At 64.1% G+C, this 57,671-nt stretch carries 45 protein-coding genes and 2 pseudogenes (2 of these 47 running past the window's edge); 14 read left to right on the top strand and 33 right to left on the bottom strand.

Going from position 1 to position 57,671, the window contains the following annotated elements; genetic code table 11:
- Together RCF34_RS03075 and RCF34_RS03070 are read right to left on the bottom strand one after the other, a co-directional pair.
- Positions 1 to 695: the 5' portion of an alginate export family protein gene (locus RCF34_RS03075; RefSeq protein ID WP_308706850.1), read on the bottom strand. The gene continues 640 nt to the left of window position 1, outside the view; 695 of the gene's 1,335 nt are visible here — the first part of the coding sequence; its start codon is at positions 693 to 695; its stop codon lies beyond the left edge, outside the window.
- A 126-nt stretch (positions 696 to 821) separates the two neighbouring features.
- The gene (locus RCF34_RS03070; protein WP_374941136.1) at positions 822 to 2,084 is read right to left on the bottom strand and encodes a serine hydrolase domain-containing protein; all 1,263 of its coding nucleotides are present in this window, start codon (positions 2,082 to 2,084) and stop codon (positions 822 to 824) included.
- Positions 2,085 to 2,226: 142 nt separating this feature from the next.
- Between RCF34_RS03070 and RCF34_RS03065 the strand changes: the two genes are divergently transcribed.
- The 4 genes from RCF34_RS03065 (at position 2,227) to RCF34_RS03050 (ending at position 4,710) form a co-directional block, all read left to right on the top strand.
- Positions 2,227 to 2,847 carry a helix-turn-helix domain-containing protein gene (locus RCF34_RS03065; protein WP_308706849.1) on the top strand — a complete coding sequence of 207 codons (621 nt, stop codon included), beginning with the start codon at positions 2,227 to 2,229 and terminating at the stop codon, positions 2,845 to 2,847.
- A 445-nt stretch (positions 2,848 to 3,292) separates the two neighbouring features.
- Positions 3,293 to 3,589, top strand: coding sequence for a CidA/LrgA family protein (locus RCF34_RS03060; protein WP_374941135.1), 297 nt, complete (start codon positions 3,293 to 3,295; stop codon positions 3,587 to 3,589).
- The gene (locus RCF34_RS03055) at positions 3,582 to 4,265 is read left to right on the top strand and encodes an LrgB family protein (protein WP_308706847.1); all 684 of its coding nucleotides are present in this window, start codon (positions 3,582 to 3,584) and stop codon (positions 4,263 to 4,265) included. Before RCF34_RS03060 ends, RCF34_RS03055 begins: the two co-directional genes overlap by 8 nt.
- 223 nt (positions 4,266 to 4,488) lie before the next feature.
- Complete coding sequence (locus RCF34_RS03050; protein WP_308706846.1) at positions 4,489 to 4,710, top strand: hypothetical protein; 222 nt, start codon at positions 4,489 to 4,491, stop codon at positions 4,708 to 4,710.
- 140 nt (positions 4,711 to 4,850) lie between these two features.
- Here RCF34_RS03050 and RCF34_RS03045 read toward each other — a convergent pair whose 3' ends face one another.
- From RCF34_RS03045 to RCF34_RS02995, 11 genes are all read right to left on the bottom strand, one after another.
- Positions 4,851 to 5,096: a hypothetical protein gene (locus tag RCF34_RS03045; protein ID WP_308706845.1), complete on the bottom strand. Its 246-nt coding sequence runs from the start codon at positions 5,094 to 5,096 to the stop codon at positions 4,851 to 4,853.
- A 405-nt stretch (positions 5,097 to 5,501) separates the two neighbouring features.
- Positions 5,502 to 7,091, bottom strand: a complete 1,590-nt coding sequence (locus RCF34_RS03040) for a gamma-glutamyltransferase family protein (protein WP_308706844.1) — start codon at positions 7,089 to 7,091, stop codon at positions 5,502 to 5,504.
- Positions 7,092 to 7,102: 11 nt separating this feature from the next.
- Positions 7,103 to 7,975, bottom strand: a complete 873-nt coding sequence (locus RCF34_RS03035; RefSeq protein WP_308706843.1) for an ABC transporter permease — start codon at positions 7,973 to 7,975, stop codon at positions 7,103 to 7,105.
- A complete protein-coding gene (locus RCF34_RS03030) occupies positions 7,972 to 8,919 on the bottom strand; it encodes an ABC transporter permease (RefSeq protein WP_308706842.1) in 948 nt (315 codons plus the stop codon). The genes RCF34_RS03035 and RCF34_RS03030 overlap by 4 nt, the downstream gene beginning before the upstream one ends.
- A gap of 2 nt (positions 8,920 to 8,921) precedes the next feature.
- Positions 8,922 to 10,424, bottom strand: coding sequence for an ABC transporter substrate-binding protein (locus tag RCF34_RS03025; RefSeq protein WP_308706841.1), 1,503 nt, complete (start codon positions 10,422 to 10,424; stop codon positions 8,922 to 8,924).
- Complete coding sequence (locus RCF34_RS03020; RefSeq protein WP_308706840.1) at positions 10,421 to 11,509, bottom strand: oligopeptide/dipeptide ABC transporter ATP-binding protein; 1,089 nt, start codon at positions 11,507 to 11,509, stop codon at positions 10,421 to 10,423. Before RCF34_RS03020 ends, RCF34_RS03025 begins: the two co-directional genes overlap by 4 nt.
- Positions 11,506 to 12,492 carry an ABC transporter ATP-binding protein gene (locus tag RCF34_RS03015; RefSeq protein WP_308706839.1) on the bottom strand — a complete coding sequence of 329 codons (987 nt, stop codon included), beginning with the start codon at positions 12,490 to 12,492 and terminating at the stop codon, positions 11,506 to 11,508. Before RCF34_RS03015 ends, RCF34_RS03020 begins: the two co-directional genes overlap by 4 nt.
- Positions 12,489 to 13,211 (bottom strand): FCD domain-containing protein, encoded by a 723-nt coding sequence (locus RCF34_RS03010; RefSeq protein WP_308706838.1) that lies wholly within the window; start codon positions 13,209 to 13,211, stop codon positions 12,489 to 12,491. Before RCF34_RS03010 ends, RCF34_RS03015 begins: the two co-directional genes overlap by 4 nt.
- Before the next feature lie 554 nt (positions 13,212 to 13,765).
- Complete coding sequence (locus RCF34_RS03005) at positions 13,766 to 15,127, bottom strand: citrate:proton symporter (RefSeq protein ID WP_308706837.1); 1,362 nt, start codon at positions 15,125 to 15,127, stop codon at positions 13,766 to 13,768.
- A gap of 86 nt (positions 15,128 to 15,213) precedes the next feature.
- A complete protein-coding gene (locus RCF34_RS03000) occupies positions 15,214 to 15,918 on the bottom strand; it encodes a hypothetical protein (RefSeq protein ID WP_308706836.1) in 705 nt (234 codons plus the stop codon).
- Complete coding sequence (locus RCF34_RS02995; protein ID WP_308706835.1) at positions 15,915 to 16,811, bottom strand: DUF1932 domain-containing protein; 897 nt, start codon at positions 16,809 to 16,811, stop codon at positions 15,915 to 15,917. The genes RCF34_RS03000 and RCF34_RS02995 overlap by 4 nt, the downstream gene beginning before the upstream one ends.
- Positions 16,812 to 17,027: 216 nt before the next feature.
- Here RCF34_RS02995 and RCF34_RS02990 point away from each other — a divergent pair, with 216 nt between their 5' ends.
- Entirely contained in the window at positions 17,028 to 18,992 is a 1,965-nt protein-coding gene (locus RCF34_RS02990) for a sigma 54-interacting transcriptional regulator (protein ID WP_308706834.1), read from the top strand.
- Between the two features lie 238 nt (positions 18,993 to 19,230).
- Here the strand turns inward: RCF34_RS02990 and RCF34_RS02985 are convergent, their stop codons facing one another.
- The 3 genes from RCF34_RS02985 to RCF34_RS02975 form a co-directional block, all read right to left on the bottom strand.
- A complete protein-coding gene (locus RCF34_RS02985) occupies positions 19,231 to 20,454 on the bottom strand; it encodes an MFS transporter (RefSeq protein ID WP_308706833.1) in 1,224 nt (407 codons plus the stop codon).
- 463 nt (positions 20,455 to 20,917) lie between these two features.
- A complete protein-coding gene (locus RCF34_RS02980; RefSeq protein WP_308706832.1) occupies positions 20,918 to 21,832 on the bottom strand; it encodes an EthD domain-containing protein in 915 nt (304 codons plus the stop codon).
- 165 nt (positions 21,833 to 21,997) lie between these two features.
- Complete coding sequence (locus RCF34_RS02975; RefSeq protein ID WP_308706831.1) at positions 21,998 to 22,723, bottom strand: SDR family oxidoreductase; 726 nt, start codon at positions 22,721 to 22,723, stop codon at positions 21,998 to 22,000.
- Positions 22,724 to 22,826: 103 nt separating this feature from the next.
- Here RCF34_RS02975 and RCF34_RS02970 point away from each other — a divergent pair, with 103 nt between their 5' ends.
- On the top strand, positions 22,827 to 23,225 hold the full coding sequence (locus RCF34_RS02970; protein WP_308706830.1) for a helix-turn-helix domain-containing protein: 399 nt from the start codon (positions 22,827 to 22,829) through the stop codon (positions 23,223 to 23,225).
- Between the two features lie 107 nt (positions 23,226 to 23,332).
- Here RCF34_RS02970 and RCF34_RS02965 read toward each other — a convergent pair.
- From RCF34_RS02965 to RCF34_RS02945, 5 genes and pseudogenes are all read right to left on the bottom strand, one after another.
- A pseudogene (locus RCF34_RS02965) lies at positions 23,333 to 23,753 on the bottom strand (amidohydrolase family protein); the annotation flags it as partial.
- A 99-nt stretch (positions 23,754 to 23,852) separates the two neighbouring features.
- On the bottom strand, positions 23,853 to 24,344 hold the full coding sequence (locus tag RCF34_RS02960; protein ID WP_308706829.1) for a DUF4126 domain-containing protein: 492 nt from the start codon (positions 24,342 to 24,344) through the stop codon (positions 23,853 to 23,855).
- 340 nt (positions 24,345 to 24,684) lie between these two features.
- Entirely contained in the window at positions 24,685 to 25,113 is a 429-nt protein-coding gene (locus tag RCF34_RS02955) for a nuclear transport factor 2 family protein (RefSeq protein ID WP_308706828.1), read from the bottom strand.
- 394 nt (positions 25,114 to 25,507) lie between these two features.
- A pseudogene (locus RCF34_RS02950) lies at positions 25,508 to 25,723 on the bottom strand (hypothetical protein); the annotation flags it as partial.
- Between the two features lie 81 nt (positions 25,724 to 25,804).
- On the bottom strand, positions 25,805 to 26,551 hold the full coding sequence (locus RCF34_RS02945; protein ID WP_308706827.1) for an SDR family oxidoreductase: 747 nt from the start codon (positions 26,549 to 26,551) through the stop codon (positions 25,805 to 25,807).
- Positions 26,552 to 26,685: 134 nt separating this feature from the next.
- On the opposite strand from RCF34_RS02945, the gene RCF34_RS02940 reads away from it, so the two are divergent.
- Positions 26,686 to 27,582 (top strand): LysR family transcriptional regulator, encoded by an 897-nt coding sequence (locus RCF34_RS02940; protein WP_308707513.1) that lies wholly within the window; start codon positions 26,686 to 26,688, stop codon positions 27,580 to 27,582.
- A 584-nt stretch (positions 27,583 to 28,166) separates the two neighbouring features.
- Here the strand turns inward: RCF34_RS02940 and RCF34_RS02935 are convergent.
- Entirely contained in the window at positions 28,167 to 28,898 is a 732-nt protein-coding gene (locus tag RCF34_RS02935; RefSeq protein ID WP_308706826.1) for an RNA methyltransferase, read from the bottom strand.
- On the bottom strand, positions 28,898 to 30,547 hold the full coding sequence (locus tag RCF34_RS02930) for an NAD(P)/FAD-dependent oxidoreductase (protein ID WP_308706825.1): 1,650 nt from the start codon (positions 30,545 to 30,547) through the stop codon (positions 28,898 to 28,900). The genes RCF34_RS02935 and RCF34_RS02930 overlap by 1 nt, the downstream gene beginning before the upstream one ends.
- 245 nt (positions 30,548 to 30,792) lie before the next feature.
- Here RCF34_RS02930 and rlmE point away from each other — a divergent pair, with 245 nt between their 5' ends.
- The 5 genes from rlmE to RCF34_RS02905 all read left to right on the top strand — a co-directional run bounded on the left by rlmE (position 30,793) and on the right by RCF34_RS02905 (position 36,927).
- The gene (gene rlmE / locus RCF34_RS02925) at positions 30,793 to 31,413 is read left to right on the top strand and encodes a 23S rRNA (uridine(2552)-2'-O)-methyltransferase RlmE (RefSeq protein WP_308706824.1); all 621 of its coding nucleotides are present in this window, start codon (positions 30,793 to 30,795) and stop codon (positions 31,411 to 31,413) included.
- 384 nt (positions 31,414 to 31,797) lie between these two features.
- Positions 31,798 to 32,256: a hypothetical protein gene (locus tag RCF34_RS02920; RefSeq protein WP_308706823.1), complete on the top strand. Its 459-nt coding sequence runs from the start codon at positions 31,798 to 31,800 to the stop codon at positions 32,254 to 32,256.
- A gap of 322 nt (positions 32,257 to 32,578) precedes the next feature.
- Complete coding sequence (locus RCF34_RS02915; protein WP_308706822.1) at positions 32,579 to 32,773, top strand: hypothetical protein; 195 nt, start codon at positions 32,579 to 32,581, stop codon at positions 32,771 to 32,773.
- Between the two features lie 1,583 nt (positions 32,774 to 34,356).
- Positions 34,357 to 34,611, top strand: coding sequence for a hypothetical protein (locus RCF34_RS02910; protein WP_308706821.1), 255 nt, complete (start codon positions 34,357 to 34,359; stop codon positions 34,609 to 34,611).
- A gap of 219 nt (positions 34,612 to 34,830) precedes the next feature.
- The gene (locus RCF34_RS02905; protein WP_308706820.1) at positions 34,831 to 36,927 is read left to right on the top strand and encodes an EAL domain-containing protein; all 2,097 of its coding nucleotides are present in this window, start codon (positions 34,831 to 34,833) and stop codon (positions 36,925 to 36,927) included.
- A gap of 293 nt (positions 36,928 to 37,220) precedes the next feature.
- Here the strand turns inward: RCF34_RS02905 and RCF34_RS02900 are convergent, their stop codons facing one another.
- The 9 genes from RCF34_RS02900 to RCF34_RS02860 form a co-directional block, all read right to left on the bottom strand.
- Positions 37,221 to 37,943 (bottom strand): Crp/Fnr family transcriptional regulator, encoded by a 723-nt coding sequence (locus RCF34_RS02900; RefSeq protein ID WP_308706819.1) that lies wholly within the window; start codon positions 37,941 to 37,943, stop codon positions 37,221 to 37,223.
- 75 nt (positions 37,944 to 38,018) lie between these two features.
- On the bottom strand, positions 38,019 to 38,219 hold the full coding sequence (locus RCF34_RS02895) for a hypothetical protein (protein ID WP_308706818.1): 201 nt from the start codon (positions 38,217 to 38,219) through the stop codon (positions 38,019 to 38,021).
- A gap of 242 nt (positions 38,220 to 38,461) precedes the next feature.
- A complete protein-coding gene (locus RCF34_RS02890) occupies positions 38,462 to 47,026 on the bottom strand; it encodes a GH36-type glycosyl hydrolase domain-containing protein (RefSeq protein ID WP_308706817.1) in 8,565 nt (2,854 codons plus the stop codon).
- Between the two features lie 752 nt (positions 47,027 to 47,778).
- Positions 47,779 to 49,437, bottom strand: coding sequence for a methyl-accepting chemotaxis protein (locus RCF34_RS02885; RefSeq protein WP_308706816.1), 1,659 nt, complete (start codon positions 49,435 to 49,437; stop codon positions 47,779 to 47,781).
- A gap of 242 nt (positions 49,438 to 49,679) precedes the next feature.
- Positions 49,680 to 50,162, bottom strand: coding sequence for a DUF1993 family protein (locus RCF34_RS02880; protein WP_308706815.1), 483 nt, complete (start codon positions 50,160 to 50,162; stop codon positions 49,680 to 49,682).
- A gap of 39 nt (positions 50,163 to 50,201) precedes the next feature.
- Positions 50,202 to 50,834 carry a pyridoxamine 5'-phosphate oxidase family protein gene (locus tag RCF34_RS02875; RefSeq protein WP_308706814.1) on the bottom strand — a complete coding sequence of 211 codons (633 nt, stop codon included), beginning with the start codon at positions 50,832 to 50,834 and terminating at the stop codon, positions 50,202 to 50,204.
- Between the two features lie 354 nt (positions 50,835 to 51,188).
- Complete coding sequence (locus tag RCF34_RS02870) at positions 51,189 to 52,043, bottom strand: amidohydrolase family protein (protein ID WP_308706813.1); 855 nt, start codon at positions 52,041 to 52,043, stop codon at positions 51,189 to 51,191.
- A gap of 32 nt (positions 52,044 to 52,075) precedes the next feature.
- Positions 52,076 to 53,374: an MFS transporter gene (locus RCF34_RS02865; RefSeq protein WP_308706812.1), complete on the bottom strand. Its 1,299-nt coding sequence runs from the start codon at positions 53,372 to 53,374 to the stop codon at positions 52,076 to 52,078.
- 32 nt (positions 53,375 to 53,406) lie between these two features.
- Positions 53,407 to 54,132, bottom strand: a complete 726-nt coding sequence (locus RCF34_RS02860) for a GntR family transcriptional regulator (RefSeq protein ID WP_308706811.1) — start codon at positions 54,130 to 54,132, stop codon at positions 53,407 to 53,409.
- A 174-nt stretch (positions 54,133 to 54,306) separates the two neighbouring features.
- Here RCF34_RS02860 and RCF34_RS02855 point away from each other — a divergent pair, with 174 nt between their 5' ends.
- On the top strand, positions 54,307 to 55,011 hold the full coding sequence (locus tag RCF34_RS02855) for a glutathione S-transferase family protein (protein ID WP_308706810.1): 705 nt from the start codon (positions 54,307 to 54,309) through the stop codon (positions 55,009 to 55,011).
- A gap of 71 nt (positions 55,012 to 55,082) precedes the next feature.
- On the opposite strand, the gene RCF34_RS02850 is transcribed toward RCF34_RS02855, so the two are convergent.
- A complete protein-coding gene (locus RCF34_RS02850; protein WP_308706809.1) occupies positions 55,083 to 57,098 on the bottom strand; it encodes a U32 family peptidase in 2,016 nt (671 codons plus the stop codon).
- Positions 57,099 to 57,457: 359 nt separating this feature from the next.
- Between RCF34_RS02850 and RCF34_RS02845 the strand changes: the two genes are divergently transcribed.
- On the top strand, positions 57,458 to 57,671 hold the 5' end (the start) of the coding sequence (locus RCF34_RS02845) for an MFS transporter (RefSeq protein WP_308706808.1). The gene runs 1,160 nt beyond the window's last position; only the first 214 of its 1,374 coding nucleotides appear in the window; its start codon is at positions 57,458 to 57,460; the stop codon falls past the right edge of the window.

Genomic DNA, 57,671 nt, shown 5'->3' with positions numbered 1-57,671 from the left:
CTGGCCAGGGTATCGACCGTCATGGCCAGGGCGCCGAGGGTCACCTGGCCGTCGAGGTGGTAATCCAGGTTGGCGCCGCTCAGGCGGAAATCGCCGTAGTGATCGTCAGTGCGCAGGGTGAAGGCCTGCGCCTGGGCCGGACCCTGGCTCCACGCCAGGATCGCCGAGTCGCGAAAGGCGGTGCGCGGGCCGAGCCAGTAGGCGCCATCGCCGAACAGATCGAGGTTGCCGTCCATGACGATGAGGCCGGTGCCGACCCTGAAGTTCTGGCGGCCGGCGGTGAATTTCCAGTCGCCCACTTGCACCCCGGCATAGCCTTCTTCCGGGGCGAAGCGGCCGTCGGAGCTGCGGGTGAAGCCACCGGCATCCCCGTCGCCAAGGGTGGTGGCGCCGACCACCGAGCCGCCGGCGAGCAGGTGGAGCCTGTCGGCGAGCGAATAGTCGAGGGTGACGCCGGGTTTGACGTAGAACTCCTGCCAGGCGCTGCGGCTGCCGTCGTTCCTGCCGCTGCGGGCATCCACACGCCCGGCGCCGAAGTTGACGCCCCGGGTGGTGATGGAACCGGCGCCCGCCGTCAGGTTGAAGTCGCCTTTGAGGTTCTCTTTTTCGAACGGATAGCCCGCCAGGGCCGGCTGGCTGGCCAGCGGCAGGCCGAGCGCCAGCAATACGCCGGGAAGGCGCTTGATTGTGTACATAGGAAGCTCCTGACTATTTTTCTTGTATTACAGGGCAGTGAAGGGTGACCAAGACGATCACCAAGACCTGGCGCAGCAGGTGAGCGCGCGGGCAAGCCGGCGCTCTTCGATCTCGTTGGGGATGGATCAGCCGCGCAGCTGGGCAGCGATGGCGCGCAGCAGGCGAACGGTATCGATGTCCAGTTCGGTGACGGCCTCGGGCAGCGACGACTGCTTGACGATCACCACGTCGGAATTGAAGTCGATGAACAGGTACTGGCCGTGGATGCCGCTGGCCATGATGGCCGGGCTGTGGTCGTTGAAGACGTACCACTGGCTGCGGTACGAGGCCCCCGGGGTCCAGTCGGCGAAGTCCTGGTGCGCGCCATAGAGGGCCGGATCCCCGCCGGCCGCGATGGCCTCGACTACCGCCTGGTCGATGACCCGCTGGCCGTCGACCAGACCGCCGTTGGCCAGCATCAGGCCGAAGCGGCCCATGTCGCGCAAGGTAGCGTTGAAGCCGGCACCGGCGACGCTGCGACCCCAGGGATCGGCCATGAAGTAGGCGTCGCGCTCGCAGCCGAGTTGCTGCCAGATTCGCTGCAACTGTTCGGCACAGCCCAGGCCGCTGGCGCGCTCCAGCACCCAGGCCAGCACCTCGGTGGTGGCGGTCACGTAATGGAAGAGGCCGCCGTGCTCGCACCTTTTGCGCAGCGACGGCAGGTACTGGTACAGCGACTCGTACTGGGCGTAGTCGAGCGGCGCCGGCTTGAAGCCACAGGCGTAGCCGTATTGCGAGCTTGCCGAGGTGGGATCGTCGTAGCGCTCGGTGTAGTGGACGCCCACGGCCATGTCGAGCAACTGGCGTACGGTGGCGTCGCCGAAGGCGCTGCCGGCCAGTTCCGGCACATAGCGCTGGGTCCGCGCCTGGGCATCGAGCACACCGTCGTGGATGAGTTGCTCGCCGAGCACCCCGATCAGCGACTTGGTGACTGAGAACATGATGTGGCGATCGGTAGCGACCTGGCCGTTGAAGTAGCGCTCGTACACCACGCGGCCCTGGTGCAGCACCAGGAAGCCGTCGGTCTTGCTGGCGCGCAGATGGTCGAGGGCGCTGACGCTGCGGCCGCAGCTGCTCGCGAATCTCAGCGTTTCGAGGGCCACGGGTGCATAGGCCAGCACCCTGTCCGGCCGCGGCCCGGCAGCCACGTCGATGGTGGGGCGCAGGTGCGCCAGATTGCGAAAGCCCCAGCGATTGAACGGCGGTGACATCCAGTTGGCCCAGGTCACGCGCTGGTCCGGCTTGGCCGGAAATCCCTGCATCAGTACGGGCTCTTGTTCTTGTTGGTCGTACATCTCGCTGACTTCCCGACCCCGGGAAACCACGGAGCGATCGAGGCTCTGGTTCATCAGACTCATCCTGGCAGTGGCCCTGCGCAGGGCAGGTACGGGAAAATAATTAACTCTGTTAAATTCTTTAGTCAATAAAATATTTTCCGCATCGAACGCCAGCCAGCTATCCTCTCCGGCACCCCAGGAATCAGGAGCGACGGTGAGCGGGCTACGCGAACGTCAAAAGGAATTACGCCGCACCGCCATCTCGGCCGCGGCGGTCATGCTGTTCCAGCGTCAGGGCTTTCGCGAGACCACCGTCGAGCAGATCGCCCGCGAGGCCGGCGTCTCGGCGCCCACGGTGTTCAAGTATTTCGGCAGCAAGCACGAGATCATCCTGGAGATGATCAAGGAGTCCGATCGCCGTGCCTTGATCGATGTGCGCCGGCACATCCGCGACTTCGCCGATCCTGTCGATGCGCTCTGCCACCTGGAACACCTGCTCGTCAGCTACGCGCTGGACGTGCTGCCCGCTGCCCTTTGGCGCGAATTGCTGCCGCTGGTGCTGGTGGGGGGCGACAGCGGTCTGCCCCAGGCCTACCGGCGGATGAACCGCGGCTTGCAGGGCGAGATCGCCGGTGTGCTGCGCGAGCTGCAGGCCGCCGGCAAGCTGCGCGCCGATCTGGATGTGCAGCTGGCCGCCTTTCTGCTCAACGACTACTCGCACCTGCAACTGCTGCGCCTGACGGCCAGCGACCAGCTGGATCGGGAAGGTCATGCCGCCACCGTGCGCAACACCACGCGCCTGATCTTCGAGGGCATGCGCGCGGTGCCGGCGTGAGGCGCTAGCGTCTTCATCGGCCTTGGCGTTGTCTTCCCGGATGGGCTGGCGTCTCGCCAGGTCGCGCTCAGGGAGAGTGGCGGGTCATACGGCGATCCGCCTGCGAGGGCAGGAAGGCGAAGCCGATCGCGGCGCCAACCCAACAGTGAGCCGAACAAGACGGGTACCTTTCGCTGATCCCAGCATGGATTTGCCCAGCCCTTTTCAGATGGGCCTATAGTTAGGCCGCGCGTAGCGGGTGGACTTCAAACGGCCTTATCGGCAGTGATCACCCCTCTTGCGGAGCGTGTGGCATCCAACGGGCCGATCCGGCGCGCGCGGGCCAGGCATGGCTGGGCTGCGCAGCCTGGTATTGCGGGCCGTTCAAAAGAACAAGGTAATGGGGGTGCTTATGCCGATAGCGGGCTTTTTGATGCTGGTGGGTTGCTATCTGGTGGGCGCCTATATGACGAACTATATAGGCGACATTCCGGCCAGCGTCATTGGGATCATCGTCCTCTTCACCCTGTTGATGCTGCTGCGTCGAGTGCCGGAAGGCGTGGAGACCATGGCTGGCAACCTGCTCAAGTACCTGCCGCTGATGCTCGTGGTGCCGGCGGTTGGCATCGTCGATTTCAGCGGCCTCGAGGCCTCGGTGTGGTTGCGCCTGGTGCTGGTCGTCGCCCTGTCCCTGCTGGTCACCGTGCCCCTGTGTGGCTGGCTGCTGCAGTACCTGATCGGTAGACGCATAGACCATGTCTGACCCAACCCTCGCACCCCTGCTGGCCCTGTCTCTGACGCTCGCGGTCTATCAGCTGGCGCTCGTGCTGCAACAGCGCCTGCGCCTGGTCATGCTGCAACCGGTGCTGATCACCACGGCCATCGTCGCCACCGTGCTCTGGATCGGCAGCATTCCCTACGAGCAGTATCGAAGCGCCAGCGGGATGCTCTCGATGCTGCTCGGACCCACCACCGTGGGCCTGGCCGTTCCGCTCTACAAGAATGCCCAGCGCGTGACGGCACTCTGCAAGCCGCTGCTGATAACCCTCACGGTTGGCGGCGTCGTGGGCGTTTCCCTGACCCTCGCCCTGGGCTGGCTGTTTGGCTTGCCGGAAACGTTGCTGATGAGCCTGCTGCCGAAGTCGGTGACCATGCCGATCGCCTTGCCCTTGGCGGATCATTTCGGTGGCATCGCGCCCCTGACCGCAGTGATCGTGATGTTGACCGGCGTCATCAGCACCACCTTGGCGCTGCCACTGCTCAAGGTCTTCAAGGTCGAGGATCCCGCGGCTCGCGGTCTGACCCTGGGCATGAACGGCCATGCCATAGGCACGGCCCATGCCTTGCGGGAAAGCCAGGAGACGGCCGCGTTCTCGGCACTGGGCATGATCCTGCTCGGGATCGTTACCGCTCTGGCGCTACCACTGGTACTCGGCTGAGCGCCAGCGGCTCCTTGGGTAGGGCGGGTGCGCCAGCCCCTCTCGCCAGGGGGATGGGCCGACCGGAACCCCCGGGCCGGCGAGCGCGAAGCGCTGCCAACTGCCGCTCAGTCATCATTCTCGACACTTCATGCGATAACCGTTATGCGATTGACGCCCGCGCGAAAGAGGATGGCACTAGGCCAGCCGGCGATCGGCAGCCGTGCTTACAGGGACAGATGTCATGGGCATGGAAGACAACGAATTTCAGACCACCCTCCAGCAACTCGGCCAGCTGAATCTGGACCGGATCACGGAGCGGGCTCGCGTCGATCGGGACTTCATGAAGCGCGTGGTGACCGTGCTGGAGGAGTGTGGTGTGGACGACCGTACCGACGAGGAAAATGCCCTGCTCGAATGGGCACGTGCCTTCCAGCGTTTGCCGGGTAATGGCGCTGGCCGATAGGCGGCTCCGCGCTGGCCCGGTTTCGGCCGCAGGCCATCCTGGTCTGGCGGCTCTCTCCAGCGAGCGATTTCCGCAGTGCTGCCTTGTATCCCGGACGCCAGGCAGGGCGCCGGGCCGTTCAGTCAGAAATGTGCGGTGGGTCAGCGCTGACCGGTGGCGTCGTGAGCGCTGCTGGCCGCGACCAGACCCCATTCCAGGGGCGCCAGCAGGGCCGTCTCGGCGACCATGTCGGCAACCCGCTCGTTGAGATCCTGCACGGCCTGCAGGACAGCGCGGACGTCCGGATCGTCGCAGTCCACCGTGCCTAGCCGATTGGCGTTTTCCTGTAGCTGGCGATGAAGGCCGAGTAGCGCTTCGCGGGGGTGGCTCTGGGGATCAGGATGCATAAGGGGTCTCGGGTTCGAATCCAGCGTAATGGCGCCGAGCCACTATGTCGTGGCCGTCTAGATATCGCAATAAACACTGGGGTGGTGTCGCTACCTTGCGACGAGCGGTGGCCGTACGTGGGCGTGTCGGCTGCTGAGGTCGAGCGCCCGTAGAGGCGGGCTGCGGCTTTGCAGGTGATCCGCTAAGAGGGCTGGTGATGGCAGCGGAAGGTGGATCCGGATATGCACGAGAGGGCTGGATGCCTCATCGAAGATCTCCAGCCCCGCGGGGCCATGCCCGAGCCTGAAGGGTCTCCGGAAGGTACAGCTGCGCCTTTCCAGAGCGCGGTCGCCCAGGACGGGAGCCTCAAGCTACGGCTAAGTAGCCTGAGGTGCTCAGCATCGCCGGCGCCGTCGCGCTCGGCCTCAGTAGCCAGCCACCAGGCCGTCCTTGCGCGGATCGGAGCCACCCACGTAGCCGCCGGCGACGCGCTGGATGATCTGGGCGCCGCCGAAGGCGAACACCCCGGACGGTTCTTCCACGGTCACCTCGTGGCCCAGGGCCCGCAGCGCCTCCAGGGTGACCGGATCCAGGCTGCTTTCCACCGCGACCCGGCGGCCACCTTCCAGGCGCCAGCGCGGTGCATCGGCGGCGGCCTGGGGATTCTGCCGGTACTTGAGGATGCGCAGCATCAGTTGCAGGTGTCCCTGGGCTTGCATCGGGCCGCCCATCAGACCGAAGGCCATCAGCGGGGTGCCGTCGGCATTCATGGCGAAGCCGGGGATGATGGTGTGGAAGGGCCGCTTGCCCGGCGCCACGCTGTTGACGTGATCCGGCGCCAGGGTGAAGCCGGCGCCGCGATTCTGCAGGCTGATACCGGTGCCCGGCACCACCACGCCCGAGCCGAAGCCCATGTAGTTGGACTGGATGAAGGAAATCATCATGCCGCTGTCATCGGCCGCCGACAGGCAGACGGTACCGCCCGGGCGCGGCGCGCCATAGCCGGGGTCGCCGGCGCGCGAGCCGAGCAGCCCGGCGCGTTCGCGCAGGTAGGCCGGGTCCAGCAGGTGCTCGGCCTGGATGCGCATGTGCGCGGAATCGGTGACGTGCTGATAGAGATCGGCCAGCCCCAGCTTCATGGCCTCGATGGACCGGTGCAGGGTGGCGGGGCTGTCCACCGGGTCGTCGCCGATGCCGGCGGCTTCGAGGATGCCCAGGCCGGCGAGGGTGGCGATGCCCTGGCCATTGGGCGGCAACTCGTGCACCACGGCACCGGCGAAGGGCACCGAGAGGGTGTCGATCCAGTCGGCCCGGTGGGCGCGCAGGTCTTCCTCGTCCAGTACCGCGCCGTGCTCGCGGGCATGGCGGGCCATGGCCTGGGCCAGTTCGCCCTGGTAGAAGGCACCGCCTTCGCTTGCGGCGATGGCTTCCAGGGTCCGCGCATGGTCGGGCAGGCGCACCAGGCTGCCGGCGCGGGGCACGCCGTCGGCCAGGAAGCAGGTGGCGAAACCGGGCTGGTCCTTGAGCTGCTCGGCGCCGCGGCGCCAGAGTTCGGCGATCACCGGGGTGAGCAGGAAGCCGTCGCGGGCATAGTGGATCGCCGGACCGGCGAGGGTGGTCAGCGGCAGCTTGCCGTAGCGCTTGGCCAGGGCGACCCAGGCCGAGACGGCCCCGGGCACCGTGACCGCGCCCCAGCCACGGGCTGGCATGGCGCTCTGGCCAGCGAAGGATTCCGGGGTCCAGCCCCGCGGTGCGCGGCCCGAGGCATTGAGGCCCTGCACCTTCTCGCCGTCCCAGACGATGGCGAAGGCGTCGCTGCCGATGCCGCAGCCGGTGGGTTCCACCACGGTGAGCACCATGGCGGCGGCCACTGCGGCGTCCACCGCGTTGCCACCACGGCGCAGCATCTCCACCCCGGCCTGGGCGGCCAGCGGCTGCGAGCAGGCCACCAGGTTGCGGCCCATGACCGGCGAGCGGGCCGAGGAATAGGGGTTGTGATAATCCAGATCGAGCATGGTCGGGGATCTCATTGGTGACGAGGATCGAGGGCGTCGCGCAGGCCGTCGCCCAGCAGGTTGAAGCCCAGCACGGTGAGGTAGATGCAGACGCCCGGGGCGATGGACATCCAGGGCGCCTGCTCCATGAAGTTCTTGGCGGTGTTGAGCATGGAACCCCAGGAGGGCATCGGCGGTTGCTGGCCGAGGCCGAGAAACGACAGGCTGGCCTCGGCGAGGATGGCGGCGGCGATGGTCAGGGTGGCCTGGACCACCAGCGGCGAGAGGATGTTGGGCAGCACGTAGCGCCAGAGAATCCAGCGATCCGGCAGGCCGATGGCACGCGCCCCTTCGAGGTAGTCCTCGTGGCGGATGGCGAGCACCTGGCCACGGGTCAGGCGGGCGAACACCGGCATGGCGGACAGGCCGATGGCGATCATGGCGTTGCCCAGGCTCGGGCCGAGAAAGGCGCCTAGCGCGATGGCCAGGACCAGGAAGGGGCAGGACAACAGGGCCTCCACCAGGCGCGAGATCAGGGCGTCCAGCCAGCCGCCGAAATAGCCGGCCACCAGGCCCAGGGGCACCCCCACCAACAGGGCGATGGCTACCGAGACCACGCCGGCCAGCAGGGAGCTGCGCGCACCCCATAGCAGGCGGGAGAGCAGGTCGCGACCGAGTTCGTCGGTACCCAGCCAGTTCAGCGCCGAGGGCGCCTTGCGCACCGCCAGGAAGCTGGTCTTGAGCGGATCGAAGGGGGCCAGCCAGGGCGCCAGCAGGGCGGCCAGGGCGAAGGTCAGGATCAGCGCGGCGCCGAGCAGCGCACCGCGATTGGCGCTGAACTTGCGCCAGAAGGGCGAGCGGGCGGGTTTCAGGGTGGCCGGGCGGGGCAGGGTCAGGGCGTTCATGCGGCGTGCCTCAGGCGCGGGTTGATCAGGCGGTAGAGCAGGTCGGCCACCAGGTTGAGCAGCACGAAGCCCACCGCTACGCAGAGCACTACCCCCTGGACCACGGCATAGTCGCGGTTGAACACGGCGTCGACGATCATCTTGCCGAAGCCGGGGATGCTGAAGACCTGTTCGGTGAGCACCGCACCGCCGAGCAGTTCGCCGAACAGCAGGGTGGTGAGGGTGACGATGGGCATCAGCGCATTGCGCAGGGCATGGCGCAGGATCACCACCCGCTCGCGCAGGCCCTTGGCCCGGGCGGTGCGCACGTAGTCGGCGCGCAGCACCTCCAGCATGGCCGCCCGGGTATGGCGCATCAGGGTGCCGGAGAGTCCGGCGCCCAGTACGAAGGCCGGCAGGACCAGGGTGCGCAGGTTGCGCAGCGGGTCTTCGTGGAAAGGCACGAAACCGGAGGCCGGCAGCCACTGCAACTTCACCGCGAACAGCAGGATCAAGAGGATGCCGAGCCAGAAGTGCGGGATGGAGATGCCGGACAGGGCCACCAGGTTGGCGCCGTAGTCCACCGCCGTGCCACGGCGTACCGCGGCGAGGATGCCGGTGGGGATACCGATGAGCAGGGCGATGAGGATGGCCAGCAGCGACAGCTCCAGGGTCACCGGCAGCTTTTCGGCGATCAGCGCCGTCACCGGCTGGTCGGTACGCAGCGAGATGCCCAGGTCACCCTGCAGCACCCCGCCCATCCAATGCAGGTATTGCACCGGCACGGGGTCGTTCAGCCGGTACTTCTCGCGCAGGAAATCCAGCACCTGGGGATCGCGCTCCTCGCCGGCCATGGCCAGCACCGGATCGCCCGGCAGCAGTTGCTGCAGGGTGAAGACGAACAGCGACACCAGCAGCAGGGTCGGCAGGGCACTCAGCAGGCCACGCAGGAAGAGGCGCAGCATGGCTATTGCCCGCGGGTGACGCCGGCCAGGCGAATCAGGCCGTCGGGGTTGGGGATGAAGCCCTTGAGGTCGGCGCGGGTGGCGATGATGCGCGGATCGAAATAGAGATAGAACACCGGCAGCTCCTCGCGCAGCAGGGTCAGGGCCTGGGCATAGAGCGCCTGGCGCTGCGCCTGGTCATTGGTGGTGCGGGCCTGGTCGAGCAGTCGGTCCAGCGCCGCGTTGCAGTAGCGGCCGTCGTTCTGATTGCCCTTGCAGGTGACGAATTGATGCACGTTGCCATCCGGATCGGGGCGGCCGGACCAGGCGCTCAGGCCGAGCTGGAAGTTGCCGGCGTGCTGTTCGGCCAGCAAGGTGGCGTATTCGGTGGCGACCAGGTTGACCTCGAAACCGGCCTCGGCGGCCATGGCCTGGATCAGCTGGCCCACCTGCTGGGCGATGGGGTTGTTGGCGATCTTGAGTTCGACCTTGACCGGCAGGGAGACCCCGGCCGCCTTGAGCAGCGCCTGGCTGCGTGCCACGTCGCGGGTCGGCACGGCGAAGGCCTTGTCGTGGTAGGGGCTGCTCTGCGGGAAGGGCTGCACGCTGGGCGCATAGAGCCCCTCGAACACCACCTGGTTGAGCGCCTCGCGATCCAGCGCCAGGTCGAAGGCCTGACGTACGCGCTTGTCGCCGGCGAAGGGATTCTTCGCCCGGTCGCCGTTGGCCATGTTGACCATCAGCTGCATGTAGCCCAGGCCCGGGGTGTTGTAGAGGGTGAAACCGGCCTGGCCCTGCAGGCCCTTGACGTCGGTGGGCGCGACCCGTTCGACGATGTCGAGGTCGCCCGAGCGCAGGTTGGCCAGGCGTACCGAGGTGTCCGGGATGGGCAGGAAGACCACCTTGTCGAAGTGATAGGCGGTGGCGTTCCAGTACTGCGGGAAGCGCTCCAGCACGATGCGGTCCTGCTGCACCCGTTGTACGAAGCGATAGGGACCGGAGCAGACCGGCTTGCTGCCCACGTCGCCCGCCGAGGCCTTGGGTGCGAGCATCATGCCGGCGCGGTCGGAGAGTTGGGCGAGCAGGGTGGCGTCGGGTTGCTTGAGGCGGATGCGCACGGTCTGGGGGTCGACCACCTCCACGGCATCCACCGAGGCCAGTTCGCTCTTGCGCAGCGAGTCGGGCAGGGTGCGGGCCCGGTCCAGGTTGAATTTCACCGCGGCGGCATCAAACGTCTCGCCATCGTGGAAGGTCACGCCCGGCCGCAGTTGCAGCGTCAGGCTGCGGTTGTCGTCGCTCCACTGCCAGGCTGTGGCCAGCTGGGGCACCAGCTCCAGCTGTGGCGAGACGTCCACCAGCTTGTCGCACAGAGCGGTATAGACCAGGCGCCCGGAATAGGTCCGCGAGCGATGCGGATCGAGCACGTCGGGATCGTCCTGGATGCCGATGCGCAGGGTGGTCCCGGCCAGGGCGGAGCCGCCGGCCAGGAGCAGAAGGGTGGCGGTGAGCCAGGCGGAGGCTTTCATGGGGTGGACTCCAGAAGGGACTGATGACGGTTGAACAGGGCGAGGCGCCGGCTGAAGGCCGCGCTGGTGGCGATCAGCGGCGGTGGTGAGGCGCCCGCACCCGCGATCTCGCGCCAGAAATGACAGGCCACCTGGCCTTCTCCGGCAGCGGGTTCCAGCACGGGCTTGGCCTCGCGGCACAGCGGCCGGGCGTGGGGGCAGCGGGTGTGGAAGCGACAGCCACTGGGCGGCGCCGTGGGGCTGGGCAAATCGCCGCCGAGCAGGGTGCGCGGTCGCCGCGCCCGTGGATGGCTAACCGGCACCGCGGCCAGCAGCGCCTGGGTATAGGGATGCAGGGGGGTCTCGAAAAGCGTCTCCACCGGCGCCAGCTCGACGATCTCGCCCAGGTACATCACCGCCACCCGGTCGCTCATGTGGCGGATCACCCCCAGGCCGTGGGCGACGATGATCAGGGTCAGGCCGAAGCGTGCCTTGAGGTCTTCCAAGAGGTTCACCACCTGCGCCTGTACCGAGACGTCCAGCGCCGAGACCGGTTCGTCGCCGAGCAGCAGCCGCGGTTCGGCGGCGAGGGCGCGGGCGATGCCGATGCGCTGGCGCTGGCCGCCGGAGAATTCGTGGGGATAGCGGCCGGCCAGTTCCGGCGCCAGGCCCACGGTGCGCAGCAGCTCGGCCACCCGCTCGGCGCGCTGACCGCGATCCAGCGGCTTGTGCAGCCACACGGGCTCGCCGACGATGTCGGCCACGCTCATGCGCGGATTCAGCGAGGCGTAGGGGTCCTGGAAGATGATCTGCAATTCTTGGCGAACCTGGCGCAGCGCCGGCGGACTGAGGTTGCCCAGGTTGCGACCTTCGTAGATGACGTCGCCGGCGGTGGGGGCGAGTAGGTTGAGCAGCAGGCGGCCGAGGGTCGACTTGCCCGAACCGGATTCGCCCACCAGGGCCAGGGTCTCGCCGCGGCGCACGGCGAAGGAGACGTCACTCACCGCCTGCACCGGTGGGCGCGGGCGTTGCAGGAAACCGGCCTGGCCGCCGAAGTGCTTGGTCAGGCCGATGGCTTCGAGGATGGGACGTTCGACCGCTTTCATGCACTGGTCTCCAGGTGCTGTTCCAGGGGCGCGCGGAGGCAGGCCACCTGCTGGCCCGGAGCGAGCTCCACGAGTGGCGGCGGGGCCAGGCGACAGGCGTCGAGGACGAAGGGGCAGCGGCTGGCGAAGCGGCAACTGGCCGGCATCTCGGCGGGCGTCGGCACCCGGCCGGCGATGGTCGCCAGCCGACCCGTGCGCGGCCCCAGCGAGGGCATGGAGCCCATCAGGCCGAGGGTGTAGGGGTGCTGCGGATCGTCGAACAGCTGGGCGACCGGGCCGGACTCGACCACCCGGCCGGCGTACATCACCGCCATCTCGTCGGCGACCTCGGCCACCACGCCGAGGTCATGGGTGATGAGGATCATGGCGGCGCCGGTCTCGGCCTGCAGGCCGGCGATGAGTTCGAGGATCTGCGCCTGGATGGTCACGTCCAGCGCCGTGGTGGGCTCGTCGGCGATGATCAGCGCCGGATCGTTGGCCAGCGCCATGGCGATCATCACCCGCTGGCGCATGCCGCCGGAGAGTTCGTGGGGATAGGCCGCCAGCCGCTGGATCGCCGCCGGCACCCGCACCTTCTCCAGCATCTCCAGGGCGCGCTGGCGGGCAGCCGACTGACTGCCACCACGATGCCGCAACACCGTCTCCATCAACTGCTCGCCGACGGTGAAGGCCGGATTCAGCGAGGTCATCGGCTCCTGGAACACCATGGCCAGGCGATCGCCACGCAAGTCACGGCGGCGCGCCTCGGGCATGCCCAGCAGGTCCTCACCCATGAAGCTGGCCTGGCGGGCGCGGACCTGGGCGCTGGCCGGCAGCAGCCCCATCAGGGCCATGGAGGTCACGCTCTTGCCACAGCCGGATTCGCCCACCAGGGCCAGGGTGCGGCCCGGCTGCACGGTAAAGCTCAGGCCCTCCACCACGGCCGCCGGAGCGCCCGGGAAGCGCACGCTGAGGTCGTCCACCACCAGCACCGGGGAACTCATAGGGCCTGCTCCAGGTTCTGCTGCAGCACGCTGTCCAGGGCCAGTTGCAGGGCGCGCAGATGGGCGCGCATCACCGCCGCGGCGCGGACCGGATCGCGGGCATCGAGGGCTTCCACCAGGGCCTGGTGGTCATCGTGGTAGGCCAGCAGGCGCTGGGCGTTGCGGGCGCGGTGGCGCAGGTCGCGCCAGGTCGGGTCCAGGCGGATGGCGTCGAGCATCTCGAACAGGTCCAGCAGCAGGCGATTGCCGGCGGCCTCGGCGATGCTGCGGTGGAAGGCGCTGTCCCACAACTCGATGGCGTCGGCGTCCTCGCTGCTGCCCAGGCGCTCGAAGGCGGTGCGCTCGGCCATGCGGCGGATCAGGGCGCGCTGCTCGCCGCTGGCGCGCTGGGCGGCCAGGGCGGCGAGATTCGGCTCCAGGTGCAGCCGTGCTTCCATCACCTCGCTGAAGTTGGTGCGCGCCGAGAGCTGGGTGAGGGTGAGCGCCGCGCTCGGCGGCGTGGGCCCCACGTAGGTGCCCTTGCCCTGGCGGCGCCAGACCTGGCCCTCGGCTTCGAGCACCGCCAGGGCGCGGCGGATGGAGCGACGGCTGACCCCGAATTCGCCGGCCAGCTCGCGCTCCGGTGGCAATGGCTTGTCGGGTACGCTGCTCTGCTGGGCGACCAGGTTGCGCAAGGCATCCAGGGCCAGGCGGGCGCTGTCGTCGGTATGGATCTGCATCGAACCTTTGCCTCTTAGGTCTGGGCTGTCTCCCGAGGCGAAGCGTGCTGCCAGTGCCATCGCCGGGGAGATCCGGATACCCGAGGCGGGTGCAAGGCCGATGCCATTTGAAATTGGTTCGGAGGTTCTTTCGGCGCAAGGCTCTGGGGCGATGCCTCGATTCCGCTCGCGGACCGGACCCGTGGCATTGGTTCACGCTTGGGCGAACCTTTGCCCGCCTGGTCAAAAGGCGCTGCGCCAGGATGGAGCCGGGTTGCACCGCGGCGGCGCGTCTGGATGTCACTCAGCGCCTGCCCCTGATACACCGCCGGCCACATGGAAAAGTGGGCGGGAAGAACGTGGACGTCAGCGCCAAAGCTGGCCAAGGGGCGGTCGGCAAGAAACTCGGAAGGACTGAGTGTCTCGCCACTGCGCATGGCTGGCCGAATGCCGAGGTGGTTGACTCGGCATTCGACGGGGTGCGCTTCCACGCCTGGCCCAACACCACCCGCTGGGACCTTGCGGCTCGCCTTCCCGGATGACGGTCGACTGCTGAATCCCAGGGCGCCAGGGCGTCAGCCGATGGGCAGCTCACCGGTCACGATGGCGGTGACGATGAACAGGCCGAACATCGGTAGCGACCACTTGAAGAATTCCTTCTGGTACTCGCCAAAGGTCATTTCCGTCCGATTCATCAGCAGGAACAGCCAGGCGACGGTCGGACTCGCATAACGCAGGGCCTGGCCCATGAAGGAGGCCACGCCGATCTCGGTGGGGGTGATGCCGAACTGATAGGCGATGGGCGCCACCACCGGCAGGATGCCGAAGTAGTAGGCGTCCACCGGCAGCGCATAGCAGGCGATGGCGCCGAGGAAGGCGAAGGCCAGCGCCGTATGGCTGCCCATGGATTCGGGAATCAGCCCGGCGATGCTGGTGGCCACCGCGGCGGCCATGCCGCTGCCGTTGAAGATGCCGAGGAAGCAGCCCGCCGCCAGAATGATGGACGCGACGGCGATGGCGTCACCGCCATTGGCCGTGATGCGTTCCCGTTGTTCGGTGGCGCTGTAGTTCACCGCCAAGGCGAGGGCGGTTCCCAGCATGAAGACGATGGCGCCGCTGGCCCAGCCGGCCAGCAGTGTCACCAGGATGAGGATGGTCAGCGCCAGGTTGAACAGGAACAGGCGGGGTCGCTTGAATGCCCGGTCGTTCTCCTGGATGACGGTGACCATCTCCTCGATCTGCCGCGGCGTGACGATGGCGCGTTCACCGGGAATGTAGCCGAGCCGCTCGCGTTCCTTGCGCCCCATCAGGTAGGCCATGCAGAACACATAGACGAAGGACACGCCCAGGATCGGCAGGATAGCCACGAAGAGGGTGTTCACCTCCACGTTCAGCACCGCGGCGGCGCGTGCCAGCGGACCGCCCCAGGGCAGGCAGTTGCCCAGGCCGCAGGGCAGGATGATGAGCATGGCCAGGTTCGACAGCTTCAGCCCCATCTGCTTGTACAGCGGCAGGAAGGCGCTGGTGATGATCAGGATGGTGGTAGTGCCATCGCCGTCCAGGGTCACCACCGAGGAGGTGAAGGCCGTCACCAGGATGATCTTCAGCGGATCGCCATTGGCCTTGCGGATGAGATAGGTGCACAGCGGATCGAACAGCCCCACGTTCATCATCAGGCTGAAGTAGAGGATGGCGAAGAGGATCATCACCGTGGGATTGACCGTGCCCAGCGCCACCTTGCCGCTTTGGCTGGTGGAATAGAACAGGCCTTCGCGAATCCAGGTGACCAGGGATTCGAAGGGGACGCCGTTGGCGATGCAGGCCAGGGTGCCGGCGGCCAGGGAGACCACGATCAGGCCGGTGAAGGGCGACAGCTTCTGCCGGATGACCAGGAACAGAAAGGCGATGATCAGCGCATAGCCGAGGAAGGTCAGCATTCGGAGCAACTCTCAGTCTTATTGTTATCGGGACGCGAAACGGGTGGAACGGGAGGAGCCCTGGTGGTGGGCTCTCCAGGCGACGGTCAGCGCTGTTCCAATAGCTCGGTCACCCAAGCTGGCGCCAGGGGCGGCAGGGGCTCACCCTGGGCACGACAGCGGGCATAGTCGGCGATGACCGTACGGCGCTGCGCCTCGTAGGCGTCCTTCTTCTCCGCGGCTTCGAGCACCTCCAGCAGGCGGGCGCGGGGCACCACGGTGATGCCGTCGTAGTCGCCGAAGACCAGATCACCCGGCGCGACCTCGACCCCCGCGCACTGGACCGGCACGTTGATCCGACCGGGGCCGTGCTTGGCCGGGCTGCGCTGCATGAAGCCCTTGGCGTAGATCGGGATGTCCAGCTCCGCCAGCGGACGCCGGTCGCGCACGCAGCCGTCGACCACCAGGCCGGCGAGGCCGACCGCCTGGGCGGCCCCGGCCATCAGGTCGCCGAGGTAGGCACGCTCCCGGTTCGCCTTGCCGGCCACCACCAGCACGTAGCCCGGTTGCCCCTGGTAGATGGCGACATGGATGGGAAAGTTGTCGCCATCCTCGGTATCCACGGTACAGGCGGTGCCCAGCAGGAGCTTGTCCGGGTCCAGCGGCAGCAGGTCGTGATCCATACAGCCGCTCCGGGGGATGCCCAGGCTCTGCATGCCATCGCATAGCTGTGCCGGGCTGAGGGCGCGGAAGCGCTCGAGCAGCGCGGCGGGAATGAGTTCGGGTAGCGGCAGGTACTGATCGGTGGTCATCGCGACGACTCCTGTTGGGCGCGGGTGAAATGGGCGATGGCGGTGCGGTAGTCCAGCTCGCTGCCACCGGGGCCGAATTGGGCGTTCCAGTCCTGCTGGGCCAGTTTCAGCAGTTGATCGCGGGTGGCGATGGACATGCTGGCATCAACGCCCGCCGCCTGCAGGGTCGCCACGACGTCGTCCAATTCGGCGGCGCGGCGCTTGGCGTGGATGAGCGTGCGGGCGGTGAAGGTGTCGGCCAGTTGCGTCACCGTCTTGCCATCGAGGGACTCGCCGAGGGAGGCGACCAGGATGTCGAGCACCCCGAAGCGCTCGGCTGCCTGAAAGGACTCGAGGAACAGTTGCGGCAGCCCCTTCATCACCACGCTCTTGAGCATCTTGATGGCCGAGGCGGCGCCAGGCTCGGCGTCCAGTACGGTGAGGCGCATGCCGTAAGGAGTGAGGGCGGCAGCGAAGGCCGGCGCCGCGCTGCCGGCCAGCAGCATCGGGACGCGGTGATTGTTGCCCGGCACGGTGCCCATCACGGCGCAATCGCAAAAGCCCACACCGGCGGCCCGTGGCAGACGCTCGATGCGCTGCTTGACCGCAGGTGCCGCGGAGTTCAGGTCCAGGTAGTCCTGGCCTGCGGTCAGCAGTGGCAGGATACGCTCAGCCAGGGCCAGGGCACTGCTCGCGCTGGTGAGGCAGAGTACGAAGCGTGCTGCCTGGCAAGCCTGCTCCGGGCTGTCGAACAGTTCCACCCCGGCCTGGGCAGCACGCTGCCGGATCAGCGGACCCGCCTTGGCATCGTCGCGGTAGGCATCGTAGGCACCCAGTTGCAGTCCTTCCGCGGAGCCCAGGCCGAGGGCCAGGTGATAGGCGGCCTCGCCGAAGCCTATGAAGACCATTTTCATCGCCAGCTACCTTCTTCTTGGTGTTGTTTGCACAGTCGCGGCGCAAGGCCTGTGCCAGATTGCTGAGTGTGGCCGGGTCGAACGGGAAAAATTAACGAAATCAATTGGATAGGTAGGCAGCACGCGACCTTCACCGAACGCCGCGAAGCGAAAGTCATGGCGTGAGCTTGCAAAAGCTTTCAAGCTGGTGAAAGGCCTGAAACAAGAAGAACGTCAATGAATGCCGAGCCGAGCCCTTCCGTATCCACCGGCCTGTCCGGGCGGATCGCCGTCATCGCACCCTCGCGTACCCTCACTCTGGCCATGGAAGCGCTGCTCGCCCGGCGGGGGTTGGCGCTGCCCGTGGTGGAAGCCGTACAGGGCGACGCCCTGCGTACCGCCCAGCACCTGCTGGAGCAGGGCGCCGTGGTCCTGATCAGCCGTGGCAAAACGGCCCACCGCCTGCGGGAGCACTTCCGCGTGCCGGTGGTGGAACTCAGGCATACCTTCTTCGACTGCATCAATGCCTATCGCCAGGCGTTGCGCATCTCGCCCCGCATCGCCTTTCTCGCCACCTCGGACGGCTACGCGCGGATTCTTGCCAGATCCCACGCCTTCATGCCCGATGCCTACATTTGCGTGATAGACCCGCTCGCCAGCAGCCGGGAGATCGAAGCGCGCCTGGACGAGCTGCAGGCCCAGGGTATCGAGGTGACCATCGGCGGGCTGTCCTTCGCTGATGCCGTCACCGCCCGCGGTCTGCATTTCGTGATGTCCGATACCGATGGCGACGCCGCCAACGAGGCCCTCGACGAAGCTCTCCACCTGCTCCAGGTCGAGGAGGAACGCCGCGGGCAGCGCCAGGAACTGCAGCGTCGCTACGAGATGATCCAGGCGATCCTCGATTGCGTGTCCGAAGGCATCTTCAGCGTCGACGGCGCGGGCCGGGTGACGCGCCTGAACCAGGTCGCGCAGTCCTACATGGGAGATCTCGCCTGTGGCGATCCCATCCTCGAGCTGCCCATCGGGCGCTATTTCGAGCCGGCCTTGCAGCAGGGCAAGGCGGTCCGCGGGGCCTTGCTGGACATCGGCCGCCACTCCCTGACGCTGAGCATCGCGCCCATCGAGCTGGATGGCCAGGTGATCGGCGCGGTCGCCACCCTGCAGAAGCAGACGGATATCAAGACCCTCGAGCGCAAGATGCGGCGAGCGCTCGCCAGCCAGCACCTGGCGCGGCGCACCTTCGCCGACATCGTCGGCAGCAGTCCCGCCCTGCAGCGGGCGAGGCGGCTGGCCCAGGCCTACGCCAGCGCCGACAGCACCCTGATCATCGAGGGCGAGACCGGTACCGGCAAGGAACTCTTCGCCCAGAGCATCCACAATGCCTCGGCGCGCCGCCATGGCCCCTTCGTGGCCATCAACTGCGCTGCCTTCGCCCCCGGGGTACTGGAAAGCGAGCTGTTCGGCTATGTCCGGGGCGCCTTCACCGGGGCGTCCAGCGAAGGCCGCACCGGCGTCTTCGAGCTGGCCCATACCGGCACGCTATTTCTCGACGAGATCAGCGAAACCTCCGCGGATATCCAGCTCAAACTGCTGCGTACCCTGCAGGAGCGACAGGTCATCCGCATCGGTGACGACAAGGTCACGCCGGTGGACATCCGCATCATCACGGCCAGCAACAAGCCCTTGCGGGAGCAGGTCGCCAAGGGCCTGTTCCGCGAAGATTTCTACTACCGACTCTGCGTCCTGCGCCTGACGCTGCCACCGTTACGCGAGCGCCGTGACGATCTGCCCGAATTGCTGGACCGGCTCCTGCCCGATCCCTCCGCCGTGACCCGGGCGCTCACCCAGACCTTGCTGACTCGACTCGCCGACTACCCGTGGCCAGGCAACGTGCGCCAGCTCGCCAATCTGGTCGAGCGCCTGGGCGTCATGCTCTCCTGCGACCTACCCGCCGACGAGTTGCTCGATGAACTGCTCGGCGACCTGCCCCAGCCCGAGACGTCGCTGCAGGTGGTGCCGGCGGCGGGGTTACCCGATGAGCGCGCGATCCTGCATGCGGCCCTCAGCGCCGTGGGCGGCAATCGCAAGCAGGCGGCGGCCCGGCTTGGCATCAGCACGGCGACCCTCTGGCGGCGGATGCGCCGATACCTGGATCAGGATCCCTCCTGCTTCGATGGCAGTCGCTACAGCGAACGCTGAGGGGATACAGACCCTGTGCGGGCTCTGTAACCGAGCCCGCTGAGGTAGAGGGTCGCATCACCATCCTCGGCGGCGAACACTGTTCAGGTAGCGAGTGCGGAGGGCCATGGCTGCCGCGATCAACAGGCGGGTATTGCGTATCCTGACGTCCTTCTGGCACGCGACTACTTTCCTGCCGCTTCGATTCAACGTTCAGAGGGGCGTCGATCAGGGCAAGCGATACCTTCGACTCGACAGCTCATTCCTTCGCAGCATTGAGGTGGCTTTCCACCGCGCGGAACGTCAGCAACAGCAGGCCGGCTATTCCGAGCGTGAGGGTGGCGCCTATGGCGCTGGCCAGCAAGCCTGCGAGCAGGCCACCCACTGCCTCGAAGCCGAAGCGCATGGCGATGTATAGGGCGATCACGCGGCCGCGCAGTGCGACCGGGGCATCGGCCTGCAACAGCATGTTGGTGCTGACGTTGTTGGCGGTGATGCCAAAGCCCAGCAGGGCCAGCAACAACAGCGCGAAGGGAAGCGGCAGCTTGAACGCCAGCAGGCAAAGCGCCAGGGCGCAGCACAACTCGGCGATGAAGATCACGCGCCGCAGGCGGTGCAAGGCGCCGACGAGAGCGAGCATGATCGTGGCCACAAAAGCGCCGGCGCCGGCGGCCCCCCATAGCCAACCCAGCATCCGGGCGTCGCCGAGGTAGAGCGTCTTGGCCAGTACTGGCAGCAAGACGCTGTAGTTGGAGGCGAGCAGGTTGACGGCGATCACCCCCAGCATCAGGCGCCGGACCGAGAAGGTACTCCAGACGTAGCCCAAGCCTTCGCGAAACATCTGACTGGTCGAGCCGCTGGCTCTGGTGGTCGCGCTGCCCTGAACCCTCGTCAGGCCCAGCAGCAAGGTGGCGAAGGCAATCGCCGTGATCAAGAAGCAAAGTGCTTCGCTACTGGCGGCGATCAGGGCGCCGGCCAACGGAGGGCCGATGAAACGCGCGGCGTTGATCAGCATGGCATTGAGCGCAAGGGCGTTGGGCAAATCGCTGGCATCGGCCACGAAGCTACCGATGAGTGCCTGTCGGAGAGGCGTTTCCAGGGCATTCAGCAAGCCGAGGAGCAGCGCCATGGCAATCAGAATCGGCGCGTCGATCCAGCCCTGCCAGCTCAAGAGCGCGAGCAACAGCGATTGGATGGCCAGCAGCGACTGCGCCGCGATCAGGCAACGGCGTTTGTCGTGGCGGTCGATCCAGGCGCCGGCGATCGGACCTACGAGCAATTGCGGGGCGAGCGTCAGAAAGGTGATTACGCCCAGCAGGGTGGCGGAAGCGGTGACGTGATAGGCCATCCACGACAGCGCGACCTGCTGCACCCATTTGCCCAGAGTCGATACGCCTTGGCAGGCAAAATAGATCTGGAAGTCACGATGGGCGAGAGCCCGTACAGCGGCGGGCCAACGTGAGGGCGTGGTAGATTTCGCCAATACGGCTGTCTCCAGATTGACTCAGCAGGAAGCGACCGGTCCGGCATGTCACGTTCGAAACCGCTACAACCAGCACGGCGATGCTTGGCACGAGGGCGGCTACCTCTGGCGCTCGTACCATACAGGGCGGACAACGCGCAGAATCCGACAGTCGTCAGGCAGGCCGTTTCAGGGTGAGAGATACAACCCGCTATCGATTTTTTAGAATGTCATTTCGTTTTTGTTTTTGCAACGGCCAGACGCCCTGGCAGCAGCCAGCCTGCCAGCTGCCTGTGCGAGACAAAGGAAATTTGACTCCATTGAGCAGGAACCCGGGCGATATCGCGGCTAACCCGAGCGGCCGGGCTGGCAGGCGCTGGTGCTGGCGAGACGGCGGTATCCTCGTCCGGCCATAGCGGCCGGCACGGCGCTGCTATCGAGCATGCGGTGAAAAAACGCTGGCTCGAAGTAGGACAGAGGGTCATCAGTCCTGGCGTGTAGTCGGTGCCGAGGAAGGAGCATCGTTTTCCGGTAACGCTCCGTGGCGAAGCAGATGCACGACCTCATCGTGCGTCTGGTTGACCGCCCCGAGTCGCTCGATCAGTTCGGCCGCGCGACTGCCGCGCAGGCCGGCGGTGGTGAGCTGGCCGGCATGGACGTAGGTGTATACCCCGGACACGGCGAAGGCCTTGATACAGGCGATATGCCGCGCCTGTTCGGGCAGGCGGCTGCAAAAGGCGTCGCTGGCGAAGAAGCGCCGGCGTTCCAGTGGCGAGGCGAAGACGATCTCCACCATCGACAGCGCCGCGCGGATGGCATCGGCCCGGTGTGCCACGTCGGGCGACGGCGGATGTTGACCGTCGTTGATGAAGGGCACGCAAGGGTGCACGCGCACTTTCAGGACGGCCGATTGTGCGGCCAGCCAGGGGCCTAGCTGACTCAGCAGATAATTGTTCAGGTCCTCGAGGCTGTCGCGGGGATGCAGGTGCAGCTGGAGGCGATCCAGCGGGTCGGGGCCGTTATGGTGCTCGTCCGCCAGGGTGTTCTTGAACGCTTGCGAGCCGTTGGGCAGATCATAGGCAAGCGTCTCGGCGAACATGTTCTGCTCGTCGCTGAACAGCACGGGGCTGGCTGCCTGGAAGGTGCGTTGACGCTCCTCGTCAGCGAAGCCGATCTCGACCATCCCATCCAGTTCGTAGTCGGGAATCTCCCGGACGCCCTCAGCCAGCGGCCACAGATGGGCGTCCTGCTCTCGGTTGAAATGGTACTGCACGTAGTGGCCGAGGCCCGGCAGGCGGGCGCACAAGGGGCCGTGCACGTCACGCCAGTAATGCGCGAAAAGGTCAAGGGGCACGCGTTCGCGGCGCTTGACCGTGGTGTAGCTGTTGAGGGTGATCATGGGGCACATTCCTGGAGGCGAGGCTAGGAAAGTGGACCCCTGACTCCGCGATAAGCTCCGGACTTTCGCGAGCGAGATTCCAGGCCACGGTGCGAGCCTGCCCGCCCGCGCCGGGACGGGCTCGATCCCTGGAGCGCGTCCTTGCGTCCATGAGCGACCCGCCTTTCAGACCTGTGCCATGCCACCGTCGACGGGCAACTCGGCGCCGGTGATGAAGCTGCTCTGGTCGCTCGCGAGAAAGAGCGCGGCCGCGGCCACTTCGTCGACGCGTGCCATCCGGCCGAGCGGGATCAGCCTGTTCAGCTGCTCCCGTACCTCCGCCGAGGTCGCGGCCATCATGGCGGTGTCCGTGGGTCCCGGCGCAACGACGTTGACGCGGATGTTGCGGGGCGCCAGTTCATTGGCCCAGGTGCGCGCCAAGGAGCGCACCGCGGCCTTGCTCGCGCCATAGACGCCGTAGCCCTGGGTGCCGATCGCCGCGGCGATGGAGCCGATCAATACGATGGCGCCGCCCTCCGGCATGCTCACCGTCGCCGCCTGGGTAGCGAACAGCAGGGCGCGTACGTTGAGCGCGAAGGTCCGATCGAAGTGCTCCTCGCTGATGGTCTCGAGGGGGGCGAACTCCGAGATGCCGGCGTTCACCACCAGTACATCCACCCGCCCGGCTTCGCGCCGCACGCCGTCGAAGAAGGCCGCAAGCGCCGTCACATCGGACGCATCGAGGCTGCGCTCATGCAACCTGCCCGTACCGAGTTCGACGTCGCGGACCGGGGTGCGCCGACTGGTGGCGTAGACAGTGGCGCCCTCGGCCGCGAAGCGTTCCGCGATGGCCCCACCGATCCCGCCATGACCACCGATCACGACGGCGACTCTTGCTGATAGCGTGTTCATGGATCGTCACCAGGCTGCTGTGGATGTCCAGGCGCACGGTATCATTCGTATATCCAATCGCAAGAACGCACCTGAGGGTGCCTAGATAGCCTGGTGGATACCCATGTCGAAAGACGCGCTCGAACGACCCCTCGATGTCACCGCAAAGCGCTCCATCTTGGAACACATAGCCAACAAGTGGACCGTGCTGATTCTGAGTGTCCTGTGCACGCAGCCGGCGCGGTTCAATGACCTCAAGCGCCGTCTCCATGGCATCACCCATAAATCGCTGTCCGAGGCACTCAAGCGCCTGGAGCGTAACGGGCTCATCAGTCGAAAGGTCCTGCCGACCCAGCCGATCGGTGTCGAGTATCGAATCACGGCCCTTGGCTCCTCGCTGCGCGATCCCTTTGCCGCCCTCTATGCCTGGTCGCTGACCCACCGAGCCGCCCTGGAAGAGGCGCAGCGCGCCTATGATCACGCGAGGGCGAGCGAAGGGCGGGAGGAGGGTGGCGAGCGGTAGCGACGAGGGATGTCGGCTACCGCCGGGCTGCCGATCCGCCAGCGGTGCCTTGGTTGCAATACCGGCCTGTTCTGCCAGGACCCAGGTGTTGGACCCGGGCGGGTCCAGAAGGCGAAGCACGAGCAGCCGAACGCCCCCCAGAAGCCCTGGTGGCCGCTGACCGGCACCGAGCGGCGGCGTGCGCGATCGTGCTGGTGAACGGCGCAGGACCCCAGGCACTGATGAAGGCGGGGGGTGGCGCGCCGATGGCCGGGTACGATGGACACCGGTGACCAGTCCGGCATGACCGGCGCGCTTGTCGGTGCCAGGTCATCGAATTCGCCGGCGGCATGCACCAGCTCGCCCCGACCAGGGCCAGCACCGATTCGAGCCATTTGATCTGCTCTTCCTCGACGCTGAAGAAATCGACCGACAGCGCGCCAGATCGGCCGGCTGGTCGACCTTGATCTGTTCCTTCTTGCCCTGTTCGCTGAAGAACCGAGCGCTGCCGTGGGTAAGAAGCTGCAGGGCGGTGGCCGCTGGCAGTCCTGCCATATCCCTGAAGCTGGGCGCTCACCTGTGCCGGCGCGCAGCGAGCCGAGGCGGTCGTACTCAAGCGCGGAGGGCGAACGATGCGTCACCTTTTGCCTATCGTTCTCGCAGGGCTCGATGTAACCCGGCATTGGCCAGCGATACGGCCATGCAGTCCTCAGCCAACCCGAGACCGGCGTTGAGCCAGGCATCGCTGGCGTAGCGCCTGCGCAGATCGATCGCCACCCTGGCGGCGACACAGGCGGCGGTCGCCCCGATCAAGGCAGGCAGCAGTCGCGGTTGCCGCCGCGCACCGGCGAGCGCCGCGGCGCTGACGCCACCGGACAAGGCACGGACCAGCATCGAGGGCGCGATGGTGCGGTCCGGAGCGAAGGGCAGCTTGTCGCCCAGGAGCTCCCCTACCGCCAGGGGTATCACGTACTGCCGTACTCGAGACGACGCGAGGGTGCGTGCGGGTTCATCAGCGCCCGCGATATCCGCACGCTCCGCCAGGGCCCCGCCGACCATGGCCGGCGCCAGCATGCTGCGCATGCCCGTCACCACGCCAATGGCCAGGGCGCCCCACAAGACATTGCTGGCTGTCGTCATCGTCGATCCTCCCGAGGGTTGTTCCAATACGGACCGAGTGTGCGCGGGACTGTTCAGATTGATGGGGCCGCAGGTCGCATACGCTCGCAAGCCACGGTGACGGCAGCCGTAGCGGGTGAGGAACCCGGCGGTATAGAACAGGGCGATGGTGACCGAACCATGCCATGCAGGGACCTTCCCGTTTCTTCACGGCTGCACCGTGCGGCTTGCGAGGACGCAAGACGCAAGGTGCGTGGTCGATCCGCGGTACATAGGTTCGAGCGGATGCTCGTGACGGGAGTGAAAGCCGAGGCCTTCAGCGTTCAGTCGGGGCTGGCGATACAGCTTCCGCAGAGGGATATCAGAAGCGAAATGCCTGGCGACCGATCAATAGCCAATGGCCTTTCTGTTTCTGCCAGATCTGAAAGTTCTCGATTTCAGTCGGCACGACCTTGCCACTGTTGACGGCCTGAGCTGAAAAGTGGTTGCGCACCAGCGCGACGTCCCCGGATAGGGTGATCTTCTGGTTGAGCATCTTCAGCTCGTTGAACGCGCTCTTGCCCGTCTCGATGTCGGCAATGAAGGCCTTTTTATCCTGGATGTTGCCACTGGAATGCCCATAGGTCAGGTTGTCCGCGGTCAGGGCATCGAGTTGCGCAATGTCCTTGTGCCACATGGCCTGGGTGAGCTTGTCGACGGCGGTGGCGACATCACGTTCATCGCTTGTCGCCGCCGCGACAAAGCCACTGAACAGGCATAGGAAACCCAGTGCTAGCTTCAGCTTTCTCATGCTCAGATCCTCTTGTTGTATTTGTCGGGAACGCTATCTGGAAAGTCATGGGCAGACAGTCTTGTCTGTCATCGTATGACATTTTGATTGTGCCTGGCTGACCGGCGTAAAACCAGCCTTGCTACGTATCGCTCGAAGGCGGTCTGTGCGGACTTCGCCGTCACCGCCACGGGCTGGCACCGGGCGTGACGCAGTGCGGATGGTGTCTAGGAGTGGACCTTCGGACTGAGTGATTGCCTGGGACAGTGCGAATCCCATGGGCATCGAAGACGAAACTCGGCTATTCGGCTCGAGCTGGCCAACCCGTAGAACCTCAGCATGGCCATGGCGCGAGCGCGCACTGAGTCGTGTCGGGACAATCCTGGTGTTCGTGGCGTAGACGCCTGAATTAAAGCGGAGAGACGATAGCCACCTCGATCACCAGGCCGTAGCGGGTCTGCGGTTCCAAGCGCGGTCGCATGGCCATCTGGGCGCGCGACTCGATCTGGAACACGCTCAAGGTGTCGGCCCGGCCGATCAGGGCATAGGTCGGTTTGTCTTGCTGGGGGATGGTGGCAAGAATGAGCTGCGCACCTTGGTAGCCTTTCACCAGGTCGAGGCAGCGGCGCATTTGAATGCCCCCTGGTGTTCCGACACCTCCCGCTTCCAGGCAGGCAGCGGGAGGTACTGCCTGGAAGGCGAGCCCAGTTCGTTAAAGCGAGCGACCACCATCAACGATGATTTCCGTTCCTACCGTCCAACGAGACTCGTCCGACGCGAGGTACAGCACCGCCTTGGCTACTTCTTCTGGCGTGCCAAAACGGCCAAGTGGGATGGTCGCGGCGATATCCTCGTTGAGCTGCTCGCGGTAGGCATCGGGGATACCCAGCTTGTCGTACAGCGGGGTATCGATCGGACCAGGGCTGACCGCATTCACTCGAACACCACGCGGGAGAAGCTCGCTCGAGAGCGTTTTCGACATGTTCAGAAACGCAGCCTTCGTCGCCGCGTAAACGGATGAACGCGCGTCGCCCAAATGCGCACTGACGGAGGTATTGAGAACCACGGAGGCGGGATTGGAGAAGACCGGCAGCAGTGCTTGCAGGAGGAAGTAAGGGCCTTTGACGTTGATGTCAAACGAGCGGTCGAACATCTCCTCGTCCCAGTCTTCGACTGGCATCCAGACGGACACGCCAGCATTGAGGAAGGCAACGTCGAGCTGCCCGTAATGGGACTGGACGGTGTGAGCCAGTGCCTTCTGGGCGGTGACACTGGCGGAGTCGGCTCGTAGCACCGGAACCTCGCTGCCCAATACGGCTCGGGCGTTTGCAAGGGATTCAGGATTGACACCGGTAACGATTACCTGAGCGCCTTCTGCGAGGAATTGCTTCGCGGTCTCCAGACCGATGCCACTGGTGCCGCCAGTGATGAGCGTACGCTTGCCTTGTAAACGGGACATCTGGATCTCCTCTCATGGGTGAAGACCAGTCGGACGGCTGGCCTTCTGAGAGCGACTATGTATTCATGCAAAAGCGCTGATAAGATAGTCGAAGAGCATATGTCTCATGTAAAAGCTGCATGAAAGGACGGGTGATGGATCGGTTATTACTGATGAGCTGTTTCGTTCGCGCCGTCGAGACCGGCAGTTTTTCAGCTGCGGGACGTGATCTCGGACTTGGGCAACCGAACGTCAGCCGTTACGTCGCCGCACTCGAAGATCATCTGCAAACCAGGCTGCTTCACCGATCGACAAGAAAGCTGACGCTTACACCGGAAGGTGAGCGTTACTACGCAGATGCGCGGCGTATTTTGGACTCGGTAGAAGAGTCAGAGTCCTCTCTGAGAGGGAGCGTAGCACCGTCTGGGTTACTACGCGTCGCATGCCCGACGGCACTGGCGCACACCTTCATCGTGCCCCATGTGGCTAGCTTTCTGCAGCGCTATCCAGAAGTGTCGCTCGATCTCCAGATCAATGATCGCTACATCAATCTGGTCGACGAGGGAGTCGAACTCGCGATTCGCATCGGCCACTTAGAGGACAGCGCAATGCGCGCCCGTCCACTAGTGTGGTTCGAGCGCGTGTGTGTGGCCAGCCGTGAGTACTTGGATAAACGTGGCTCTCCCTCTTCGCCTGAGGACCTGAAGAAACACGACTGCCTTATTTATACTCTGCTATCAACCGGTACCAACTGGCGGTTCAAGGACATTGATGTCCCGGTCTCCGGCCGTCTGCGGGTCAATTCACCCGAGGCGATACGAGAGTACGTCAATGCCGGATTGGGAATCGCGCAAGGCCCTCAATGGCTCTATGAGGAAGGGCTGAGAAGCGGCAATCTTCAGTTGCTGCTTGCCGACTACATAGCACCACAGGTGCCGATTCAGGTCGTTTACCTGGCGAATCGGCTGCTGCCCAAGCGAGCCATCGTTTTCATGGACTTCATGGCCGATGTGTTTGCAAAAAGCCCTGAATTTCATGAACGCCCAAGGTAGCCTCGAGCTCATGACCCGCGTGCGAACGGATCACCGGAATCACCAAGGCCCCGTGTGGTTGGACCGGCTGCACGCTCACCACAGGCGCAATCGGCGGGTCCGAATAGGCATCGGAACGCAGCGTGTGAATCTCAAGCCGTGATTCACCGCGGGCACTAGTCTGAAGCGCCTCAATCAGTTTGCGATTGTTCTGTAATCCCATCCGGCTTTCTCCCGGCATACTTAGGTGGCGTGCCGGTGTTTGGCAGGCATTTCGATGGAAACGCGGGGCATAGGCCTAGCACGGCGTCCGGTACGGCCACAGCGTAGCGATGAGTTGCCTAGTCATCGTCGGTGTTTAGGACGGGCTGTCCGGGCACTGTGCCCCAGAGCCGCAGCCGGGGGATTTCCTTCGCCACTATGTTCAGACGGCCTAGTCGCAACACGGCCGCTCGGTGTCGAACCTGTCGTCCAGTCCTACTGTTGCAAGAACCACAACGGCGGAGCGGGTAACTAGGGCTATGAGTGCGGGCCTGATCGCTTGATGCCGGAGCGATGGCTGATTGCCTTTGCCGATAAGCCAAACGATCTGAAGGTACTGAACGCTACCGACTCAACTCATAGGCGCACATGTTCACCGTGGCTGCCAGATTCAGGGACTCGATGGCGCCCGAGCCGCGGATGGTGAAGGGCTGGGCGTTCAGGGCCGCGAGGTGCTCACGGGGGACGCCGCGGGCTTCGTTGCCGAACAGGTAGCAGTCGAAGGTTGCGAAAGCAGCGGACTGTACCGGCGTGCCCTGCATGTCCAGGCAGGCGAGGCGAGGGAAGCGCTGCTGCAGGCCGTCGAGTTCGACATCGAGTTCGAGCGGGGTGTGGAAGATGGCGCCCATGCTGGCGCGGACGACCTTGGGATTGTAGGGGTCGACGCTACCGGGGCTGAGCAGGCAGCGAAAACCACCGAACCAGGCCAGGGTGCGCAGGATGGTGCCCAGGTTGCCGGGGTCCTGGATCTCGTGCAGGTAGACGGCGCGCTCGCCCACGACGGCGGCCGGTACGGCCGGTAGGGGGGCGGGCATGGGTACCACGGCCAGGATGCCCTGCGGGGTCCTGGTGTCGGCAAGCTGCGCCATCTGGCGGTCGCTGATCGGGTGCGTCCGGAACGGACTCTGCCAGTGTTCGTAGGCGCCGGTCACATAGAGTTCGGCGCGCTGCAGCTGGGGATTCTCCAGCGCAGCCTTTTGCAGCTCCAGCGCCAGGTGCTCGCCCTCCACCAGGAAGTGACCGAATTCGGCGCGGTACTTCTTCTGGTGGAGCTTCTTGATGTCGTCGAGTTTCATCAGCCCGCGGCTCGAACCAGCGGGGCGGCCTGCGCGTTGCCTTCCGCGAGCATCGCCTTGGCCAGGGCCTCGGCGACCTTGATGCCGTCCACGCCGGCCGACAGGATGCCGCCGGCATAGCCGGCGCCTTCACCGGCCGGATACAGGCCGCGCAGGTTCAGGCTCTGCAGGCTGGCGTTGTCACGGGTGATGCGCACCGGCGAGGAGGTGCGGGTCTCGATCCCGGTCAGGATGGCGTCATGGCGGTCGAAGCCGCGGATCTGCTTGCCGAAGGCGGGCAGGGCTTCGCGGATGGCGTCGATGGCGTAGGCGGGCAGCGAGGGCGCCAGGTCGCCCAGGCGTACGCCGGGCTTGTAGGAGGGCTCGACTTCACCGAATTCGGTGGAGGGCACGCCACGAATGAAGTCGCCGACCAGTTGGCCCGGCGCGGAATAGTCGCTGCCGCCCAGTTCATAGGCGCGCGATTCCAGGCGCTCCTGCAGCTCGACGCCGGCCAGCGGATCGCCTGGGAAATCCTGCTCGGGATTGATGCCCACGACGATGCCGGAGTTGGCATTGCGTTCGTTGCGCGAGTACTGGCTCATGCCGTTGGTGACCACGCGGCCCGGCTCGGAGGTGGCGGCGACCACGGTGCCGCCCGGGCACATGCAGAAGCTGTAGACGGCGCGGCCGTTCTTGGCGTGATGGACCAGCTTGTAGTCGGCGGCGCCGAGTTCCGGGTGACCGGCGTACTTGCCCAGGCGGGCCTGGTCGATCATGCCCTGGGGGTGTTCGATGCGGAAGCCGATGGCGAAGGGCTTGGCTTCGATGTACACGCCCTGGCGGTGCAGCATGCGGAAGGTGTCGCGCGAGCTATGGCCCAGGGCGAGCACCACGTGGCGGCTGTGCAGGGTCTCGCCGCTGGCGAGCACCACGCCTTCGAGCTGGCCGTCGTCGATCAGCAGATCCGTCACCTTGCTCTCGAAGCGGACTTCACCGCCGAGGGCGATGATTTCCTCGCGCATGGCCGCGACCACGCCGGTCAGGCGGAAGGTGCCGATATGCGGCTTGCTGACGTAGAGGATCTCTTCCGGCGCGCCGGCGCGGACGAATTCGTGCATCACCTTGCGGGCATAGAACTTCGGATCCTTGATCTGGCTGTAGAGCTTGCCGTCGGAAAACAGCCCCGCCCCACCTTCGCCGAATTGCACGTTGGATTCGGGGCTCAGCACCTTCTTGCGCCAGAGGGCCCAGGTGTCCTTGGTGCGACTGCGCACCTCCTTCCCGCGCTCCAGCACGATGGGCTTGAAGCCCATCTGGGCGAGCAGCAGGGCGGCGAACAGGCCACAGGGACCGAAGCCCACTACCAGCGGGCGCTCCGTCAGATGCGCCGGGGCCTGGCCGACCGGGTAGTAGCCGGTGTCCGGTGCCGGGCGCACGTGCAGGTCATTGGCCAAGCGCGCCAGCACCGCCGCCTCGTCGCGCACCTCCAGGTCGATGATGTAGATGAACAGGATGACGCTGTTCTTCTTGCGCGCATCGTAGCTGCGCTTGAACACGGTGAAATCGAGCAGGTCGGCGTCGCTCAGCTTCAGGCGCTCGAGGATGGCCTGGCGCAATTCGGCGGGGGTGTGGTCAAGCGGCAGCTGCAGTTCGTTGAGGCGAATCATGACGATAATCCTGGCCGGTGACTCCGGCAAAGGAAGGGACGAGGAGGGGTAGGGCCGCGATTGTACCCGGCGGCCCCGGCGCTGTCAGGCCGGGACGATGGGCGCTCCTCTGGGCGGTCTGACGGTCGCTCAGGCGATCCCTGATTCGTCCGGTGGCGTTATCGGCTTATAATCGCCGCCACTTTGCGGCCGGCCAGACCTGGCGTGCGTCCGCTTCTCACCCGCTTTCCCGTGGTAGCTCCAACATGAAAAGATCCAAAAGCAGCCGTCGCTGGCTGGATGAACACGTCAACGACCCCTTCGTCAAACGCGCTCAGAAAGACGGCCTGCGCTCGCGCTCCAGCTACAAGCTGATCGAGCTCAACGAGAAGGACAAGCTGATCCGTCCCGGCATGCTGGTCATGGACCTGGGCTCGGCCCCGGGCGGCTGGTCGCAGGTGGCGGGTGGCATCGTCGGTGAGAAGGGCCGGGTGGTGGCGACCGACATCCTGCCGATGGGGGCCCTCGACAACGTCGATTTCGTCCAGGGCGACTTCACCGAGGACGCCGTCTTCCAGCAGATCCTCGGCATGCTCGAAGGCCGGCAGCCCGATCTGATCGTCTCCGACATCGCGCCCAACATCAGCGGCGTCGCGGCGGCCGACCAGGCGGCGGCGATGTACCTGGTGGAGCTGACCCTCGACATGGTGCGCCAGGTGCTCAAGCCAGGCGGCAACTACGTGGTCAAGGTCTTCCAGGGCGAAGGCTCCGACGAGTTCCTCAAGGATGTGCGCACCTCCTTCGAGAAGGTGTCGATCCGCAAGCCCGAAGCCTCGCGGCCACGTTCGCGGGAAGTCTATCTGGTCGGCAAGGGATTCAAGGGCTGAGTCGACCCCGGCCCCACGCGCTCGCCTGCGCGTCGATCCGGTCGATACCGCTCTCGCTGAGCCTGCCGCCGGCCGGGTCCATGGCGCGCATGCCGTCCGCGTAGGAGGTTGACCCAGCTGCGCTGCTAACCGATTTGTACGCTTTAGGCTGGCGAGTCATGAGCATCGCTACGACCTAGGTCCGTCCGCTTCAGTCCCGGTGCTCCGCTGAGCGGTCCGGGTTGGAAGGGGAGAAATCGAAGGATTTCGCTCGGAGGCGAAGCGAGACGTCAGTGCACGCCAGGGTCATGACGGCCACCGTGTGTTGAGACGGACGGTCGGGAACGATGCCTATCGGGTGCTATCAGACTGCCATCGAGGGTAGCTCTTTGAGGGACAGTCACTATGGATCGTGTCGTCGCACAGATCTCCCAGTCTCTGAGCTGGGATTATCTCATCGCACTGGAAAGCAGCCTCAACGCGCGTGGCGTTATGAACACGAAGATCCAGGCTGAGTTGGATCATCATGCGCTCAATCTAGCGCGTCGATACTTACTGAAAAAAGGCCGGCTTGGTGCGGGTCCCTTCTCGGCCGCGGAGGAAGAGATTCTCGATGTCCTCGCCGAAGCCGTAACGACGTTGCGGCGATCCGGGCGCTTACCGCATAACATTATCAAGAGCCTCTGCGCTGGCGGGCTCATTGCCGCGGTGCAGCGCAGCGTCTCCCATTCCGGCCTGCTTCGGTGCCGCACCGATTTCGAGTCCGATGCAGTGATGCGGGGTATTTTCGAAGCTATCGTGAATCGGCATCCGACAGCATTCAGTGCCGAAACCGTGGAACTGGCGTGTCTGCACGTGGCTTAGCCCGTACGCCGCCACCCGTGGCTGGATACTGGGTCGCATGGCGCCGGAACAGGATGTGCTCAGGTGCCCGGTTGTTGGCTGGCACACTGCGAGTAGGCGGTTAGTCACTATGAGGGTGATCGACCTAGACAAGCTCAGGCTTGGCAGTTCGTTGGGGACGATAACGCTCTGACGCCTGCGAGCCCTTACCTCGAGATCGCCAGGTCGAGCCCGGCGCAGGCGTTGGATCTCCCGGCTGATGGTCAATCCCGACGGGGCACTATCAACCGGTTCCCCTTCTCCAAAGGGACCGCGCAAGCCGCTGCCGCTAAAGGAGTCGAGCATGAATACTCACGCCCAAGCTCGCGCGGCGTCGCGCCGTCGTATCGATGCTTCCCGGGCACAGGTGAACGCCGCACTCGCCAAGGCGATGCGATTTCGTAAGCAACAGAAGAACCCGTTCTGGATCCTCTTACCCGTGATCGGCGGCATTGCCCTGACTGGCCTGACGGCGTGCTTGGCCCAGTTGCTGATTTGACCGATACCGTCGAGGCGGCGCTGGAGTAGGGGGCGTCGTGGGCATTCGATCTGCAGGAGTGCTGCAACCTCTGTATCCCCTCGGCCGCCTAGGTAGTGCCTGGCTCTTGCCAGGGCTCGCCGACGCGCGGGATCCGGACGCGAGGGCGTGTGCAGCGAGGCATCCGGTCGCCAGTCTCTGTCTTGCTTTAGACCGCTGGTAATAGTGGCCACTGAACGGCGAGCATCGTAATACTTCTGATGTGGGCGAATGTCGCTTGCAGGAGAACACAGATGGCTGATGAATCCAACACTCGGACAGACGCCGGAGCGCGGCCTGAAGATCTACGACCTACCCTGGAAGAAACGCAAGCCAGGCATGCTGAATTACGTTTAGAGAAGATGGCGAAACAGCGCCAACGAGAACGGTCGGACCGTTCGATAACAGCTGACAGGAACGACAAGTTGGTTCCCTAACGTGGCGAACTGAATCAGTCACTTCTTTACCGGTGATACGTCATTCGGCGTCGGTTTTTTATCGGTAATGAAGAGCCACCTTTCTTTACTGCTCATCCTGTCGATGCGCTAGTTGATTTTTCCGGGGAGTAGGCGTTTCACCGAGAGGCGTTGGTAGGCGTGCCAGGCGATTGAGCCAGTCCGTACTGGCATTTGGCTCTCACCGACGCTTCGGTCTCCCTGAATCCCCTCGCAGGACGTCGATTCATCGAGTTCAAGCACTACCACGGGTGGCGAGTCGGGCGGACTACGGCCGCCCGACTCTCAGCTGTTCACCGACGAGCCTTGCCGTGGGGCACATCCTTCTCATGGCTGTCGTAACGACCGGAGTCTGGTGATCGGATACCCAGGATCCAGACGCCGAACGCTGCATCAAAGTTTGCCGCTTGCGTCACTGATCGCAGGGAAATATGAGTAGCAGAAAATTCCCTTTTCTGCGCTTATAGAACAGCTCAAGATATATTGCGAGTACTGATCGCATGTCCTTGGGTGCAGAATTTTATTCTAGCGAGTCTGCAATAGGCGAGAAGGCGTGGGCATAACAGGTCCATGGCGTCGTTGTAATTTTATGGTCTGCCATGGGTGAAAAGGGATTCCCTGTTATCACCTGGGTTTTTCGGCGCGGTGTAATGGATCGGTGCTCATAGCCATGCTGCTCTTGATGGAGAGAGCAGGTTAATGGTTCAAATGGCCCCAGAAGGCGTGTGGCAGCCAGATATCCTTCACCTGGAATGCCTGGTGTGCTTTTATAATAATATGATTGGATGCAGGGCTGATCCTGTCTGCAAGCTTTAGCTTTTTCTGCCAATGATGCTGATCTGCAGTATTGCTGTAGATGCCGTTTTCTAGCCGTATTCGTTGCTGGGTAGTTGCGCTGCCATGAGTTAAATGTGAATGCCAATGCTTGCGCAGAATCTGTGGCGTTTCGTTATTTTTTGACTTTGCGCGGTGGCACGCGTCTAGGTTTTTGGGGGTGACATGCCGAAAGATTCAGCGTCTATAGAAGGCATATTGTATTTCTTGCTGATCGGCGTGGTCTTGCTGGTATTGTTGTCCAGTCTTGTTTTCGATTCTTGGTAGAGGACCGTCTTGGATGGCCTGCGTATCTCTCTGACGAGGCGAAAGTGGCTGGCCCTGCTGTTGGCAATGATCGAAGGCCCTCAGGGGACTGAGCGGTTTTGGAGTGTGCAGGGGATGCCTAAGCTGTTATTTCGTCTCGACGGTCTCCTGATGGCGGGGGTCCACTGTTTCGATAGCACGTTTTATAAAAATAAGACGATGGGCTGGTCGCCTGGTGGCAGTGTCTTTGATCGTTATGGAAAAATCGATTTTTTAAGCAAGTAGGCTGCAGGGTTCGAGTGGGTACTCCATGGGATGGTGCGCTTGACTCCGCACCAGGATGCGCGTGAGGCCCAGGATGTATTGCAAATTATGATGCTGGGTTTGGTTCGCTACGGTTGATGATCGTTATTTTATAGCTGGATCCGGTCGAACGCGCTACGTGATTGATGACGCCATCTTGTGATGGATGTATTAAAACAGGCTGGCCGGACAGAGGTGGTGATGGACGTCAATCTGATGATTGTTTCTACCAAGGCACGAGCTTCTGGATTCATGAAAAGCATTGGTTCCGCGTCTACTGTCTTTGGTGCCTCTCATTTCAATAGTATCGGTTCAGCGCTAGAGGCGCTCAAGGGTGAAGGGGGGGCAGATGTTATCGTCCTGGTATTGACAAGGAGCGTCCTGAAGCCCGCTAAGATCCTGGAACTCTTGAGTGTCGCCGCCAAAAAAAGCTCTCCCATTCCTGTCGTGCTTTTAGGGCCGGAGTCATTCCGCGCACGCCTAGACTTCGCCCTTCAAGAAGGCGCGCACATCCATATAGGTGATGAGTTTTCCCATCCTCGCCTCCTGATACAGGTGTTACAAGACGTCTGGACAGGTTCTGAAGGATACCGCGTACGCAATAGCGCTCTGTCGAGAGCAAGGATCACCCTGGATTCCATCAGTGACGGAGTCATAGGTACTGACGGTGCAGGAAAGGTTGAATATATCAATCCCGCCGCCGAGAAGCTGACGGGGTGGCCGAAAGAGCTGGCACAAGGGAAACCTGTCAGCGATGTCATGAAAGTCAAGCTTGATGGGGCATTTGGCGATATACCTCATCCGGTAGAACTGGCGCTGAGTAAGCGTGCACCTACAGGATTGAGTGCAGGCGCTGTCCTCCTGAGGCGTAACGGTGGAGCAATAGACATCGAGGACTCCACCGCGCCGATGATCGATGAAAAGGGGGCGGTAACGGGGGCAGTCATCGTATTCCATGATGTCTCGATGGAGCGCGCCATGAAAGCCAAGATGACTTATCTGGCGGAGCATGATCAATTGACCCATCTGCCCAATCGCCTGTTGTTCCGCGACAGGGCAGCACAATCATTGCGATCCGCCGTTAGGAACCATTCAAACGTCGCGATAATCTTTCTGGACTTGGATAACTTCAAGGGGATAAACGATTCCTTTGGGCACTCGGTAGGCGATAAGCTTCTGGTTTCGGTTGCTGCTCGACTATCGGGATGTGTGCGGGAAGAGGATACGGTAAGCCGGCAGGGAGGCGATGAGTTTTTAGTGTTGCTCGCAGGACTCAAGAGTCGCGAAGCTGCCGAAAAAGTCGCGAAAAAAATTATATCCAGTTGCAATGAGCCTCATTTTATAGATGACCAGGAAATTCATATTACGATCAGCATGGGTGTCGGGTTTTCTTCGCAAGAGCATGTCGATATAGATTCGCTCATTGCGCAGGCTGACACTGCTATGTATCGGACGAAACAGAACGGCCGAAACGGGTATACCTTCTTTAGCCATGAGATAGGCGCTCAGGCCCAGGAGCGGCAGAAAATCGAGGAGGGCCTACGTCAGTGTATCGATCTTGACGAGATCAGGCTTGTCTATCAGCCTAAGATCGATCTTTCGAACGGTGCGGTGGTGGGTGTCGAAGCGTTGATGAGATGGCGCAATGACGTTTTGGGAGACGTGGCGCCAAATAGTTTTATTCCCGTCGCTGAGGCGACGAGACTGGTGGTGGCGTTAGGTCGGTGGGCGATAAAGGAAGCCTGCACCCAAGTAGGACAATGGAAGTCGCTGGGTTTAGGTGAGATCAAGATCGCCGTCAATGTGTCGGCGCTGGAGTTGGAAGACGACTCCTACGCAGACTACGTTGCCACGGTGTTGCGGGATTGTGAGCTGGATCCGGGTCTGCTGCAGCTGGAGGTAACGGAGACGATTTTTATAAAGGATTTGAGCAAGTGCTTGATAAGGTTGGAGGTACTGAAAGAGGCAGGCGTCTTGCTTGCGCTCGATGACTTTGGTACCGGTTATTCGAGCTTTTCATACTTGACCCGTATGCCCTTTGATTTCTTGAAAATAGACAGGTCATTTGTTCACGATATCGAATTGGATAGCGGCAGGGTGGCGGTGGTCGGTGCCATGCTCTCAATGGCGAAAAGCCTAGGCCTCACGGTGATAGCTGAAGGCATAGAAACCTCTGCCGAAGCAGATTTTTTTATGAATAGCGGATGCGATCAGGCCCAAGGGTTTTTCTTCAGTAAACCCTTGGAGGCCATGGATATGTCCTATTTTCTTAGCCAGCAGCGCTTGTCTACAGCTTAGGTTCTGTACGAAAAGTCGCCGAGCGAAGGTTAGGCGAGGCGAAAAAGGCCGAGGAAGCGGATCGGACCCGCGCTCGGGTTTACGAGTGTTAAATGAGCATTCCGAAGCCTTTTTCAACGAAGCACCACCGAGCGCAGGCATCTTTCGTACAGACCCTAATCTCTCCAGAAATGCCCTGTGCATGATGCGCTGGGCCGTGGTTCTGGCTCGGACAGTCAGACTGGATGGGCGATGGGCTTTTTTGCCTACAGGCATGTTGACGATCCATCCACGCTGCAAGGTCTGTACATGTCCTAAATGCGTAGCGGCAGATATGACAGCAGGCGATCGGTTTCCTTTTTCACTACGGCATAGCATTCGCAACTCATCTGTTCGAGTTGCTTACGGTCGAGTACCGTGATGTGGCCGCGGCTGTATTCGATCACGCCCTGGCGCTGCAGTTTGCCCGCTGCCTCGGTGACCCCTTCGCGACGCACGCCGAGCATGTTGGCGATCAATTCCTGGGTCATGTTCAGCTGATCACCGGGCAGACGATCCAGCGACAATAACAGCCAACGACACAGCTGCTGGTCGATCGAATGGTGGCGGTTGCAGACAGCGGTCTGCGACATCTGGGTGATCAGTGCCTGGGTATATCGCAGCATCAGCACCAGCATGTCACCATGTCGATCGAATTCTTCCGTCAGGCGCTGGCCTGGCAGCCGATACGCATAGCCGCCGCTCTGTACCACGGCACGGCTAGGTGTGCTCTCTCCGCCCATGAACAGCGAGATGCCCACCAAGCCTTCATTACCCACCACGGCGATTTCCGCCGAGGCGCCGTTTTCCATCACGTTGAGCAGCGAAACGATCGAGTCGGTGGGGAAGTACACGTGGCGTACGGACTCACCAGATTCATAGAGCACCTGACCCAGCGCCAGATGGACGAGCTCCAGGTGCGAAGAGAGCCGTTGCTGGACGTCGTCAGGTAGAGCAGCCAACAAGCTATTGCGCTGCGGCTTGGAGTCTTCGGGCATGGCTTCTCTTCGACAGTGCGGTCGGATTGAGCCGTCACTATACGCCTGGCGTCCCCCGCGAATGCTCCCTTAGCGTCAGGTGCTGCTGGGAAGGCTCGCCGTATCGGCGATGTTGATCAGGTCCTGACCGCGGGCGTGTGCAGACTCGTAGCGAGCCAGCTCGCTGGGCGACGCCTCGAGGAAGGTGACGGTTGCGGAGTCCGCCGGCCTGACATCGCGCCTGGTGACCCGGATGATGTTGCCCGAACTTTTTGAAACGACGAAATAGGCGAGCATAACGACTTCCTCGTGGCGGTATGAGCGATGTTGCTGTGTGGCGCGCTCCTGGGCGTTCGCGAGTCAGGTCGCCGTGCTTGTGTCCGAGGACCAGCCGATCGTTCAGAGGGCCCCGCCCCGGTCGTGAACATCGGGGATGTCCTGCATGATTCGGCTTTTCGCCGGCCCTTCGTCGTCAAGTCCCGTCCCTTCGCCCCGCGCGTCCCTGCGAAGTGCCCGGAGCGCGCTGTCATTGCGCCGCTCTAGCTGTTCGGCCAGCGCACATCGACCTGATGCTCCAGGCCATCGTCGATCAAGCCGATGCTGTCGCCTTGCACCGTCATGCCGTCCATTTGCATGGTCGCCTGGGGCAGGTCGCCGCGGGAAAGCGCGATGCGGTAGAGGGTGGTGCCGAAACGGTAGTCCAGGCTGAAGGTCGCCCACTCCGCCGGCAGCACCGGGCGGATGCGCAACTGGCTGCCGCTGCGTTGCACGCCGAGTAGCGACTCGACGATCAGCTGATACATCCAGCCGGCCGAGCCGGTGTACCAGCTCCAGCCGCCCCGTCCCTCGTGGGGCGGCATGCCATAGACATCGGCAGCCACGACATAGGGCTCGACCTTGTAGGTGGCGGTCGCATCGTTCCCGTGGCCGACTGGATTGATCATCCGCAGTAGCTCCCATGCCCGGGCACTGTCCCCCAACTCGGCAAACGCCATGCCCGCCCATACCGCCGCATGGGTGTACTGCCCGCCGTTCTCGCGAACGCCGGGTACATAGCCCTTGATGTAGCCAGGATCGAGTACACCCTGGTCGAAGGGCGGGTCCAGCAGTTGCACCAGGCCGATATCACGACGCATGAGGTGCCGCTCCAGAGACGCCATGGCCACGCGTTGGCGCGGCTCCGGCGCCGCGCCCGACAGCACCGACCAGCTCTGCGCGATGGAATCGATGCGGCATTCATCATTGCCGGCCGAGCCCAGGGGCGTGCCATCGTCGAAGTAGGCGCGGCGATACCAGTCTCCATCCCACGCGTGCGCATCGAGGCTGAGGCGCAAGGTCTCGGCCTCTTCTTCGCAGCGCCTGGCAAAGGCGGCATCGTCATGGAGCAGGGCGGTGGTGGCGAAGCGGCGGAGCACGTCGTAGCCAAAGAAACCGAGCCAGACGCTTTCGCCCTTGCCCTCCTCGCCGACGCGGTTCATGCCATCGTTCCAGTCGCCGTCACCCATCAGCGGAAGGCCATGAGCGCCCCGCGTCAGGCTGTGCTCGATCGCCCTCACGCAATGCTGGTACAACGTCTCGCGTAAAGGGGAGTGGGTCGGCAGGTCGTAATAGGACTGTTCACCAGCGTTCAGCGCGCGTCCTTCCAGGTAGCCCACGGATTCCGAGAGTACGCCGGCATCACCCGTGACCTTGACGTAGCGGCTGGTCGCCCAGGCCAGCCAGAGATAGTCGTCGGAGCAGCGGGTACGCACACCGCGATCCAGGGGCGGGTGCCACCAATGTTGCACATCACCTTCGATGAATTGATGAGCGGCGCACAGCAGGAGGTGCCGACGAACCGCGGCCGGATCGGCATGCAGCATGGCCATGCTGTCCTGCAACTGGTCGCGGAAACCGAACGCCCCGCCGGATTGGTAATAGCCACTGCGGGCCCAGAAGCGGCAGGCGATCACCTGATACATCAGCCAGCCATTGACCAGTACGTCCACGGCCGGCTCCGGCGTAGTGATCTGCAGCTTGCCCAGCGTCTCGTGCCAGTGCTCGCGGACGCCTTGCAATTCCGCTTCTGCGCTGACGTTGCCCCGCATGCGCAGCACCAGATGCGATGCCGAGGCGGCATCCTGCGCCGCGCCGAGCCGGAAGGTGACGCTACGCTTCTCGCCAGGCGCCAGTTGCATATCCACCCGTAGGGCAGCGCAAGGATCGAGCCCTGGGCCGCTGCGCCCGGACAGGTGGGGCTGTGCCATCGCTGCCGGCGCCGCGAGGTGTCCGTTGCGGCCGATGAAGTCACAGCGGCCGGCGGTACTGCTGGCGATCGGCATATCGACATCGAAGAAGGCCACCCGGCCTGGGAACTCGATGGAGTAGCTGTTGCGTGCCAGGAGCGCGCCGCTGTTCGGGTCGGCCTCGCTGACCACGTGCATGCAGGATTTCTCGCGAAGGTCTCCGAGGACCCAGGCCACGTAGCCGGTGATCGACAGTCGCCGGGGTCGATCTGAAGTGTTATGGATTTTCAGGTGTGAGAACTTGACCGGATCCTGTAGCGATACGTAGACCCACAGTTCGCTGCGAATACCGTCTTCTTCGTGTTCGAACACGCTATAGCCAAAGCCGTGCCGGGTCACGTAGGTACCCTTGCCAGGGCGGGGCAGGGGCGTGGGCGACCAGTAGTGGCCGCTGTCTTCGTCGCGTAGGTAGAAGGTCTCGTCGCCTGGGTCGCTGACCGGATCATTGCGCCATGGGGTCAGGCGGAATTCGTGGGCATTTTCATACCAGGTGTAGGCGTTGCCACTTTCCGAAATCACGCTGCCGAAGTTGGGGTTTGCCAGCACGTTCACCCAGGGCGCTGGCGTGCGCTGTCCGGCATGCGAGTGAATGACGTATTCCTTGCCATCGGCGCTGAAGCCGCCATGGGGGTTGCCGAGGATCAGGGACGCATCGGCCAGCGGAGTCGCAGCGGTCGGAACGACGCTGGGCAATAGCTTGGCATCGAAAGCCGGTAGCCTCGGTTCCGCGCGGCGCCGGTGGACCTGTTCGGCGAGACTGCCGCGCTCGTCGCTGAGCACCAGGTGAGCGACCGCCAGCATCAGCACACGATCCTCATGGGAGAGCTGTTGCGCCGGCCGGACGAAGATGCCACCTGGCCGATCGATCAGGTGCGCCTCGCTGCCCGAGGTGACCAGCTCCATGATCGAATCCTGCAGTTCCTGACGATAACCCGCTTGGTCTTCGTTCCAGATCACCAGGTCGACACTGAGCCCTTTGTGTCGCCAGTAGGCGTGAGCCTGCACCAGCTTGCGCACCAGATCGATATGGATAGCCGTGGAAATCTGCAGCAGCACGATGGGTCGGTCGCCCGAGATCGCCTGGCCCCAGAGGCCGCTTTGATTGCGCTGATTGGCCGCGAGGATATTCGGTGCGGCCCGCAGTGAGGGGTTGGTATAGATGATGGACGCAGCCATCTGCTCGAACAGCCGCGCCTCGGCGTGGGAGGTGTTGAGCTGGCGCAGCAGCACCTGGCTGTGGGTCCAGCTCAGGTCGAAGACGCGATCAGCGAGGCGGCGGTCGCGGTATTTGTTGATCAGCTGGAGGCAACCCTCACGGTTGTCGCTCACGCCGGTCACCAGATCGATGGTGGCGATCTGGCCTGGGTCGAAGGTGATCCGGCAGCGGATGGCCACGATGGGATCGAGCACCGCGCCGGCGGTACCGGAAAGTGCCTCGGCATCCATGGCGGCAGGGTGCGTCAAGTTGCGCCCACGACCGATGAAGCGGGCTCGATCGGTTTCGTAGGAGATCGCCGCGATGTCCGCATCGTGGACCGCCAGCAGGTGACACAACCACGGCACCTTTTCATCACTGGAGCGTGGCCGCCGGCTACACAGGATGGCCTGCAGCGGGGTGAGCAGTTCGCTTTGCACGAACAGCTTGCTGAAGGCCGGGTGCAAGGCGTCGCTCAAGGCAGGGGCCAGGACCACTTCCGCGTAGCTGGTAAGCTCCAGGGTTCGGCGCCGTCCACTGCGATTGCTGATGTGGAGGCGCCGTAATTCGATGTCGTCTTCCGGCGAAACGACGATTTCGGTATGGACATCGAAATCACGTTCGCGGACCCGAAACTCGGCCCTGGCATCGGTGAAGATCGCCTCGAAGCCCTCCGTCCTGCGTAAGGTGGGCTGGTGCGCCGAGGACCAGAAATCGCCGCTGTCCACATCGCGGAGGTAACAGAAGGTGCCGGTGTTGTCGCAGGTGATGTCTTCCTGCCAGCGCGTGACGGCCAGGTTGTCGCGGCGGCTGTAGCCGCCGCCGGCATTACTGATCATCACATGGTAGCGGCCGTTGGAAAGCAACTGCACGGCCGGGTGCCGCCGGCAAGGATCGGTGTAGACCCGCAGCTTGTTTTCACTGGCGCGGGCGACCTGGCCTTCCAGCGCGGCATTGGCGGTGTGCAGGTACTGCGCGGCACTTCTAGGCGCCCGCTCCTGCAGCAGCAGGGACGTGGCCTGGAACTGCGGATTGGCTTCGAAGCGACGCTGCATGGGCCGCTCGAGCAAGACATGGGTCAGTGACAGCAGGCTCATGCCCTGGTGGTGCGCCATGAACGACTGGATGAGTCCGGCGTGCTGCCCTGGCGGGAGGCGGGCGCTGGTGAAGTCGATGGCTTCATACAGGCCATAGCGGCCAGCCATGCCCATGCCGGCCAGGCGCTGGAGATTCTTGCACGCGGCTTCTGGCGCTACCATCAGCGCCAACACCGAGGCATAGGGTGCCATCACCAGGTCTTCGCCCAGCCCGCGCTTGAGACCGAGCCCGGGCACGCCGAAGGCCCGGTACTGGTAGTTGAGTTGCGCATCCAGGGTGCTGTAGCCGGACTCGGATACGCCCCATGGCAGGCCCAGTTGCTGGCCGTATTCGATCTGTCTCGCCACGGCCGCGCGGCAGGTCTGGTCGAGCAGGGTGCCGGCATGGTTGGGCATGACCAGCATCGGCATCAGGTACTCGAACATCGAGCCGGTCCAGGACAGCAACACGGGATTGCCGCCGTTGCTCGTCAACAGCCGGCCGAGGGTGAACCAACTTTCCTGCGGCAGTTGTCCCTGCGCGATGGCCAGGAAACTGGTCAGACGTGCTTCCGACGCCAGGAGATCATAGTAGCCGCCGTCCAGGCGTTGTTCCTCGACGTTGTAGCCAATGGTCAGCAGCTCGCGTTGCGGGTTGTAGAGAAAGGTGAAGTCCATGTCGGCCAGGTCGGCAGTGAGATCCGCCAGGCGCAGCGCGGTGACGATGCGCTCCTTGGCCTGGGCGATCACCGCCCGTACCCGAGGCTGTTCGTCGATGGGCCACTGCGTGACCTCCAGCTGCGCCAGCTCATGCCAGCTGGCCGATGCCAGGGGGGAGCCGGGCAGGGTCAGGCTGGCCAACTCGCCGTGGAGATCCTCGCATTGAGCGAGCAATGCCAGACGCCAGTAGTCGGTGTCGGGAGCCACCCTCAGCGCGGGTTTCAGAGCCTCGGCCCAGGCGATCAGGCGCTGCAGGACGGCACCAATCTCGTGCAAACCTTCAAGCGTATGGGCGGCCGCCAATTCGCTGTACGCACCGGCGAGCAACTGCTCATCCAGCGCGCTCGCCTGTACTGCCTCTCGCAGCACGGCAAGGCAGTCCGCCAGGCCATTGCACCAGTCAGCGCTGAGCAGTGGCGCGTGGGGCAATTCATGAAGCCCGGAGCGCAGTGTCAGTAGCAGGCCAGCCAGATTGCCGCTGTCCACCGTGGACACGTAGCGCGGCGGCAGCGGTTGCAGGGTCTGGGTGTCGTACCAGTTGTAGAAGTGGCGGCGATGACGCTCCAGCCGCGACATGCTGGCCAGTGTCTTATCCAGTCGTGTGAGCAGGCGGCCCCCGCTCAGGTAGGCGAAGTCATGGGCCGCCAGGTGGGAGAGCAGCGCCATGCCCATGTTGGTCGGCGAGGTTCGGTGGGCGGTCACCGCCGTTGGCTGCTCCTGAATGTTGTCCGGAGGCAGCCAGTTATCGCCAGGGCCCACGTGATCGTCGAAGAAGGCCCAGGTCTTGCGCGTCAGGCCGCGCAGGAATTGCTGCTCCGCGGGAGAAGGCGTGAACACCGATGGGCCACTTGGCTGGCTCAACCGATAGGCGACGGCCGGTGCCAGCAGCCAGGCCAGCAGGAAAGGCGCGGCGATTGCCGATACCCAGGGGGCGTCACCCAGCAGCAAGGCGGCGGCCACGACGATGGCCAGCAGGGGCGCCACCCACATCAGCCGATACAGGCCCGGCAGGTCGTTGCGGCTGCTGCGCTCCACTTCGCGGGACGAATTCCATTGCAGGAGATGGCGGCGACTGATGGTCAGGCGCCACAGCGTGCGGCCGATGGCGTCCAGGCTGCTGAAGGCTTCGAAGGGTAGCCACACCAGGCTCAGCAGCGCCCGTGTGATCTGCTGGATGGCACTACGAAGGACCACCTTCAGGTGCTGACCGAGCTGGATGTCCGGGGCTTTGTGCAGCACCTCCAGCGAGGCGCTGATCAGGGGGTGGGTGATCACCAGCAGCAATACGCCAAGGCTCCACGCCAGTGCGTGAGCGCTGGCAAACCAACCCCATAGCAATACCCCGAGAAAGGCGGCTGGCTCCAGGCTACGACGCAGGTTGTCGATGATCTTCCAGTAGGCCAGGTGCGTCAGGTGATTCGGCTCCAGGCTACCGTCGGATTTCGGTGTCCAGGGCATCAGCCACGGCAGTAACTGCCAGTCTCCGCGTATCCAGCGATGACGGCGTTTGGCGTCGGCGCTGTAGCGCGCCGGATGCTCTTCATAGAGTTGTACATCACTGATCAGGCCGGAATGGGCATAACAGCCCTCGATCAGGTCGTGGCTGAGAATACGGTTTTCGGGAAAGCGGTCCTGCAGGGCATGTTCGAAGGCATCCACGGCATAGATCCCTTTGCCGATGAATGAGCCGTTGCCGAACAAGTCCTGGTAGACGTCGGAGACGGAGCGTGTGTAGGGGTCCACGCCAGCGTCGCTGCCGAACAGCTGAGCGTACGTGGAGCGAGCGATACTCGGCAGGCTGATGCCGACACGAGGTTGCAGAATCGCGTAGCCGCTCGTGATGCGTTTCTGGCGCCCATCGAAGCGCGGTTGGTTGAGCGGGTGGCAGATCGCACCCAGGAGCTGCCGCGCCACCTCGCGCGGCAGTTGGGTGTCGGTATCCAGCGTGATGACGTAGCTGATCCTCGGCAGAGCAGAGAGGTTGCCGACGACCAGGGAGAAGCGCCCAGCGCCATGCCCGCGTAGCAGCGCATTGAGGTCCGCTATCTTGCCGCGCTTGCGCTCGTGGCCTATCCAGCGCTGTTCGGTGGGATTCCAGCGCCGCGGGCGATGCAGCAGGAAGAACCGTGCCGCGCCGGTTTCCGGATACTTCAGGTTCAGGGCTTCGACCGCCTGGCTCGCGTAGTGCAGTATCGACGCGTCACTCTCGAGGACTTCGCTCTGGGCATCCATGAAATCGGTGAGCAAGGCGAAGTGCAGGTTGGCGTCCCGATTGGCGAGAAAGCGTACCTCCATGCCATCGATCAGTTCTTCCACGTCCTGAACGCTACCGATCAGCGTTGGCACCACGACCAGCGTGCGTGCCTCGGGGGGAATGCCGGCGCTGAGATCCAGGCGGGGCAGAATGTCCGGCAGCAGCGTCAGGGTCACCAGGCGGTTGACCAGCGCGATGGCCAGCTGGCTGGTCATTACCACGATCGGCCCGCCAAGCAGCAGTATCGTCCAGAGGCCCCATCCGTCCGCTCTCGACCAGCTGAAGAAAGGCCAGGCCAACAGCACGCTGAGCGCCATGACGGGCACGACGAAGAACGCCATGGGCGCGCCGCGCAGTATCCTGCGGCAGCGCTCCACCAGGGAGCGCCGGGCACCCAGCTGTATTTCCAGGATGGCCAGTCCCGCGCCCACCAGGTAGAAACCGACGTGCCTCTTCAGCGGATCCTGCTCGGCCGCGGCGTCGCAGAGACCGATGGCCGCCTGCGCGATGTCGATCTCGGAATGCGAGCAGCTGCGCGCCAGGCGCTCGATGGCGTGGCGGTAGTGATCGCGAGTGGCGAAATCCATGCGGCCGTAGATGTCAGCCGGGTCCTTGGCCAGCGCTTGTTCGACGCCGCTCATGCGCTCGACGAACTCGCGCCAGTCCACCGCCGATAGCAGCCGCAAGCTGCTGATGCTGTTGCTGATCGACACCTGCTCCGTGGCCTGCAGTTGGCCATCGAGATGAATAAGGCGTTCGACACTTTGGCCGGACTCCGCCAGGGCCTGTTCGACCCAGGTCATCGGCAGAACCAGTGAGGTACTCTGGCCCTGCAAACGTCGCGAGAGCTCCGCAACGAAGGCGCTGGTCATCGGCGGCGCAGAGCGTGCGAGGTCGGCCACCAGCAGGACTACGCTCTTGGCGTCGTGCTCGGCGGTGGAAATGAAACGGTCGGCCCAGTCGTTGGCGAGGTTACGATCGGTCCAGCTAGCCATCACCTGTGACGCGACACGCCGGAGATTTTCGATCAACGCCAGGCGCAACATGATGGGAATGGCCCACAACTCGCCCAGGGTCAGGGGCGTCACCGCCTGATAAGCGGTGACGAAACGGCTCAGATTATCGCTATCGACGCGGCCGTCGCCGTGGGAGATGGTTTCCAGCGCGATGTCATACACCCGTGGAAAGGTACGCGAGGGCCCGTCCTCCAGACCTGGCAGCTCACGGCAGTAACCTTTGGGTAGATGTTTCTGTGCGGTGCGTATCTGCTCTTCGACCAGATAGAAATTGTCCAGTAGCCACGCGGCCGCCGGGGTGGCACGTTGCTTGGATAGCGCCGCCACGGCCATGGCCTGGCAGCTGCTGGCCAGTACGGTGGCATTTTCAGCGAGTCGATGAAGCAGGGCATCCGAGGTGTTGTCGGGACTCAGGTGATGTTGTCGGGCCAGATGAGCGCCGTGGGTAGCCATCTGCTCCAAACTGAACAGCTCCGCGCGCAGGGCTGGTTCGTAGTGGAAGACGCGCGGTGCGGGATGCCACAACCGACGGATTGCTCGAAGCCATTGCCTATCCATGTTTTCCTTAGCATTCAGCGCGAAATGCAAACAGCGGCGCAGAGATGCCTTCCACGCAGGTGCCACGTGCACGACGTCTTGAGACGGTGCGCATCCAGTGTGGAAGTCTATGGAGGGTGGCGTCTGTCTGCTGGCACACATAGCGTTGGGCCGTGATGGCGGTGAGGCGGTGCCAATCCAGTAGTCACCGCGAACCCCGTGGAATTGAATGACCTGACGAAGCCCGCCATCGCCTGCTGCCAGTTCCCGCCTGCTCCCGCCGCGCTCCTACGGTGACCGCGATTTCATTCAGCACAGGCTGTAGTCGCCGGCGCTGATCGGTGGATCCTTTCTGGATCGGTTCGCCCTGCCAGGCACCGCGCGAAGAAAGGACATCATTACGGCCACCGGTTTCACCGAGGTCGGTTGCCTTGCCCGCAAGAAGAGATGAACATGCCCCCGGCTCGACGTTGGCGCCGTCCTTGCTGCTCCAGCACTTCGCAGACAGCGCCCACGATGCTGCTGGAGCCCTGGGACGTGGATGTCCCCCATTACGCTACTACGGTCGCGGTAGGTCTCTTTCAGGTGATAGAAAAGGCGCACGTCGGACCTATCAGCGGTACCGCAGGGATGTTCATATTGGTAACGCCGCCGAGCGTAGGCGGCAGCATGAACGCCCCGTCACCGCGGCTCACTCCCTAATCTCCCGCGCAGCCAGTGTTCACGCCTCAGGGTTCTTCCCGAGCGGAAACGTCAGGAAGGGCGGGTTAGCATCAGACGTGCTCTTCGAAACGAGCGAAGCCGGCCGGCACGCCGCCGTGCGAGGCGCGATGGGCGCCATCGGCCAACGAGGTCATCTGCTTCGCCCGGTTCGTACCTGACCGATTGGGCGTGGCGCGTGCCTTGTGCTCCACAGCCGAAACGCCGCTCAGGGTAAAGAACTCCATGAGTTGCTGGAGCTGCTCGGCCTGGCTGCTCATTTCTTCCGCGGTGGCAGCCAGCTCTTCTGACGCCGAGGCGTTCTGCTGGGTGACCTGACTCAGTTGCAACATGGCGCTGTTGATCTGTTCGACGCCGGAGGTCTGCTCTTCGGACGCCGCGGTAATCTCCTGTACCAGATCGGAGGTCTTGCTGATGGAGGGGACCATCTCGTCCAGCAGCGAGCCGGCACGCTCGGCCAGGGCCACGCTGCCCTGGGCGACATTGCTGATCTCCTGGGCAGCGACCTGGCTGCGTTCCGCCAGCTTGCGTACCTCGGAAGCCACCACCGCAAAGCCCTTACCGTGTTCGCCAGCCCGCGCGGCCTCGATGGCGGCGTTGAGGGCCAGCAGGTTGGTCTGGTAGGCGATGTCGTCGATGATGCCGATCTTGGCGGCGATGGTCTTCATGGCCACCAGGGTGTCCCTGACGGCCTGGCCGCCTTCGTTCGCCTCGCGGTTGGCCTTGCCAGCCATGCCGTCGGTGACCTTGGCGTTCTCGGTGTTCTGCGCGATGGAGGCCGACATCTGCTCGACGCTGGCACTGGTCTCCTCGACCGAGGCGGCCTGTTCGGTGCTGGCCTGGCTGATGCTCTGGGCGGTGGCGGAGATCTCCTCCGAGGCGCTGGCCAGGCCATCGGAGGCGCTGCGGACATCGCTGATGATCTGCGACAGGCGCTGGTTCATGCCGTCCATGGCGCGCAGCAGGGCGGCGGTCTCGTCCCGGCCTTCGGCGTCGATGCGCTGGGTGAGGTCCCCGGCAGCCAGGCGATCGGCGATCGCGACGGCCGCGCGCAGGGGGCGGGTGATGCTGCGACTCATCAGGAAACCGAGCAGGATGCCAAAGGCCACGCCCACCGCGATGATGCCGATCAGCATGATCCGGCTACGGGCATAGATCTGGTCGGTGAGGTCGTTGGCGTCGCTGGCGTTCTGCTCCTTACGCTTGGACAGCTCGGTCATCAGCATGCCTACCTGGTCGCCATAACGGCGGACACTGACCAGTTGAGTGTCCAGCTCAGGATCGGCGTCACGCAGCGTCCGCTTGCCCGCGATCGCCATGGCCTGGTCCAGCTGGGAGGTATAGCTGCCGAGCAGCTCGTCGATCTGCCGGAAATTGGCGGCCGATGCTTCGCTGCTGAAGAGGGGGCGGGCCTTGGCAAGATTGTCCCGTACGTTGGCGAGGCCCAGCTTGACCTCGGCCTGGGCACGAGTGCGATCCTCTTCGGAAGTCGCCAGCAGGTAATTGCTGCGCGCACGACCGATGAAGACCAGATTCAGGTTGGCCTCCTTGATATAGGAAAGCCCGAGCAACTCGTTCTGATAAAGCTGGGTCGCCAGATCATTGATCTGACTGCTGTTGCTCAGGCCCGCCAATCCCACCACCAGGCTGATGGACGCCACGGCAATGAAGGACACGATAAGGCGGGTGCCAATCCGAAAATTCTTGAACATCTGAAAGCTCCTCGGGAAAGACTAGTGTTCGCGACTAGCCAGGACTGACGGCGGAATAGTGACGTCAATGGTCAGGCTTTCGGATCTGTCTTAACTAAGTTTATAGTGGCCTAATGCCGCTTCGATGAATTGCTGGAACTTAGCGAAATAACGCTGAACTGGCCCGATAAAGATTTTTGCGATATCTATAAGGCGTTTGGAAGGGGTCGAGAACGGATGGGTGGGCCCGTCTCCAGCGAGCCTTAAAGGCAGTCGGGGCGCGGGATAAGGGTTGGGCGGGCGGGCATTGCCTTATCAAGAGAGGTTATCCGGTGTCCGTGTTCAATAATAGAAAGTGGCCAGTTCGACGGTTCCAATATGGATCGATATAGGCACTTTTTTCTGTACGGGATAACTAGCGTTGAAGCCGGTTGAAGTTCGAGTGCCTGGCAACAGTCTGCAGGCGCTTCGAGCGCTATTCGCGCAAAAGTCCACGGCAATGGGCTAGATTGAATACTCACGCGGCCTTCGTTGAGCAAGTCTGTCAGTTCGGGCGGAAAGGCCTGGCCGTGCAGTCGCAACATCCCTTCCCGGGCCTGAACGCAGGCGAAGCGGATCTGGGTGGCGAGCGGGAACATATCGGGCGCCAGGCGGGCGACCAGCAGCGCCTCGGCCTTGCCGAGCCAGGCCGACAGGGCGCCGAGCAGACTCGTGTAGGGGGGAACGAGGATATCCGTGAAGGTCATGGCAGGTCGTTGCTGGCTCTGGAAGCGGGGCGGGCCGGCCTAGTAGAGCGTGTTGGCGATCCGCTGCGGCAGGGCCTGGTCGTAGGCATCGCCGTCTATCTGGGTAGGACATAGCTGCTTGAGGATCGACCCGGGAGAGGGCAGCGCACTGCGCGGCAGGTGCCTGGCGGCATCCCACAAGCCGGCCCTGATCACCGCGCGGCTGCACTGGAAGTAGACACTGCTGACTGTGATCTCCAGTACCGTCCGCGGGCGCTGGCCTTTGACCTCGAAGCGCGCCAGCAGCGCGGGATCGACCGCTATACGGGCGGTGCCATTGATCCGTAGCGTCTCGCCAATGCCGGGAATCAGGAACAGCAGCGCTACCTGGGGATCCTGGAGGACGTTGCGCAGCGTATCCAGGCGATTGTTGCCCCGGCGGTCCGGCAGGTAGAGGGTCTTGGCATCTTGGACATGGACGAAGCCCGGCGCATCGCCGCGCGGCGAGGCATCCAGGCCCTGGGGCCCTGAGGAAGCCAGTACCACGAAGGACGCGGCTTCGATGAAGGGCTGGTAAGCGAGGTGGATATGGTCAACCGCCTTGAGGATCGACGGCGCCGCGACCTCGCCGTAGAGGCTTTCCAGCGTCTCCAGCGAGGTGATGTAGTCCTGCTCCTGATTGTCCTGCTCCATGGGTGACTCCTGGTTTGTTGTGCTCTGCGCGCCTTCGCTTACGCGCGAGGTGTTCCGGTGGTCGTCGTTCGCGGCCGGTGAGGGCTCGCTCAACTGTAGTCGAAACACGCGAAGAGAACCCGGTCCGAGCACGGGCTCCCGCCTGGGGCGCCTGGCCGACGACATCTGCCGGTCGCAGGAATTGTCCGGTGGGCTAGTACCACGCGTGGGAGGGCATGGCGGTGGGGGCGTCGGAGGGGCCGTAACGTCCGCCAGGCAGCTGACAGCGGCCATCAGGGGGTATGAAGAGGTAGGCAAGGCGCCTGAGGACGCCGACCTTCCAGCTGCACCAGGTTTGCAGAGGCTGAATCCTGACTAGCGCGCCGAGTCACCAATCCTGAACAGCCGAGCGGGATTTTCCACCAGGACCTGCTGGCGATAGTGGTGAGGCAACCAACGCGGCATTGCCTCGTATTCCTGGCGGAAATCGGTCTGGCGCTCATGCTGGGTATGGGGCCAATCGCTGCCCCAGACGAAGCTGTCCGGGCCAAAGGCGGCCAGCAGGCATTCGGCGGTGGCCTGGGCGCGCTGCTCGATCAATGCGGCCGGGCTGTCTTTCAGCGCGTTGCGGTAGGGCGCCGAGAGCTTGAACCACAGTGCGCCACCCCGGACGGCCCAACGGCAGAGTTCCGTGATGGCGGGGTCGCGGTCGCCCAGCTCCGAATCGGGACGCCCGAAGTGATCGACCACCACCGTCACCCCGGCCGCCAACGCCGGGTCCAAGAGCGCGGGCAGCTCACCGGCATGTCGATGCAGTTCCAGATGCAGCCCCAGCTGTTCCAGGCGCTGCAGGAAGGATTGCCACCGTGGCGCGGCAAGGTCGGGCTGGACTTGCCCCATGAGATTGAGCCGCACACCGCGGACACCCTGGCCGGCCAGTGCCGCCAGCGCCTCGGCGGAGACCTCGGGTTCGACCACGACCACGCCCCGCAAGCGCCGGGGCGCCTTGTCCAGGCAGTCGAGTAGCAGGCTGTTATCGGTACCGAGAAAGCTCGGTTGCACCAAGATGCCGTGGGACAGTCCCACCTCGTCCAGGTGTGCCAGATAGCGGCTCAGGGGCGCGTCGTAGTCGGGGCTGTAGCGGCGCTCAGCCGCCAGCGTCTGGCCACGATGGAAGACATGGGCGTGGCTGTCGACGCCGGTGATGGGAGCAATTTCCGAACGGATCATGGCAACTCTTGGCTGGAGATTGACCGGCCGCCTCAATGGCGTGCCGGTGAAGGGGCGTCCTGATGAGCGGGGCTCGGCGCCGAGTCCGCAGCCGACAGGCGCTGCAAATCCCGGCCACGGGTTTCCGGCAGGGCGAGGACGGCGATCAGGGCGATGCCGTAAGCGATCCCGGCATCGATGCCGATGGCCGAGCCCAGCGACATGGACGCGCTCATATGGCCCACCAGGACGGGAAAGACCGCCGAGAGCACCCGACCGAAGTTGTAGCAGAAACCCACGCCAGCGCCACGGATCTCGCTGGGATAGAGTTCATTGAACAGGGCACCCAGACTGGCCGGAATGCCGGCGGCGAAGAAGCCCAGCGGGAAGCCCAGGAACAGCATCTGGGTATTGGTCAGCGGCAGGCTGACATAGGCCTGTACCGTGAGCACGCAGCAGAAGGCGAAGAGGGCGACGTTGTAGCGGCGGCCGATGCGGTCGATCAGCACCGAGCTGGCGATGCAGCCGCACCAGAAGGCGAAGATGATCACCGCCAGGTAGCCGCCGGAACCCAACACCGACAGCTGGCGTTCGGTCTTGAGAAAGGTCGGCAGCCAGGTCATCACCGCATGGTAGCCACCGTGGGCACCCAGACCGAGCAGGCCGCCGAGCAGTGTGACGCGCAGGTACTGCGGCTTGAAGATGCCGAGCAGGGCGCTCCAGAAACCGGCGTCCGAGCGACTCTTGGCGGTGCGCTGGAAGGCCTCCGGCTCGGGAATCGAGCGGCGCACATAGAGGATCAGCAGCGCTGGCAGGAGGCCGAGGGCGAACATCACCCGCCAGGCGTAGTCCTGCGGCAAGAAGCTGTAGATCAGGGTAAATAGCAGCACCGCGCCGGCCCAGCCCACGGCCCAGGCACTCTGCACCGTCGCCATGACCTTGCCACGGTGTTCGGCGCGAATGGTTTCGGCCATGAGCACGGCGCCAGCCGCCCATTCGCCGCCGATGCCGAAGCCCTGCAACGCCTTGACCGCCAGTAGCGAGTAGTAGCCGTCGACGAAGGCCGACAGGGCGGTGAAGCAGGAGAACCAGAGGATGGTCCACTGCAGCACCCGTACCCGGCCGAAGCGATCCGACAGACTGCCGGCGAGCCAGCCGCCCACGGCGGTGGTGATCAGGGTTATCCCGGAGATCAGACCGGCATCGGCCTTGGTCATCGATAGGGCCACCAGCAGGGCTGGAATGGCCAGGCCGAACATCTGGACTTCCAGGGCATCCACCGCCCAGCCGCCGAAGCAGGCCCAGAAGGTCTTGCGCTCGCCGCGCGATACATCTTTGTACCAGTTGAACATGATGAGAGTGCCTCTTGTTATTGGAGTGGCAGCTAGCGGATTTCGGTGCGGTAACGGAAGGTCAGGGCATCGCCACGGGAGCGCCGCCATTCCAGCGGATGGCCGTCGTAGCCCAGCGCCAGGCGCTCGATCTGCACCAGCGGTTGGCCAGCGGGTAGTTGCAGCAGGCGCTCGCTGTCGGCCGCGCCTTGGGTGACGCTGAGCTGTTCTTCGGCGCGGGCCACGGCTTCACCGCAATGCTGTTCATAGAGGGGGTAGAGCAGGGGGCCGAAGGCATCGAGCGATACCTCGAGCAGGGCCCCGAAGCGCTTGGCATCCAGCCAGATGTGTTCTTCGAGCACCGCGTGTCCGGCGATCAGGCGCAAGCGGTGCAGGTAGACGACCGTGCTGTTCTCGGCCAGCTGGAGTGCCTTGGCCACGTCCGCCGGGGCCTGGCGCTGCTCCCGGAGCAGGATATGGCTGTCCGGCACGACGCGCTCGCCATTGGCATCTTCGAAGCGGAAGAAGCGAAACAGCGAGTGGTCGAATTGCGGCCGCCGAACGAAGGTGCCCCGGCCCTGGAAGCGTTCCAGAACGCCTTCGTCCACCAGTAGATCCAGCGCCTTGCGCACGGTGCCGGGCGACACCGCATAGCGCTCGCACAGGACGGCCTCGGTCGGAATGGCCTCGCCCGGTCGCCATTGTTGCCGAGCGATAGCGGTTGCCAGGTCATCACGTAGCTGCTGGTACAGCGGCAGGCGAGCGTCGACTGAGGTCATCTGGTCATCCATAGTTATAGTTATCTATATGATTTAGATGGTGGCGGAGAGGAAGGTAGTCGTCAAGTGTCTTGGGCGGTAAGCGAAGGGAGTCAGGAACCTTGGATGCTCTTGTCTTCCCTAACCGTTATCGTCAAAACCCCATCCGTGGCCTAACCAACGAGAGAACAACCCATGACCCTTCCGCTACGCCTGTACGAACTGACCGGTGCCGACGACAGCTGCCGCTTCAGCCCCTATTGCTGGCGCATACGGCTGGCGCTGGCGCACAAGGGGCTGCCGGTCGAGACCGTCGCCTGGCGCTTCCACGAAAAGGAGGCCATCGCCTTTTCCGGACAGGGCAAGGTGCCGGTGCTGGTGGATGGCGAACAGTGGGTGAGCGACAGCTGGGCCATCGCCGAGTACCTGGATCGCCAATACCCCGAGCTTCCGTCATTGCTGGGCGATGCCTCGCTGACGGCGGTGACACGCTTCGTCAATCAGTGGGTCGCCGACAGTGTCCATCCGGCACTGGCGCGGTTGATCCTGCCCGACGTCCATGCCGTGCTGGAGGATGCCGACCAGGACTATTTCAAACGGACCCGTGAAGCGGCATTCGGCGTGTCTCTGGATACCCTGGCCGCCCAGCGCGAGACCTCGCTGGAGAGATTTGGCGAGGTCCTGAAGCCCCTGCGCAGCACCCTGGTCGCGCAGGAGTACCTGGCCGGCGCGGCCCCGGCCTATGCCGATCACATCGTCTTCGGCGCCTTTCAGTGGGCGCGGATCGTCAGCACTCAGACGTTACTGGCCCAGGACGACCCCATCGCGGCCTGGTGCGAGCGGATGCTCGACGCCTACAACGGACTTGCGCGCCAGACACCCGCGGCAGCTGAGCGGTAGCAGGGTCGAGTCGGCGGATCACGGCTGCGCGACCCGCCGCAAGCCAGCCGCTGACGTCAGCCCGTCGGGACTCAGTGACTGTACCCGGTCGGCTTGTTGCGGATGGTCTTGAGCAGGTCTTCCGGGCTGATGCTGGCGAGCGCCTTGGCCGCAGCCTGGCTGCCCGGCAGCGGCAGGTCGAGGATGTGGCCCTTCATCTTGCCCACCACGTGCATCTCGCAGGGCTTGCAGTCGAACTTCAGGGTCAGCACTTCGTCACCGTGGACCAGCTGCATGGGCGCAACCTTGGTGCGTACGCCGGTGACGCCCTTGGCTTGCTTGGGGCAGAGATTGAAGGAGAAGCGCAGGCAGTGCTTGGTGATCATCACCGGCACCTCGCCAGGCTCTTCGTGGGCCTCGTAGGCGGCGTCGATCAGCTGCACGCCGTGGCGATGGTAGAAGTCGCGGGCCTTCTGGTTGTAGACGTTGTAGAGAAACGACAGGTGCGACTCGGGGTACACCGGCGGCGGACTGGTCTCGGCCTTGCGGCAGCCGCGCGGGTGGGCGGCGACGCGGGCGGCGGTCAATTGCTCGATGGCCTCGCGGCGCAGTGCCTTGAGGTGCGAATTCGGTACGAAAAAGGCCTGGGGGGCATCCAGGGTCACGTCCAGGGCGTGATACTCGGTGGTGCCCAGCTGGGTCAGCAGATCGCGCAGGCCATCCAGCGCCTGCTCCGGCTTGTTGGCCACGCCGAAGGGGCCGTCCAGCGCGACGGTGGCGCTGACGCCTTCCTCGCTGGTGGCGGTCAGCCGTAGTCGCTGCTCGCGCAGCTCGGCCTGCCAGCGCACGCCGATGCGGCGCTCGGCGCTGGTCTTGAGCAGGGCCTGCTGCCAGTTGTGGTCCAGATTGCGCGAGAGCGGATGATTCGGCCGCAGGCGAAACAGCCCCTCGGGCATCTCGTTGGGTTCGACGCGATAGCGATAGCGCTTCGCCCCGTCCTCTTCGAACTCACCTTTCAGTTCGGCGACGTTGGCGCGAAAGCCCACCACCTCGCGCTTGACCAGCACGTTGAGGCCGTCACCGTTGGACAGCGGCTCCTCGGTCACGGCGATGAAGTCGCGCTTGCCGACCTTTTCCACCTGGCCCACCGGCAGACCGGTAAAGGTCGGCGAGTCGAAGGCGCCGATGTCCACCTTGCGGTCGGTGACGAAGTAGTCGGTGCTGCCGCGGTGGAAGGTCTTGTCCGGATCGGGCACGAAGAAATGCACCGTGCGGCCGCTGGAGGCGCGCGCCAGGTCGGTGCGGTCCTCGAGGATCTCGTCGAGCAGCTGGCGGTAGTAGGCGGTGATGTTCTTCACGTAGCCTATGTCCTTGTAGCGTCCCTCGATCTTGAAGGAGCGCACGCCGGCCTCGACCAGGGCGCGCAGGTTGGCGCTCTGGTTGTTGTCCTTCATCGACAGCAGGTGCTTCTCGAAGGCCACCACCCGACCCTGGTCATCCTTCAGGGTGTAGGGCAGGCGGCAGGCCTGGGAGCAGTCGCCACGGTTGGCGCTGCGGCCGGTCTGGGCGTGGGAGATGTTGCACTGGCCGGAGAAGGCCACGCACAGGGCGCCATGGATGAAGAATTCGACGGCCGCATCGGTCTCGGCGGCGATGGCCGAGATCTCCTGCAGATTCAGCTCGCGCGCCAGCACCAGCTGGGAGAAACCGGCCTGATCGAGAAACCTGGCGCGCGCCAGGGTGCGGATGTCGGTCTGGGTGCTGGCATGCAACTCGATCGGCGGGATGTCCAGTTCCAGCACGCCCAGGTCCTGCACGATCAGCGCGTCGACGCCCGCGTCGTACAGCTGGTGGATCAGTTTGCGCGCTGGCTCCAGTTCGTCGTCATGTAGGATGGTGTTGAGGGTGGTGAACACCCGCGCATGGTAGCGACGGGCGAACTCCACCAGCTCGGCGATCTCGCTGACCTCGTTGCAGGCATTGTGCCGCGCCCCGAAGCTCGGCCCGCCAATGTAGATGGCATCGGCCCCATGCAGGATGGCCTCCCGCGCGATCCCGACATCGCGCGCAGGGCTGAGCAGTTCCAGATGGTGCTTGGGCAGGGACATGGCGGTTCTTCTCGATCAGGCGTGGCACGGCAAGGCGCGCATTGTAGCGGGCGAGGGGGAGGAGGGCACGCCTGGGGTGCTGGGTGGTTGGGGTCAGTCCATCCACCAGGGGCAGGATCCATAGGTCCGCCGGCTGACAGACAGTGATCCGTGTTTCCTTCTGTATCCCTGCCTGGATAGCGCAGCGATCGCCATCCGCGTGCCAGCTGCCGAGGGCTCAAGCATGGCCATCCCACCGAGTATGGGGATGGCGCATTCCAAAGGGGAATGAATGCCTGTGCCTCTTTATCGCTTTTTTCCATTAATGGGCCGTCGTAAAACCTCCGTCACCTTTAATAACCATAAAAATCGGAGGACTCATGACCGAATCCCTGGCTTCGAAGCCGGCACCGGCAGTAGCGGAACGGGCAGCGCTACAGACGCGGTCCTGGACCCGCTATCGCTGGGTGGTACTGGCGGTCATCGTGGTCGTGTACATGCTCGCTGCGGCCGATAGGGCCAATATCGGCATCGCCTTGCCCTATATCCAGAAGGAGTTCGGTGCGACCAATGCCGAGGTGGGCCTGCTGGTCA

The sequence above is a fragment of the Pseudomonas sp. 102515 genome, from assembly GCF_031085165.1.
Taxonomy (GTDB): domain Bacteria; phylum Pseudomonadota; class Gammaproteobacteria; order Pseudomonadales; family Pseudomonadaceae; genus Chryseomonas.
The sequence above is the reverse complement of the archived record's forward strand: the minus strand, read 5'-3'. Positions and strand labels throughout refer to the sequence as shown.

Excerpts from the sequence above, each read along its gene's own strand:
- RCF34_RS03070 (WP_374941136.1), bottom strand. The coding sequence starts at position 2,084 with ATGAACCAGAGCCTCGATCGCTCCGTGGTTTCCCGGGGTCGGGAAGTC.
- RCF34_RS03060 (WP_374941135.1), top strand. The coding sequence starts at position 3,293 with ATGACGAACTATATAGGCGACATTCCGGCCAGCGTCATTGGGATCATC.
- RCF34_RS03055 (WP_308706847.1), top strand. The coding sequence starts at position 3,582 with ATGTCTGACCCAACCCTCGCACCCCTGCTGGCCCTGTCTCTGACGCTC.
- RCF34_RS03050 (WP_308706846.1), top strand. The coding sequence starts at position 4,489 with ATGGGCATGGAAGACAACGAATTTCAGACCACCCTCCAGCAACTCGGC.
- RCF34_RS03045 (WP_308706845.1), bottom strand. The coding sequence starts at position 5,096 with ATGCATCCTGATCCCCAGAGCCACCCCCGCGAAGCGCTACTCGGCCTT.
- RCF34_RS03040 (WP_308706844.1), bottom strand. The coding sequence starts at position 7,091 with ATGCTCGATCTGGATTATCACAACCCCTATTCCTCGGCCCGCTCGCCG.
- RCF34_RS03035 (WP_308706843.1), bottom strand. The coding sequence starts at position 7,975 with ATGAACGCCCTGACCCTGCCCCGCCCGGCCACCCTGAAACCCGCCCGC.
- RCF34_RS03030 (WP_308706842.1), bottom strand. The coding sequence starts at position 8,919 with ATGCTGCGCCTCTTCCTGCGTGGCCTGCTGAGTGCCCTGCCGACCCTG.
- RCF34_RS03025 (WP_308706841.1), bottom strand. The coding sequence starts at position 10,424 with ATGAAAGCCTCCGCCTGGCTCACCGCCACCCTTCTGCTCCTGGCCGGC.
- RCF34_RS03020 (WP_308706840.1), bottom strand. The coding sequence starts at position 11,509 with ATGAAAGCGGTCGAACGTCCCATCCTCGAAGCCATCGGCCTGACCAAG.
- RCF34_RS03015 (WP_308706839.1), bottom strand. The coding sequence starts at position 12,492 with ATGAGTTCCCCGGTGCTGGTGGTGGACGACCTCAGCGTGCGCTTCCCG.
- RCF34_RS03010 (WP_308706838.1), bottom strand. The coding sequence starts at position 13,211 with ATGCAGATCCATACCGACGACAGCGCCCGCCTGGCCCTGGATGCCTTG.
- RCF34_RS03005 (WP_308706837.1), bottom strand. The coding sequence starts at position 15,127 with ATGCTGACCTTCCTCGGCTATGCGCTGATCATCGCCTTTCTGTTCCTG.
- RCF34_RS03000 (WP_308706836.1), bottom strand. The coding sequence starts at position 15,918 with ATGACCACCGATCAGTACCTGCCGCTACCCGAACTCATTCCCGCCGCG.
- RCF34_RS02995 (WP_308706835.1), bottom strand. The coding sequence starts at position 16,811 with ATGAAAATGGTCTTCATAGGCTTCGGCGAGGCCGCCTATCACCTGGCC.
- RCF34_RS02990 (WP_308706834.1), top strand. The coding sequence starts at position 17,028 with ATGAATGCCGAGCCGAGCCCTTCCGTATCCACCGGCCTGTCCGGGCGG.
- RCF34_RS02980 (WP_308706832.1), bottom strand. The coding sequence starts at position 21,832 with ATGATCACCCTCAACAGCTACACCACGGTCAAGCGCCGCGAACGCGTG.
- RCF34_RS02975 (WP_308706831.1), bottom strand. The coding sequence starts at position 22,723 with ATGAACACGCTATCAGCAAGAGTCGCCGTCGTGATCGGTGGTCATGGC.
- RCF34_RS02970 (WP_308706830.1), top strand. The coding sequence starts at position 22,827 with ATGTCGAAAGACGCGCTCGAACGACCCCTCGATGTCACCGCAAAGCGC.
- RCF34_RS02960 (WP_308706829.1), bottom strand. The coding sequence starts at position 24,344 with ATGACGACAGCCAGCAATGTCTTGTGGGGCGCCCTGGCCATTGGCGTG.
- RCF34_RS02955 (WP_308706828.1), bottom strand. The coding sequence starts at position 25,113 with ATGAGAAAGCTGAAGCTAGCACTGGGTTTCCTATGCCTGTTCAGTGGC.
- RCF34_RS02945 (WP_308706827.1), bottom strand. The coding sequence starts at position 26,551 with ATGTCCCGTTTACAAGGCAAGCGTACGCTCATCACTGGCGGCACCAGT.
- RCF34_RS02940 (WP_308707513.1), top strand. The coding sequence starts at position 26,686 with ATGGATCGGTTATTACTGATGAGCTGTTTCGTTCGCGCCGTCGAGACC.
- RCF34_RS02935 (WP_308706826.1), bottom strand. The coding sequence starts at position 28,898 with ATGAAACTCGACGACATCAAGAAGCTCCACCAGAAGAAGTACCGCGCC.
- RCF34_RS02930 (WP_308706825.1), bottom strand. The coding sequence starts at position 30,547 with ATGATTCGCCTCAACGAACTGCAGCTGCCGCTTGACCACACCCCCGCC.
- rlmE (WP_308706824.1), top strand. The coding sequence starts at position 30,793 with ATGAAAAGATCCAAAAGCAGCCGTCGCTGGCTGGATGAACACGTCAAC.
- RCF34_RS02920 (WP_308706823.1), top strand. The coding sequence starts at position 31,798 with ATGGATCGTGTCGTCGCACAGATCTCCCAGTCTCTGAGCTGGGATTAT.
- RCF34_RS02915 (WP_308706822.1), top strand. The coding sequence starts at position 32,579 with ATGAATACTCACGCCCAAGCTCGCGCGGCGTCGCGCCGTCGTATCGAT.
- RCF34_RS02905 (WP_308706820.1), top strand. The coding sequence starts at position 34,831 with ATGGACGTCAATCTGATGATTGTTTCTACCAAGGCACGAGCTTCTGGA.
- RCF34_RS02900 (WP_308706819.1), bottom strand. The coding sequence starts at position 37,943 with ATGCCCGAAGACTCCAAGCCGCAGCGCAATAGCTTGTTGGCTGCTCTA.
- RCF34_RS02895 (WP_308706818.1), bottom strand. The coding sequence starts at position 38,219 with ATGCTCGCCTATTTCGTCGTTTCAAAAAGTTCGGGCAACATCATCCGG.
- RCF34_RS02890 (WP_308706817.1), bottom strand. The coding sequence starts at position 47,026 with ATGGATAGGCAATGGCTTCGAGCAATCCGTCGGTTGTGGCATCCCGCA.
- RCF34_RS02885 (WP_308706816.1), bottom strand. The coding sequence starts at position 49,437 with ATGTTCAAGAATTTTCGGATTGGCACCCGCCTTATCGTGTCCTTCATT.
- RCF34_RS02880 (WP_308706815.1), bottom strand. The coding sequence starts at position 50,162 with ATGACCTTCACGGATATCCTCGTTCCCCCCTACACGAGTCTGCTCGGC.
- RCF34_RS02875 (WP_308706814.1), bottom strand. The coding sequence starts at position 50,834 with ATGGAGCAGGACAATCAGGAGCAGGACTACATCACCTCGCTGGAGACG.
- RCF34_RS02870 (WP_308706813.1), bottom strand. The coding sequence starts at position 52,043 with ATGATCCGTTCGGAAATTGCTCCCATCACCGGCGTCGACAGCCACGCC.
- RCF34_RS02865 (WP_308706812.1), bottom strand. The coding sequence starts at position 53,374 with ATGTTCAACTGGTACAAAGATGTATCGCGCGGCGAGCGCAAGACCTTC.
- RCF34_RS02860 (WP_308706811.1), bottom strand. The coding sequence starts at position 54,132 with ATGACCTCAGTCGACGCTCGCCTGCCGCTGTACCAGCAGCTACGTGAT.
- RCF34_RS02855 (WP_308706810.1), top strand. The coding sequence starts at position 54,307 with ATGACCCTTCCGCTACGCCTGTACGAACTGACCGGTGCCGACGACAGC.
- RCF34_RS02850 (WP_308706809.1), bottom strand. The coding sequence starts at position 57,098 with ATGTCCCTGCCCAAGCACCATCTGGAACTGCTCAGCCCTGCGCGCGAT.